This window comes from Micromonospora sp. NBRC 107095 (genome assembly GCF_030269705.1).
GTDB classification, from domain to species: Bacteria; Actinomycetota; Actinomycetes; order Mycobacteriales; family Micromonosporaceae; genus Micromonospora; species Micromonospora parva.
Map to the genome: position 1 here is coordinate 424,264 of NZ_BSTU01000002.1, position 57,671 is coordinate 481,934.

Consider the following 57,671-nt stretch of genomic DNA (forward strand, 5'->3'; position numbering starts at 1 on the left):
GTGGGCACCGTGCGCAGCCGTACCCATCGAGCGGTGCAGCGACTGCGGGAACTGCTGCCGGACGTCGACATGCTGGAGGTACGGCGATGACGGACCCCTTCGAGCACCTCATCCGCTCCACCCTCACCGACCTGGCCGAGGAGGCACCGATCGTGCATGACCAGTTGAGCCGAGCGGAACGGCGGGTGCGCAACCGACGCCGCGCCACGGTGACGGTGGGGGCGGTGAGCACCCTGGCGGCGATCCTGATCGCCACTCCGCTCGCCGTGGCCGCGACCGGCTCGGACGAACCGCCCCCGGCCGTGCCCAGCCCGGCCGGTCCGGCGGCCGTCCCCAGCCCGTCGGCACCCACCCCGTCCGCGCCCACCGCGGTGCCCTCGGTCGAGCCCAGCCCCGGTGGCGGGCTGGCCAGCCCGGTGGGCCCGCCCGGTGTGCCGGGCCGGCCGACTGTCTCGCCGAGCCCGTTGACTCCGCCAGGAGTGCCGGGCAAGCCGGGCGGACCGACCGCTTCCCCGAGCCCGTCGAGTCCGCTGGGCCCGCCCGGTGTACCGGGCCGGCCGACGGCTTCGCCGACCCCGTTGTCCTGAGCACTACCGGTCCGGTCGGCGGTTACCGCCGGCCGGACCGGCCGTCCCACCGTCACCGCCGGCCACGCTGGTGCCGGGCCGCCCCGACGCGGAGGCGAGGAGCCGGTTGGCCCGTCATTGGCCGCCGCGAGCCGGAGACGAGCAGTCGGTCGGAGATTCCGGTCACCTTCGCGCGCCACTCTCCCGCACCGGCGAGCGTCGTGCGGCGCGGCGACCAGTGGGCACCGGCGCACCAGATTTGTCGCCGCCGACGTGCCCGCTCATTCTTGGGCCATGACCGATCCCGGACACCCGAGGCGCGCGCCGCGGGGGCACCGATGAGCACCGCCATGGCCCGGGTGCCCGACTCCCTCCGAGGGCAGATCGTCACGCCCGGCGACCGCCGGTACGCCAACCTGCGCTCGACGTACACCAGGTCGGCGTCGCCGGCCGCCGTCCTGCTGCCGAAGACCACCGCCCAGGTGGTCGACGCGCTCCGCTACGCCCGCGAGCAGCGGCTGCCCATCGCGGTCCGCAGCGGCGGGCACGGCCTCTCCGGAGCCTCGTCGAACAACGGTGGGATGGTCATCGACCTGTCCATGCTCAACCGGGTTCAGGTGATCGACGAGCGGGCCGGGCTGGTCCGGGTCGAGGCCGGTGCCCGCTGGGCGAACGTCGCGAAGGCGCTGGCCCCGTACGGCCTGGTGATCAGTTCGGGCGACTACGGCGGCGTCGGGGTCGGCGGCCTGGCCACCGGCGGTGGTGTCGGCTGGCTGGTCCGTGCGCACGGCCTGACCGTCGACCGGGTCCGCGCCGTCGAGGTGGTGCTGGCGGACGGGACGCTGGTACGCGCGGACGCCGACCACGAGCCGGAGCTGTTCTGGCTGGTCCGAGGGGCCGGAGCCGGCGCGGGGATCGTGGTGGCCTTCGAGATCGAGGCGGCCGAGCAGCGCAACGTCGGTGTCGCGCAGCTGGTCGTCGAGGCGCATCCGGACGGTCGCACGGTCCGGGAGTGGACGAGCTATCTCGCGCAGGCGCCCCGGGAGTTGTCCGCCGCCGCCGTGGTGTTCGCGGAGGGCCGATCGGTGCTCATGTCCATCACCGCCGTGGTCGCCGCCGAGAGCCTGCGCCGGGCCCGACCGGCGGTGGAGCCGCTGCTCGCCATCGGCAAGGTGCTCGAACACCGGACCGACCTGCTGCCCTACCCGACGCTGGTGCCGACCGCGCACCTCAACCCCAACGTCGGGCAGCAGCGTGGCACCACCACCAACGGGCTGTTCACCGCGCTGGACGACGCCGGGGCGCGGGCCGTGACACGAGCGGTGACCGGGCCGGGGCGGGCGGTGGTCCAACTCCGCTCGTTGGGCGGGGCGGTCAACGACGTCGCCTCCGACGCGACCGCGTACCCGCATCGCCACCAGGACACCCTGATCGTGGCGTCGGTGTTTCCGCCGCAGGCCGACGCCGCGTTGAACGCCGCCTGGCGGGCGGTCGGAGCGCGCGCCGACGGTGCGTACGTCAACTTCGAGAGCCGGCCGGACCCGGCCGCGTTCGCCCGGATCTACCCGGGTGAGACCGGGGCCCGGGTCCGGCGGCTGTGGAAGCGGTACGACCCGGACGGCGTGTTCCGACCGGCCCTGCTGACCGGCCAGCCCAACCGCGCCGCGCAGACCAACCGCGCCGGCCAGTCCAGCCGCTCTGCCCAGGCGGACCGCGCCGCCCAGCCCGGCCGATCCGGTCAGCCCGGCGGGTCTGGTCAACCACACCGGCGTCGTCGACGCCCCCGTTGACCCGGCCGCTTCGCACCGGCACGCCCAGGTCCGATTCCCGCCAGCCGATGACCGGTCGAGCGGGGCATCATCGGTGACATGGAGCTGGACTTCGAGCGGTGTTACCGGGCTGTGGACAGCCGTGACCAGCGGTTCGACGGCTGGTTCTACACCGGTGTGACGTCCACCGGCATCTACTGCCGGCCGTCCTGCCCGGCGATCACGCCCAAGCGGCAGAACGTCCGGTTCTTCCCGTCCGCCGCCGCCGCGCAGGGTGCCGGGCTGCGCGCCTGCCGCCGCTGCCGGCCGGACGCCGCACCCGGCTCGCCGCAGTGGGACGTCCGCGCCGACGTGGTCGGCCGGGCGATGCGCCTGATCGCGGACGGGGTGATCGACCGGGACGGCGTGCCGGGGTTGGCCTCCCGGCTGGGCTACACCGAACGGCACCTGCACCGGATGTTGAGCGCCGAGATGGGTGCCGGGCCGCTCGCGCTGGCCCGGGCGCAGCGGGCCCAGACCGCCCGGATCCTCATCGAGACGACCGACCTCGGGATGGCCGAGATCGCGTTCGCCGCGGGCTTCGGCAGCGTGCGGCAGTTCAACGACACGCTCCGCGAGGTGTACGCGAGCGCCCCGTCCGACCTGCGCACGGCCCGTGGTCGCCAGCGGGCGGCGGTCGGGGCGGGGACGATCACGCTCCGGCTGGCGTACCGCCCGCCGCTGCACGCCCGGGCGCTGCTGGACTTCCTCGCGGTGCGGGCGTTGCCCGGTGTGGAGGAGGTCCGCGACGGGACGTACCACCGGGGTCTGCGGTTGCCACACGGCACCGGCCAGGTGGCGCTGACCCCGGCGGACGGGCACGTGGCGGCGACGTTGCGGCTGACCGACCTGCGCGACCTGGCGCCCGCTGTGGCCCGCTGCCGCCGGCTGCTCGACCTGGACGCGGATCCGGTGGCCATCGACGCCACGCTGGCCGCCGACCCGGCGCTGGCCCCGGCGGTCGCCGCAGAGCCCGGCATCCGCGTTCCCCGGTCGGTCGACGGCTTCGAGATGGCCGTCCGCGCCATCATCAACCAACAGGTCTCGATCACCTCCGCGAGAACAACCCTCACCCGCCTGCTGACCGCCGCCCACGCCCGCGTTGATCATGAAGTTGTTGCCACCGACGACGGCGTGTCGGGACAACACCTTCATGATCAGCGGGGTGGGCCGGAACAGAACGGGCTGCGGGGGTTCCTGGGCGCGGAGGAACTTTTGGGCCTGCCGGATTCGGCGTTCGGGATGCCGGTGGGGCGGCGGGAGTCCTTGCGGGGGTTGGCCCGGGCGGTGGTGGACGGGTCCGTCGATCTTGCACCTGGGGTGGATCGGGGGGAGGCCGTCCGGGGACTGCTCGCGCTCCCGGGCATCGGCCCGTGGACCGCCAACTACCTGGCCATGCGCGCCTTCGGCGACCCGGACATCCTGCTCAGTTCCGACCTCGCGGTCCGGCGCGGCGCCGCCGCGCTCGGCCTGCCCGACACCCCGACAACCCTCGACCGGTACGCCCAGCGATGGCGTCCCTGGCGGTCCTACGCCACGATCAGACTCTGGAGAGCGGCATGACCATCGACAGCACCGTACTGCGCACACCGGCCGGCCCACTGAGCATCCTCGCCGGCCCCGACGGTGACGTACGCGCGGCCGGCTTCACCCCGGACCCGGCGACACTGCTGCCCCTGGTCCACCCGACCCTGCGGGCACCACTGCGGGAGCGCGCCGACCTCGGGCCGGTCAGCGCGGCGGTCACCTCCTACCTGGACGGTGACCTCGCCGCCATCGACGCGGTGCCGGTCCAGCAACGCACCGGCGGCGAGTTCATGGCGCACGCCTGGCAGGTGCTGCGCGAGGTGCCGCCGGGCACCCCGGTCACCTACACCGGGTACGCCGCGCTGGCCGGTCGGCCACCGGCGGTGCGGGCCGCCGCGGCCGCCTGCGCCCGGAACGCGGCAGCCCTCTTCGTGCCCTGTCACCGGGTTCTTCGCACCGACGGCACGCTCGGCGGTTACCGCTGGGGGCTGGAGGTGAAGAAGTGGCTTCTCGGTCATGAGCGCCGCTTGACGGCAAGCTGACAGAACCATCGACACCTGTTAGACGCTACCGTCTGGTAGTGCCTGTGGAGAGCGACGGCGACCCGGCCACCCGGGCCGCCGCGGGAACCCGCCCCGCGCACAACCTCTGGCGGCTACGCCGCTACCTGCGCCCGTACGCCGCCGAGTTCGCCTGGCTGCTCGTCGCGGGGCTCGCCGGCACCGCCGCCGGGATCGCCGTACCGCTGGTCGTGCAGCGGGTCGTGGACGGGCCGGTGGCCCGACACGAACCGACCGGGCTGCTCCAGCTCGGCGGCCTGGCGCTGCTGCTGGGTGTCGTCGAGGCGGTGCTCATCTTCATCCGCCGGTGGGTGCAGTCGTCCTCGGCGGTGGGCATGGAGGCGGCGCTGCGCGCCGACGTCTACGCCCATCTGCAACGGCTGCCGACGAGTTTCCACGACCGCTGGCAGTCCGGCCAGCTGCTCTCCCGGATCACCAGCGACCTGTCGGTGATCCGCCGGTTCCTCTCCTTCGGCGTGTTCTTCCTGGTGCTCAACCTGACCACGTACGTGGTCGTGGTGGTGCTGCTGATCACCCTGCATCCGGTGCTCGGGGTGCTGGTCGCGGCCAGCGCGGTGCCGCTGCTGCTGATCAGTCGCCGGTTCGGGCGGCACTACCACGCCGCGTCCCGCCGGATGCAGGACCTGCAGGGCGACGTGGCGACGCTGGTCGAGGAGACCGCACAGGGTCTGCGCACCATGAAGGCGTACGGGCGGGGGCCCGAAATGGCCGCCCGCTTCGCCGGCGCGGCCCGGCGGCTGCACGACACCGGGGTCGGCAAGGGGCGGCTGCTGGCCAACACGTCGGCGCTGCTCGACCTGGTGCCCAACGTGACCCTGGGCGTGGTGCTGGCGGCGGGGGCGGCCGCCGCCGCGCACGGCGCGCTCACCATCGGCGAACTGGTCGCGTTCGTCAGCCTGCAACTGATGCTCATCTGGCCGGTGCAGTCACTGGGTTGGATCATCGCCAACGGTCAGGAGGCGGCCACCGCCGCCGACCGGATCCAGGAGGTGCTGGACACCCCACCGGAGATCGTGGACTCCCCCGGTGCTGTCGCTCTGCCCCGCGACGCGGTGCACGGCCGGCTGCGCTTCGAGCGCGTCGCGTTCAGCTATCCGGGTGCCAGCACGCCGGTGCTGCGGGAGATCGACCTGAGCATCGAGCCGGGCGAGACACTGGCCCTGGTCGGCGCCACCGGCTGCGGCAAGAGCACACTGCTCTCCCTGGTGCCCCGGCTGCACGAGGTGACCGCCGGGCGGATCACAGTGGACGGCCATGACCTGCGCGACCTGCGGCTCGCCTCGCTGCGCCGGCTGGTCGGGGTGGCGTTCGAGGAACCCACGCTCTTCTCCATGTCGGTGCGCGAGAACCTCACCCTGGGCCGCCCGGACGCCGGCGACGACGAGGTCCGCGCGGCCCTCGCGCTGGCCCAGGCCGACTTCGCGTACGACCTGCCCTGGGGGTTGGCCACCCGGGTGGGCGAGCAGGGGCTGTCCCTCTCCGGCGGGCAACGGCAACGGCTCGCGTTGGCCCGGGCCGTGCTCGGCCGACCGGCGGTACTGGTGCTGGACGACCCGCTCTCCGCCCTCGACGTGCACACGGAGGCCCTGGTCGAGGCGGCGCTCCGCCGGGTCCTGCGCGACAGCACCGCGCTGCTGGTGGTGCACCGGCCGTCGACGATCGCGCTGGCCGACCGGGTCGCTCTGCTGGAGGACGGGCGGATCACCGCGACCGGCACACACTCCGACCTGCTGGCCACCGTCCCGGCGTACCGGGCGCTGCTCGCCGCCGAGCCGCCCGCCGGGCACCCCCCACCGGCCGGGGCGGGCGGGCCCAGCCCGTCCCCTTCGGACGGGTGGGGGTTGGTGCGTTCGTGAGCGTGCCCCGGCAGGCCGACCCACCTCCGGAGGAGGAGCCCGAGCTCACCCGCTGGCGCGGAACCGCCACCGACCCGGAGGCCGACCGCAGTCGAGCGGAGGAGACCAGCCCCGAGGCGGTGGCCCGGCTGCGCCGGCTCAGTCGCAGCCTGCTGGGCGACCTGCTCCGCGGGCACCGGAAGCGACTCGCCGCGGCGGTCGCCCTGCTGCTGGCCCAGAACGCCGCCGCGATGGCCGGCCCGTACCTGGTCATGATCGGCATCGACGGGGCCATCCCGCCGTTGCGCGCCGGCGACCCGGGGCCGCTGATCGCCGTCGCCGGGGGGTTCGCGGTGGCCTCGGTGACCGAGTACGCGGCCCGCCGCGGCTTCCTCGCCCTGTCCGCCCGGATCGGCCAGGCCGTCCTGCTCGACCTGCGCCAACGGGTGTTCGGGCACTTCCTGCAACTGTCGGTGGGCTTCCACGAGCGGTACACGTCCGGCCGGATGGTCTCCCGGCTCACCAGCGACCTGGACTCGATCGCCGAACTGGTCGACGGTGGGATCGACAGCCTGGTGCTGGCCGGACTGTCGATCCTGTCGGTGGCCGCCATCCTGCTCTGGCTGGACCTGCCGCTGGCGGCCGTGACGCTGTTCGCCTTTCCGTTCCTCTTCTCGCTCTCCCGCTGGTTCGCCCGGTCGTCAGCCAGCGCGTACCGGCGGACCCGGGACGCGGTCGCGCTGGTCATCGTGCACTTCGTCGAGTCGATGCGCGGCATCCGGGCGGTGCAGGCGTTCCGCCGGGAACCCCGCAACCAACGGATCTTCGTGGCGCTCGGCGACGACTACCGACGGACCAGCCTGCACGCGTTCCGGCTGATCGCCACGTACTCGCCAGCGATCAAGCTGATCGGCAACGTCACGGTGGCCGTGGTGCTCTGCTACGGCGGGTGGCGGGTGCTCGGCGGGCAGACCGAGATCGGTGTGCTCGCCGCGTTTCTGCTCTACCTGCGCCGCTTCTTCGAGCCGATGCAGGAGCTGAGCCAGTTCTACAACTCGTTGCAGTCGGCCACCGCCGCTTTGGAGAAGCTGGCCGGGGTGCTCGACGAACGACCGGCCGTCGCCGAACCAGCCCGGCCCACACCACTGCCGACCGGAACCGGCCGTGGCCAGCTGACCTTCCGGGCGGTCAGCTTCGGCTACCGGACCGACACCCCGATCCTCCGCCGGCTGGAGCTGACGGTGCCGGCCGGACAGACCGTGGCGCTGATCGGGCCCACCGGGGCCGGCAAGTCGACGATCGCCAAGCTGGTCGCCCGGTTCCACGACCCCGACACCGGCACCGTCACGTTGGACGGGGTCGACCTGCGCGACGTACGCGACGCCGACCTGCGCCGGGCGGTGGTGCTGGTGACGCAGGAGAACCACCTGTTCAGCGGCACCGTCGCGGAGAACATCCGGTTCGGTCGCCCGGGGGCCGACGACGCCGCCGTGCAGGCCGCCGCGCGCGCGATCGGCGCGCACGACTTCATCGCCGCGCTACCCGACGGGTACGCCACGCAGGTGCACCGACGAGGCGGGCGGCTCTCCGCCGGGCAGCGGCAGCTCGTCGCGTTCGCCCGCGCGTTCCTGGCCGACCCGAGCGTGCTCATCCTGGACGAGGCCACGTCGTCGCTGGACGTGCCGACGGAACGTCTGGTGCAGCGGGCACTCGGCACCATCCTGCGCGACCGGACCGCACTGGTGATCGCCCACCGTCTCTCCACAGTGGAAACCGCCGACCGGGTGCTCGTCATCGATGGCGGGACTGTCGTCGAGGACGGCCCACCCGCCGTGCTGGCCGAGGCCGACGGCCGGTACGCCGCCCTGCACCGCCAGTGGCGCGACTCGCTGATCTAGGGCCGGCGTCGACGGCCCGCCGCCGGTGTGTTCGGCCGCAACTACGTCGCCCCGCACCCGGCGGATGCCTACGATCGCAGGATGACCGACACGGCGAGGACGGCCCGCGCCGGCGTTCCCGAGCGTCCGACCCTGGACGGGCTCGAGGAGAGCTGGGCGCGCCGCTGGCAGGAGGAAGGCACGTACGCGTTCGACCGCTCGAAGGAGCGCAAGGACGTGTACGCCATCGACACCCCGCCGCCGACCGTATCGGGCGAGTTGCACATGGGGCACGTCTTCTCGTACACGCACACCGACACCTCGGCGCGCTACCAGCGGATGCGCGGCAAGGCCGTCTTCTACCCAATGGGCTGGGACGACAACGGCCTGCCCACCGAGCGTCGGGCGCAGAACGTGTACGGGGTGCGGCCCGACCCGGCGCTGCCGTACGACCCGGTGTGGCGGCCACCGGCGGCCCCGGTCGACGACGCGGCCCGCCGCGACCCCACCCCGATCTCCCGGCGCAACTTCATCGAGCTGTGCGAGCGGCTGACGGTCACCGACGAGCAGGCCTTCGAGGCGCTGTGGCGGCGGCTGGGGCTCTCGGTGGACTGGTCCCTGACGTACACGACGATCGGCCGGATCGCCCGCACCACCAGCCAACGGGCGTTCCTGCGCAACCTGCGCCGCGGCGAGGCGTACCAGTCGGAGGCGCCGACGCTCTGGGACGTCGGCTTCGCCACCGCTGTCGCCCAGGCGGAGCTGGAGGACCGGGAGCGCCCCGGCGCCTACCACCGGCTGCGGTTCGCCACGGCCGACGGGCGTGAGGTGCTCATCGACACCACCCGGCCCGAGCTGTTGCCGGCCTGCGTGGCGCTGGTCTGCCACCCCGACGACGAGCGGTACGCCGACCTGGTGGGCGGCACGGTGCGCAGCCCGCTGTTCGACGTCGAGGTGCCGGTGTACGCCCATCCACTCGCCGAACCCGGCAAGGGCACCGGCATCGCGATGGTCTGCACCTTCGGTGACCTGACCGACGTCACCTGGTGGCGTGAGCTGGGGCTGGCCACCCGGGTGGTGATCGGCCGGGACGGTCGGCTGCTCCCCGAGCCGCCGGACGGCGTGCCACCACAGCCGTACGCGGCGCTGGCCGGGCAGACCGTCAACGGTGCCCGCCGGGAGATCGTCGGGATGCTGGCCGACGCCGGTGACCTGATCGGCGAGCCGCGCCCGGTCACGCACCCGGTCAAGTTCTACGAACGCGGTGACCGGCCACTGGAGATCGTCTCGACCCGACAGTGGTATCTGCGCAACGGCGGCCGGGACGAGGCGCTGCGCGCCACCCTGCTGGGTCGCGGCGAACAGCTGCACTGGGTGCCGGCGCACATGAAACACCGCTACGACAACTGGGTGGGCGGCCTGACCGGGGACTGGCTGGTCAGCCGCCAACGCTTCTTCGGGGTGCCGGTGCCGGTGTGGTACCGGCTCGACGACGTTGGCGAGCCGGACTGGTCCCACCCTCTCACGCCGGACGAGTCCGCGCTGCCGGTCGATCCGTCCAGCGACCCGGCACCGGGTTACGACGAGTCGCAGCGCGGCCAGCCGGGCGGCTTCATCGGCGACCCGGACGTGCTGGACACCTGGGCCACGTCGTCGCTGACCCCGCAGATCGTCGGTGGCTGGGAGACCGACCCGGACCTGTTCGCCCGGGTCTTCCCAATGGACCTCCGCCCGCAGGGGCAGGAGATCATCCGGACCTGGCTCTTCGACAGTGTGGTCCGCTCCCACTTCGAACACGGGGTGCTGCCCTGGCGGGACACCGTGCTCTCGGGCTGGATCCTCGACCCCGACCACAAGAAGATGGCGAAGTCCAAGGGGAACGTGGTGACCCCGCTGGCCCTGTTGGAGCAGCACGGCTCGGACGCGGTGCGCTACTGGGCGGCCAGCGGCAAGCCCGGCATGGACCTGGCGTTCGACCCGGCGCAGATCAAGGTGGGCCGGCGACTGGCCACCAAGCTGCTCAACGCGTCCAAGTTCGCGCTCGGGCTGGGCGCGGCGGACGCCCTGCGCGCACCGACGACCACACCACTGGACCGGGCCATGCTCGCCGAGCTGGCCACCGTGGTCACCGCCGCGGGCGCCGCCTTCGACTCGTACGACCACACGGCGGCGTTGCAGGTGACCGAGGCGTTCTTCTGGCGGTTCTGCGACGACTACATCGAGCTGGTCAAGGAGCGCGCCTACGGCACCGGCGCGGCGGCCGACTCGGCACGGGCAGCGTTGGCCTCGGCGCTGTCGGTGCAACTGCGGTTGTTCGCCCCGGTGCTGCCGTACGTGACCGAGGAGGTCTGGTCGTGGTGGCGTTACGGCTCGGTGCACCGGGCGCCCTGGCCCACCACCCACGAGGTGGCCCGGACGATCGAGGGGTCGGGAGATCCGGCGCTGCTGCGGCTCGCCGGTGACGCGTTGAGCCAGGTGCGACGGGCCAAGTCGGAGCGGAAGCTGTCGATGAAGGCGGAGGTGCCGTTGGCCGAGGCGCTCGGTCCGGCGGCGCTGCTGGAGCAGCTCACCCTGGTCGCCGACGACCTACGGGCGGCGGGCCGGATCGGCAAGCTCGACCTGCTCCCGGACCGTGCCCCGGAGCTGGTCATCGCCTGCGCCTTCTGACCCGGGTCCGCCGCCGCCCGGACGGGCGGCGGCGGACCCGGGTCACCAGCCGCGCAGGAACCGCAGCCCGAGCAGGAACGCGACCACGGCGGGCCCCACCAGCAGGGTGATCGCCTGGAGTCGGTACGGCATCCGGTGCCGGGTCAGCTCCCCCGCGTTGCCCAGCACTATCGCCCCGGCCAGCATCAGGAAGGCGCCCCACCAGCCGGTCTTGAGGTGGATCAGATCCACCCGGATCAGTTGCAGGGTCAGGCCGAGCAGCGCGCCGGTCAGCGCGAGCAGGGCCACCGCCCGGTGCAGGCCGCGGGCCAGTGGGTGAGCCGCCCGCCAGCCGTAGGTGCCGGCTACGGCCAGGCAGGGCAGCACCACCAGCAGTGGCCAGCCGCGCCCCATCACGCCGAACATCAGCAGCGCGCCGACCGCGAAGACGATCGTGCCGACACAGGCCAGCACGTACCCGGCGAAGGCCCGGCCGCCCCCGCGGGCCAGCAACGGCCCACCACTGGCCGCGATCAACGCGGCCGGAATCAGGATGAACACGGCCCACCAGTGGAACTGGCCGCTGCCCTGGGCCGCCGTGGCGACCGTGGCACAGGCCAGCCCGGCGACGGCCAGGCTGGTCAGCCACGGCCGGCTGCTCCGGGAGTACGGCTCAGCCAACGACGTCCGCTCCGCTTCGACGCTCACGCCCGTCAGCCTGACCCGAGCGGGCCCGACCGGTCCATCCGGCCAGCCCTACCGCCGCGCGGGGGCTGGCCGGAACAGCGGCTGGGGCGTGTGTCAAAGCCTCGGTCGAGCCGAGGCGGAGTCCAGGCGGCGATCCGGCAAGGCGGAGACTGGCCCGGATACCGGTGTTGTATCCGGGCCAATCTCCACGGGCCCGCCGCAGGCCGGCCAGGGGCTTTGACACATGCCCTAACACCGCTGTCAGCTCGTCTCGCCGGCCACGCTGAACGAGCGCAGGCGGTCGATGGCGAGCACTGTGAAGCCGATGCTGACCAGCGCGGTCATCACCGACGCCACCGACACCGACACGCTGGCCTCCAGCAGCCCGGTGGGGGCGATCCGGTCGGCGAGGGCGATCACGTACTGCTGGATGGAGAGCACCTTGGTGCCGCTGACGAAGTTGCCCAGCAGGCCCTCCCAGATCAGCACGTAGACCAGGCCGAGGAGCACCGGCCGCCTGGTGACCAGGCTGAGCGCGAGGAAGAACGCCGAGTACGCCAGCGCGCCGAGCGCCGCCGCGGCTGCCAGCGCCAGACCGAGGCGTACCGAACTGGCGAGCACGCCCGCGACGTAGAGCGGCACCGCCACGGTGACCGCGGTGACCCCGGCGGCCACCGCGAGCTTGGGCAGCACGATCTGCCACCGCGGCAGCGGCTTGGTCAGGATGTGCACCACGGTGCCGTCGTCGATCTCGGCGCCCAGCACGCCCGTGCCGATGATCAGCGCGACCACCGGCAGCACCACGGCGAGCCCGAGACCGACGAGCACCGGCGGCCCCCACTCGCGCGGGTCCACCCCCAGCGACCGACAGAGCACGGCCAGGCCGAGCAGCACCAACGGCAGCGGCAACAGCAGCAGGAACCGACGTCGGCCGAACAACCCGCGCGCGGTGATCCAGGTAACCGTGGACATCTATGCCTCCACCAGGTAGGAGAAGACGCTCTCCAGGGATTCGTCGGACGGCACCAGTTGCCGCACCCGGATGCCCCTGCTCAGGGCGATCCGGGGTAGCGCCCGGGTGAACGCGCCGTAGTCACCGGCCCGCACGGTCAGGCCGGTCGGCTCCAACTCGACGCCGCTCACCGACGCCTCGGCGATCAGCGCGACGGCCAACGCCCGATCGTCGGTGGAGCGCACCGCGAAGACGTGCGGGCGGTTGGTCATCAACCGACGGATGGTCCGGAAGTCGCCGGAGGCGGCCAACCGGCCGGCCACCATCACCTGCACCGTTCCGGAGACCTGCTCGACCTCCTCCAGGATGTGCGAGCTGAACAGGATCGTCCGGCCAGCGTCGCCCAGGGTGTGCAGCAGCTGCATCATGTGCAGCCGCTGGCGCGGGTCCATGCCGTTGAACGGCTCGTCGAGCAGCAGCACCTGCGGGTCGTGCACGAGCGCGGCGGCCACCCGGGCGCGCTGGCGCATGCCCTTGGAGTACGTGCCGATCCGGCGGTCCTGCGCCGATTCCAGCTCCACCAGATCGATCGCCCGTCGGGCCGCAGCCGCCGGGTCGGGCAGTCGGTGCAGCTTCGCGCTGGCCAGCACGAACTCGTACGCGGTCAGGAAGCCCTGCACCGCCTCCCGTTCGCTGACCAGCCCCAACCGTCGGTAGACGTCGGGGTTGCGCCAGGTCGGCTCGTCGTCGAGGGTGACAGTGCCGCGCGACGGGGCGAGGAACCCGGCCATCATGTGCAGCAGCGTGGTCTTGCCGGCGCCGTTCGGGCCGAGCAGCCCGGTCACGCCCGGCCCCAGGGCCATGCTGATGTCGTTGACAGCGACCACGTTGCCGTACCACCGGGACACCCCGGTCAGGCTCAGCGTGCTCATCAGGAGGCGACCTTCCGGTAGCGGGCCAGCAGCAGAGCGGTCGCGCCGGCGACCAGCAGCACCGCGGCCAGGGCGTAGACCGGGCCGAACCCGCCGATGGACGGGCCGCCCTGGTCACCTTCGACAAGCAGGTCACCGAGCGACCAGATGCCCACCCCCTGCACCAGCGTGGAGGGAGACGCGAGCCCGGCCAGTTCGTTGGCGGCGCGCGACGGCAGGATGCTCAGCACACCCACGATCGGGGTGGTCATCAGGAAGACCGCGACCACACCGCCGGCGGCGAAGGCACGCTTGCCGGTCAGCGACGCGACCAGCAGGCCGACCGAGGCGAAGACCACCGCCCACAGGCCGGCGTAGAGCAGCCCGGGCAGCAGGTCGAGCAGTTCGTTCCACACCCCGCGCATGCCCTGCTTGGTGGTGAACGCGGCGCCCAGGAACATCAACAGCTGCGGCCCGCCGAGCAGCAGCCAGAGCGCGGTGGCCAGCGCCAGCAGCTTGGCCAACGCGTAGTCGCTGCGCGGCAGCGGCCGGGAGAAGTACAGCGGCAGCACACCGCTGCGCAGATCGCGGGAGACCAGCTCCGGGGCGACGACCGCGACGAAGAAGATGACCAGCCAGCTCATCGAGTCGGCGAACTGGGCGTACGTGGCGACCGGCTCGCCGATCTGGCTGCGGATGGCGGCCAGGGCCACCGCGACCAGGGTGACGATGCCGACCACCAGCCACGGGAAGATCTTGGCCTTGGCGCTGCGCCCGAACCCGAACGCGGTACGCAGACCGTGCAGGTAGAGCGCGCCGAAGACCTGCCGACGGCCCAGCCTCGGGCCCTCGTAGCGCTGGTAGCCGATGTCGTGGATGACTCCGGTCGGCGTCTGCCGGGCGCTGGTGGTGGACGGCTCAGGCATGAGTGAGCTCCCTCGTGGCGAAGAGTTCGGCCACCCGGTGCCGGCGCTGGTCCAGTCGGTGCAGTGGCAGGTCGAGGTCGGCGACGGCGCCGAGGATCAGGTCGTAGGTGCCGTCGTCGGCGAGTTCGACGAGGAGCAGTCGCCCGTCCCGCGCGACCGGCAGCTTCAACTCGGCCAGCCGGGCGGCGAGTTCCTCGGTCCCCTCGCTCACCTCGACGGCGAGCACGTCGGTCGCCGAGGTCATCGCGGAGATGTTGTCGGCCCGCAGCAGCCGGCCACCGTCGATGGCGATCAGGGTGTCGCAGATCCGCTCGACCTCGCCGAGCAGATGCGAGCAGACCAGGACGGAGATGCCGAACTCGGTGCCGATCCGGTGCACCAGGGCCAGCATGGCGTCGCGGCCGGCCGGGTCCAGACCGTTCGTCGGTTCGTCGAGCAACAGCAGGTCGGGGTCGTGCACGAGCGCCTGGGCCAGCTTGACGCGCTGCTTCATGCCGGTCGAGTAGCCACCGACCGGCCGGTAGCGCTCCTCGTAGAGACCCACGTGCCGCAGCGCCTCCGAGGCCCGCTCGCGGGCCGCGGTGCGGGGCAGGCCGCTCATCCGGCCGAGGTGGGTGACCAGCTCGGCGGCGGACAGGTCCGGTGGGAGGCAGTCGTGCTCGGGCATGTAACCGACCCGGTTTCGGACGGCCGCCGGGTCCGCGGTCGGGTCGATGCCCAGCACCGAGACCTGACCGCTGGTTGGTGCGATCAGGCCGAGCAGGATCTTGATCAAGGTGGACTTGCCGGCGCCGTTCGCGCCCACCAGGCCGATGATCCCGGGCTCGACGGCGACGGTGAGGTCGGCCAACGCGGTGACCCGACCTCCGTACGTCTTGGTGAGCGACTGGGTCGCGATCAGTGTCACGCGCCCAGCGTAGGGAGTCGATGCCCGGCATGGACACCGGCGCGCCCCCGGCGCTCCCCTGATCCTTTGCCGGGCGGCCCCCTAAGGTCCGCGGCGGGCGCCCGCGGCGTTTTCGCCGGTCCCGCGTTCGGTCGGACCCCGCTTCCGGAAAGACCCATCCGAGGTGACACCATTCACCTCTCGTTCACCGGGCATCGATCCGCCTGGCGATCGACCGACGACGCGGGAGGGATCCTGATGGCCGAGGTGGGCGTCCCCAAGGTGAGCGTCGTGGTGCCGGCGTACAACTGCGGCCCGCACATCGAGAAGCTCATCGCCTCACTGCTGCGCCAGTCACTGCCCGCCGACGAGTTCGAGGCGATCTTCGTCGACGACGGCTCGACCGACGAGACGGCCGAGCGGCTGGATCGGCTGGCCGCTGAGCACCGGCACATCACTGTGCTGCACATCGAGAACTCCGGCTGGCCCTCGCGTCCGCGCAACCTCGGCATCGAGCAGGCCCGCGGCGAGTACGTCTTCTTCGCCGACGACGACGACTGGTTCGCCGACGAGGCATTGGAGCGGCTGTACGCCTGCGCGAAGGCGAACGACGCCGACATCGTGATCGGGAAGATGGCCGGGTACGGCCGGCCCGTGCCGCGGGAGCTGTTCCGGAAGAACCGCTTCGACGCGACGCTCGCCAACTCACCCCTGATCGACAGCCTGACCTGCCACAAGCTGTTCCGACGGTCGTTCCTCAACGAGCACGGTCTGCGGTTCCCGGAGGGCGGCAAGCGTCGGCTGGAGGATCATTCGCTGGTCGTCCGGGCCTACTTCCTGTCCCGGCGCACCTCCGTGTTGTCCGACTACATCTGCTACCACCACGTTCAACGGGGCGACGCACGCAACGTCACCGCGGCCCCGCTGGAACCGTCGAGCTACTACGCCAGGGTGCGGGAGGCGCTGGACGTGGTGGACGCCCACACCGAGCCGGGTGCGCTGCGGGACCGGCTGCACCGGCGCTGGCTGCGCAACGAGATGCTCAGCCGGCTGCGCGGCAAGCGACTGCTGAACGCCGATGAGGCATGGGTGGAGCAGGTCGCGCTGGAGGTCCAGAAGATCATGCTGGACCGCTTCGCCCCTGGCGTCGCCGGTGGGCTGCCGCCGATGCTCCGGGCGATGGCGTACCTGGCGGAGCGGGGCCGGGTCGCGGACCTGCGCCGGCTTGCCCAGTGGGAGGCGGGCATCCGCGCCCACGGCACCGTCGGTGAGCTTCGGCGCGTCGACCATGCCGTCACGGTGACCGTCGCCGCCGAGCTGCGCTCCGCGGACCAGCCGGTCAGCTTTCGCGCCGAGGGTGACCGCGACGTGCTGATGCTGCCGCTGGAGGAGATCGCCCCCGAGGTGCTCGACGCGACCGCGCAGGTGCGCAAGGCCCGCCTGGACCTGGTGGCCCGCCACCGGGAGACCGGCGCCGAGATCTTCCTGCCGAGCACCTTCGAGACCGAGCGGATCACCGGTACGACAGCAGCGGACACTGTCCACCTGGTGCACCGGGCCACCGCCACCATCGACTTCGCCGCCCTCAACGGCGGCCGGACGCGGGGTAGGTGGCTGCTCAAGGCCCGGATCACCAACGTGGGCTGGACCGAGGACGCGCGACTGCCGCTGGTGTTCATCTGCCGGGCCGACGGCTCGCGACCGCGGATCCGCGACGAGCGGAAGGTGTGGAACCGGCTGAGGTCGGCGGTAGGCCGGCGGATCAAGCGCTGACCCGGCGGCGGGGGTCTTGGAGTGGCACCCTCGACCGATCGGCGGTCGGCTGCGAAACTGTGTGCCGGTCAGCGAGTGGGGAGCGTGAATGAGCAACGGCTGGGTGCTGCCCGACGAGGTGCTACGGGACGCGCCGGCGTACACGCCACGTCCCGGTGAGCTCGCGGATCTGGAGCTGCTGCTGACCGGCGCGTACGCTCCGCTGACCGGCTTCATGACCCGCGCCGACCTGGTCTCGGTGAGCCGACGCGGCCGGCTGGCCGACGGCACCCCGTGGCAGGTCGCGGTGGTTCTCCAGGTGCCGACCGCACTGGCGCAGAGCTTCGATCCGCGCGACCCGGCCCGCCGGGCGCTCGTGCTGACCGACGGGGAGGGTGCCCCGGTCGCCGCCCTGGACGTGGCCGACGTGTGGCCGATCCGCGAGGGTGTGGCGGGGGTGGGCGGCCAGGTCCGACGACTGGGTGACGGTGGGCACGGCCCGTTCCAGCGGCTGCGTCGTGACCCGGAGGAGGTCCGCGCGCTGCTGCCCCCGGGCCGGGTGCTCGGGGTGATCGCCGATCGGCCGCTGCATCGTCCGCAGCTCGCCCAGATCGCCCATGCCGCCCGCACCCTGGCAGCTCATCTGCTCGTGATGATCCCGGTCGGTGAGGGCGGCGTCGGTGGGCTTCCGCCGGAGGCGCTGGTCCGTACGATCTTCGCCGCCCGGGACCGGATGCCGCCCGCCACGCTGGTCGCGGTGCCGCTGTCGCACCGCCAAGAGGAGATCAGCGACGCGTTGCTGCGCGCCCGGGTCTCCGCCGCGTACGGGGTCACCCACCTGCTCTCCACCGGGGAGATGCTCTCCGGCGCCGGGCTGCGGGTGCTGGTGCCCCGCGAACTCGCCTACGACAACCGGGACGGGCAGTGGCGGTGGCGGGAGGACATCCCACCGCGCAACCGCCGGCTCGCGCTGACCCAGGCGGAGATCGACGATCTGCTCGACAGGGGTTTCCCGCTGCCGGAGTGGCACACGCCGCCCGCTGTGGCGCGGGAGTTGGCCCGGGCCCGGCCGCCGCGCCGGCAGCGAGGGCTGGTGGTCTTCCTGACCGGCCTCTCCGGCTCCGGCAAGTCGACTGTCGCCCGAGGGCTGGCGGACGCGTTGCGGGAGAGCGGCGACCGAACGGTGACCCTGCTCGACGGGGACGTGGTGCGCCGGGAGCTCTCCGCCGGGTTGAGCTTCAGCAAGGCCGACCGGGACCTCAACGTCCGGCGGATCGGCTGGGTGGCCGCCGAGATCGCCCGGCACCGTGGGGTGAGCATCTGCTGCCCGATCGCCCCGTACGCGGCGGCCCGCGCCACCGCCCGGGAGATGGCTCTCGCCGCCGGGGCGGGTTTCGTGCTGGTGCACGTGGCCACCCCGCTGGAGGTGTGCGAGCGCAGGGACCGCAAGGGCCTGTACGCGCGGGCGCGGGCCGGCCTGCTCACCGGGATGACCGGCATCGACGACCCGTACGAGGAGCCGACCGACGCGGATCTGGTTCTCGACACCAGTGACGTGAGCGTGGCGGACGCGGTGCAGGCCGTGCTGCACCACCTGACCGAGACCGGTTGGGTGGAGCTGACCATCCCGTCCACCTGAGGCGTCGCCGTACCCCCGTTTCTTCCGCCGCTGAGCGGCACGCGCTAGTGTTCATCTTTGTTGGAACACGTTTGACCGCGTGAGGGTACGTGGACCCTGGGGAGGCACGGCGGATGCTCGCTCAGCAGCGGCAGGCGGCCATCCTGGAGCGGGTCCGTTCGACCGGTGGCGTCCGGGTCAGCGAGTTGGCCGGCGAGTTCGGCGTGTCCGACATGACCATCCGGCGTGACCTGGACGCGCTGCACGAGCGCGGCCTGCTGGCCAAGGTGCACGGCGGTGCCACCACGACCGGGCCGAGCGCGACCGACGAACCGGGCTTCCGCGCCAAGTCGGTCCGCCAACTGCCGGAGAAGGCAGCCATCGCCGACCGGGCCGCCCAGCTGGTCCGGCCCGGCGCGGCGGTCGCGCTCTCCGCCGGCACCACCACCGCCGAGCTGGCCCGCCGGCTGGTGGACGTCCCCGAGCTGACTGTCGTGACGAACTCGCTGCCGGTAGCCGAGATCATGCACGCGGGCGGCCGCCCGGACCAGACGGTGGTGCTCACCGGCGGGGTACGCACACCGTCGGACGCGCTTGTCGGCCCACTCGCGGTGGGGGCCGTCCGGTCACTGCACCTGGATCTGCTCTTCCTGGGCGTGCACGGCATCACCGAGCGGGCCGGCTTCACCACACCGAACCTCATGGAGGCGGAGACCGACCGGGCGCTGGTGGCCGCGGCGGACCAACTGGTGGTGCTCGCCGACCACACCAAGTGGGGCACCGTGGGCATCTCCTCGATCGTCGAGTTGGCGGCGGCCCACGTACTGGTCAGCGACGACCGGTTGCCCCCACCCGCACGGCGGGTACTCGACGAACGGGTGGGCGAACTGATCATGGTGAAGGCGACAGGGGGCGGGCCGCGTGACGCGCACGCCGACAACTGAGGGGACGGCGCCGTGAAGCGCACCGCGATCGACCTGGCCGACGGCCGGGAGCTGATCTACTTCGACGAGCGCGACGACGCGGTCCGCGACCAGCCGGACCGCCGCGACCTGCCACCGCCTCCCCCCGCGTCGCAGCTGCGCTACGACCCGCTGACCGACGAGTGGGTGGCGGTCGCCGTGCACCGGCAGACCCGCACCTTCCTCCCACCGGCGAACGAGTGCCCGCTCGACCCGTCGGTGGGCGACCGGCTGACCGAGATCCCCGCACCCGACTACGACGTGGTGGTCTTCGAGAACCGGTTTCCGTCGCTGAGCGGTCGGGTGGCCGAGGAGCCCGGGGAGATCACCCCGTTCACACCGGTCCGGCCGGGCGTCGGCCGGTGCGAGGTGGTCTGCTTCACCTCCGACCACAACGCGTCCTTCGCCAGCCTGCCGCCACGCCGGGTCCGTACCGTGCTGGACGCGCTCGCCGACCGCACCGAGGCGCTCGGCGCGCTGCCCGGCGTCGAGCAGGTCTTCTGCTTCGAGAACCGGGGCGTCGAGATCGGTGTCACGCTGCACCACCCGCACGGGCAGATCTACGCGTACCCCTTCGTGACGCCGCGCACCCGCGCGATGCTGGCCGCGGCGCGCCGGCACGCCGAGCGGACCGGCGGGGGCAACCTGTACGCGGACGTGCTGGCCGCCGAGCGGGCCACCGGTGACCGGGTGGTCGCCGAGAACGAACACTGGACGGCCTACGTCCCGGCAGCCGCCCGCTGGCCGTTCGAGGTGCACGTCGCGCCACACCGGGTGCTACCGGACATCCCGGCGCTCAACGACAGCGAGCGGGAGTCGTTCGGTCCGCTCTACCTGGATCTGCTGCGCCGCTTCGACGGCCTCTTCGACATGCCGATGCCGTACATCTCGGCCTGGCACCAGGCCCCCGTACGGATCGATCGCGAGCTGGGTTACCTGCACCTGCAGCTGTTCAGCATCCGGCGGGCCACCGACAAGCTGAAGTTCCTGGCGGGCTCCGAGTCCGGGATGGGCGTCTTCATCAACGACATTGCCCCGGAACGCGCCGCCGACCTGCTGCGTGCCGCCTGAGCGGGCCCGCTGCGTCGTGTGTCTGAGCTTGGCCGGTGACTGAGCGCGGCCGGGCCGGCGCGGCGGGAAACAGGGCGCGGGGGGCCCGGGACAGGGCCCCCCGCAGGGAAGGGACGGCTGGCTGTGCACGGCACAGCCGGGAAGGCTGGCTGATCGGCGCACGGTGCCGCGGGTCGACCGTGGTCAACCTTCCTGGACGCGACTGGCATCTCGTCCATCCTGGTCAACGAGGCGCGCCGGCAGCAGTGACGCCGACCGGCGTGGCGGCCCCGGACACACCGGAGCCCGCCGGCAGGGTGCCGGCGGGCTCCGATGACGCGGTACGCCTGGATCAGGCAGCGAGCTTGCGGGCCAGGTTCTCGTCGAGCGCGTTCATGAACTCGTCGGTGGTCAGCCACGGGGCGTCGCGCGAGATGAGCAGCGCGAGGTCCTTGGTCATCTGGCCACCCTCGACGGTGTCGACGATGACCTGCTCCAGGGTGTTGGCGAACTCGGTGACCGCCGGGGTGCCGTCCAGCTTGCCCCGGTGGGCCAGGCCCCGGGTCCAGGCGTAGATCGACGCGATCGGGTTGGTCGAGGTCTTCTCGCCCTTCTGGTACTGCCGGTAGTGCCGGGTGACAGTGCCGTGCGCGGCCTCGGCCTCGACGGTACGGCCGTCCGGGGAGAGCAGGACGGAGGTCATCAGACCCAGCGAGCCGAAGCCCTGCGCCACGGTGTCGGACTGCACGTCACCGTCGTAGTTCTTGCAGGCCCAGACGTAGCCGCCCTCCCACTTGAGCGCGGCGGCGACCATGTCGTCGATGAGCCGGTGCTCGTAGGTGAGGCCGGCGGCGTCGAACTCGGCCTTGAACTCCGCCTCGAACACCTCGGCGAAGATGTCCTTGAAGCGGCCGTCGTACGCCTTGAGGATGGTGTTCTTCGTCGACATGTAGACCGGGTAGTTGCGGTCCAGGCCGTACCGGAACGAGGCGCGGGCGAAGTCCCGGATCGACTCGTCGTAGTTGTACATGCCCATGGCGATGCCGCCGCCGGGGAAGTTGGCGACCTCCATCTCCATCGGCGTACCGCCGTCGGCCGGGGTGTAGGTGATGGTCACCGTGCCCGGGCCGGGGACGACGAAGTCGGTGGCCTTGTACTGGTCACCGTGGGCGTGCCGGCCGATGATGATCGGCTTGGTCCAGCCGGGGACCAGCCGCGGCACGTTGGACATGATGATCGGCTCACGGAAGACGACGCCGCCGAGGATGTTGCGGATGGTGCCGTTGGGCGACCGCCACATCTTCTTCAGGCCGAACTCCTCGACCCGGGCCTCGTCCGGGGTAATGGTGGCGCACTTGACGCCGACGCCGTGCTCCTTGATGGCGTTGGCGGCGTCGATCGTGACCTGGTCGTCGGTCTCGTCGCGGTACTGGATCGACAGGTCGTAGTAGTGCAGGTCGACGTCGAGGTAGGGCAGGATCAGCTGCTCCCGGATCTGCTTCCAGATGATCCGGGTCATCTCGTCGCCGTCGAGTTCTACGACCGGGTTGTTTACCTTGATCTTCGCCATCGGCCGGCGCTCCTCTCGGGGGACACGTGCTCAAGCAGTACGAGCGTACTGCAATTGGACCGGCAGCCCCCAGCCGGCCTCGACCGACCGGCGGAACCGGACTGCGCGGAACAGGAATGCCCTGGAATCATCGTCCGATGCCACTGAACCGCACCCTCGGGTCTATCACGGTCACCGCGCTCACCGACGGTGAGGGTCCCTTCTTCCAGCCTCGCGCGGACGCGTTTCCGCAGGCCACGGCAGCTCACTGGGCGGAGGCCGACCGACGCGACCCCGGCTCGGTGACCGCCGACGGGCAGTGGTGGCTGCCGTTCCGCAGTTTCGCGATCCGGATCGACGACGGGCCGGTGACGCTCGTCGACGCCGGCATCGGGCCGGCGGACTCCCTCGCCGCGAGCTGGGCACCCGTGCCCGGCCGGATGCCCGCCGAGCTGGCCGCCGCCGGCATCGACCCGGCCGACGTCGACACGGTCGTGCTGACCCACCTGCACAGCGACCACATCGGCTGGGCGGTCACCGGCACGCCGGGGCGGCCGTACTTCCCGAACGCGAGCTACCTGGTGCAGCGCGCCGAAATCGACGCGGCGGAGACGCTCAACCCGGGGCTGCCGGCCGGCCTGATCGGGCCGTTGCGCGCCGCCGGCCAGCTCCGGGTGGTCGATGGCGAGACCACCCTCACCCCGGCGGTACGTCTGCTGCCCACCCCCGGACACACCCCAGGCCACCAGTCGGTGCTCGTGACGGTGGCCGACGAGCGGATGCTGTTCACCGGCGACCTGCTGGTGCACATGGTGCAGCTGGTCGATCCCGACCTGGCGTACGCCCACGAGGTGGACCAGGAACAAGCCCGCCGCTCCCGCCGGACCACCCTGGCCACGGCGAACCCCACCCTCCTGGCCACCCCCCACCTGGCCACCCCCTTCACCCCCCACCCCCTGATCAGTTGATCATGGGGTTGACGGGGTTTTCGATCTCCACGCCTGCCGCTAACCCCGTGATCGACCGGAGGGGGTGGGGGTGGGTGCGCGAAGGGCGCGTCGGCGGAGCCGGCGCGCCCTTCGTTGCGTTCGTGGGTGTTACATGCTGGAGATGTCGGCCTGCTTGGCGCGGACGGCCTCGGCGGCCTCCTTGAGGCTGGCCAGCTCGTCGGCGTCCAGGTCGGTCTCGACGACCCGCTTGACGCCCTCGGCACCGATCTCGGCCTCGACACCCAGGTAGACACCGGAGATGCCGTACTCGCCGTCGACCCAGGCGCAGACCGGCATGACGTCGCCGGAGTCCTCGGCGACGGCCTTCGCCATCCGGGCCGCGGCGGCGGACGGTGCGTAGTACGCCGAACCGGTCTTGAGCAGGGCGACAACCTCCGCGCCACCGTTGCGGGTCTTGACGACCAGCTCCTCGATCTGCTCGGCCGGCATCACGTCACGCAGCGGCTTGCCGTTGACGGTGCTCTTCGACGGCACCGGGACCATCGTGTCGCCGTGGGAGCCCAGGGTCAGCGTGCGTACCGACGCCACCGGCACGTTCAGCGCCTCGGCGACAAAGTTGCTGAACCGGGCCGTGTCCAGCATGCCGGCCTGGCCGAGCACCCGGTTCTTCGGGAACTGGGTGGCGAGCTGGGCCAGCGCGGTCATCTCGTCCAGCGGGTTGGAGACCACGATGACGACGGCGTTCGGGGCGTACTTGGCGACGTTCTCGGCGACCTGGCGGACGATCTTGGCGTTGGTCTCCAGCAGGTCCATCCGGCTCATGCCCGGCTTCCGCGGCAGACCAGCGGTGATCACGACGACGTCGGAGCCCTCGATGCTCTCGTAGCCCTCACCGTTGGGGCCGGTCGTCACGCCGACGACCTTGGTCTCGAAGCCCTCGATGGCCCGCGACTGGTTGAGGTCGAGCGCCAGGCCCGCGGGCTTGCCCTCCACGATGTCGGTGATCACTACGGTGTCGAAGACGTCGTACTCGGCCAGGCGCTGTGCGGTGGTGGAGCCGTAGAAGCCAGCCCCGACGACAGTGACCTTCTTACCCATGGTCGTCCCACTCCCTGATACCAGTCGGTTTTCCGGACCGTATCAGTCATCCTGGCACCGATCCGGCCAGGGGCGGCGGGCATCGCCGGGATGGGGCGAACGTCACCGCCGTCCTGGTTCGGCGCGCCGAGGTGCGGGTCAGCCGCGCTCGGCGCGCTCCACGACATTGGTGAGCAGCATGGCCCGGGTCATCGGGCCCACGCCGCCGGGCATGGGGACGAGCGCGCCGGCCGTCTCCACCACCCCCGGGTCCACGTCGCCCGTGTAGCGGCCCTTGCCGTCCGCGCCGATCACGCGGGTGATGCCGACATCCACCACCACCGCGCCAGGGCTGATCATGTCGGCGGTGAGCAGACCCGGCACGCCGGCCGCGACGATGACGATGTCGGCGGCGCGGGTGTGCGAGGCGAGGTCGAGGGTGCCGGTGTGGCACAGGGTGACCGTGGCGTTCTCACTGCGCCGGGTGAGCAGCAGGCCGAGTGGGCGCCCGACGGTGTTGCCCCGGCCGACCACCGCGACGGTGGCACCGCGCAGCGCCACGTCGTGTCGGCGGAGCAGCTCGACGATGCCGCGCGGGGTGCACGGCAGCGGCCCGTCGTAGCCGAGCACGAGCCGACCCAGGTTGACCGGGTGCAGGCCGTCGGCGTCCTTGTCCGGGTCGATCAACTCCAGCACCCGCTGGGTGTCGAGGTGGGCCGGCAGCGGCAACTGGACGATGTAGCCGTGGCACGCCGGGTCGGCGTTCAGCTCGGCCAGCACGTCGTCGACCTGCTGCTGGGTGGCGTCGGCCGGCAGTTCGCGGCGGATCGAGGCGATGCCCACCTCGGCGCAGTCGCGGTGCTTGCCGTTGACGTACGCCTGGCTGCCCGGGTCCGCCCCGACCAGGACCGTGCCCAGCCCGGGGGTGATGCCGCGTTCCGCGAGTGCCTTCACCCGGATGCGCAGCTCGTCCTTGATCTCCGCTGCGGTTGCCTTGCCGTCCAGAAGCGTCGCCGTCACGACCAGATCGTCTCACGGCCGGCACCCGCGGTTCAGACGACCTCAGCTCGGGGCGGTCCGCCGCTACTGCCAGGTGCCGGTTGCCCAACGTTCCGGCCGAGTCGAACTGACTACCACCTGAGTGACCGTGTGTGACGTGTTGCTAGTCACTCTCGGTCACAATTTGTGGGTTCGATCACTGTCGAACCAGACAGCCCGGGCCGGCGAGACGGAGACCGGACTTTCATCCCAGCGGGGGTCAAGCCAACCCACCCAAGCCCAACCAGCTCGTCCGTCGTCCGAATATCCGCAGGATATTGCCAGTAAACCCGGCTTTGGCTAGCAGATTCACCCGCCCTCGACAAGGAGGGAAGGCCCGGACCGTTATCCACCCGCAACCGCGTCGTTGCCGAAGGCCCGCCACCGACCTACCGTTACCGCTTGTTGCGCAGCGTAACCCAGCGTCGGGCTTGACTGCGCAGCGTGAGGAGATGAGGAGGCTCAATGCGAGTTCGTAGACTCGCCGCCTGGACCGCCCTCCCGCTCGCGGTGACGCTGGGCCTCGCGGCCTGCGGCAGCGGCGGAGACGGTGGATCCGGCGGCAGCGACAGTTCGGTGGTCAGCATTCAGATCGCCGAGCCGAAGCACCTGGTTCCGACAAACACCACCGAGACGTCCGGCGCGCAGGTGCTCACCGGCCTGTTCAGCCCGCTCGTCGACTACGACGCCCAGAACAAGCCGTACGAGGTCGCCGCGGAGTCGATCACCTCGTCCGACAACAAGGTCTGGACGATCAAGCTCAAGGACGGCTTCACCTTCCACAACGGTGAGAAGGTCACGTCCGAGGACTACATCAACGCCTGGAACTACGGCGCGTACGCCCCCAACGGTCAGGACAGCAACTACTTCTTCGAGAAGATCGCTGGCTACGCCGACCTGCAGGGCAAGACGCCGAAGGCCAAGGAGATGTCCGGCCTGAAGAAGGTCGACGACCTCACCTTCACCGTGACGCTCTCCGAGCCGTACATCGACTTCAAGACGGTGCTCGGTTACACCTCGTTCTACCCGATGCCGGACGCCGCGTTCTCGGCCCCGGGCGTGCTCAAGGACTCCTACGAGCAGGCGCCGATCGGGCAGGGCCCCTTCAAGATGAAGGGCACCTGGCAGCACGACAGCAAGATCGACGTCGAGCGCTACGACGCCTACCCGGGCGAGAAGCCCAAGGTCAAGAACATCGAGTTCCGGATCTACCAGCAGCTCACCGCGGCCTACGCGGACGTCCTCGCGGACAACCTGGACGTGCTGCCCACGATCCCGACCGAGAGCCTGAGCACCGCGCCGAGCGACCTGGGCGACCGGTACCAGACCAGCCCGATGTCGTCGTTCCAGTTCCTCGCGTTCCCGACGTTCGACAAGGACTACAGCAACCCGGACGTGCGCAAGGCAATCTCGATGGCGATCGACCGTGACGAGATCACCAAGTCGGTCTTCAAGGGCTCGCAGACGTCGGCGCGCTCCTTCGTCTCGCCGGTCCTGCCGGGCTACCGGGAGAACACCGCCGGCGCGGCGGCCGAGTTCAACCCGACCGAGGCCAAGAAGCTCTACCAGGCCGCCGGCGGTCCGTCGAAGATCGTCATCTCGTACAACGGCGACGGCGGGCACAAGGACTGGGTCGACGCCACCGTCAACCAGCTCAAGACCAACCTGGGCGTCGACGCGGTCGGCTCGGCCGAGCCGAAGTTCGCCGACCTGCTCACCAAGGTCGAGAAGAAGACGCCGGTGGGTGCGTTCCGGATGGGTTGGGTCATGGACTACCCGACCATGGAGGACTACCTCGGCCCGCTGTACACCACGAACGGCTCGTCGAACTACTACGGCTACAGCAACCCGGAGTTCGACAAGCTGGTCAAGGAGGGTTCCGCCGCCAAGACGCAGGACGAGGCGATCGCCAAGTACCAGCAGGCGGAGGACATCCTGGCCAAGGACATGCCGGTGATCCCGCTCCGCTTCGGCGAGAACGTGTTCGGCCACTCGTCCAAGGTCAAGAACGTCGAGATGGACCTGTTCCAGCGGGTCAACCTCGTCAAGATCGAAGCAGCCAGCTGAGCTGAGCATGGTGCGGGCCACCCGGGCGACGAAGCCCGGGTGGCCCAATCCGCGCCACCGGGGGCCGGGCCGCAGCAGCGGACCCGGCGTCGGTGGCGCCGGCTCCCCCGGGCCGGACGGCACGTCTCCGATATTTCGGGTACGACCAGAGACGCCGTCCTGCGACCCTTTCGCACATTTCCGGAGAGACTGCTAAGCATGTTCCGCTACATCCTGCGGCGCCTACTGCAGATGGTCCTGGCCTTCTTCGGGACCACCCTGATCGTCTACGCGCTGACATTCGCCGGGCAGGGCGACCCGATCCAGGCGCTCGCCGGCGAACGCCCGGTGACGCCGGCGCAACGGGCGTACCTGACCGAGAAGTACCACCTGGACGCCACCGGCGTCGGCGGCTTCTTCTACCGCTACTTCGACTACGTGAAGAACCTGCTCCAGGGCAATCTGGGCGAGTCACTCACCGGTCGGAACATCGGTGACATCCTCCAGCAGGCCTGGCCGGTCACCGTGCGGCTCGCGCTCATCGCGCTCGCAGTGGCGATCATCTTCGGCGTCACCGCGGGGGTCCTCGCCGGCATCCGCCGGGCCAGCATCTTCGACAATTCGACGCTCGTGCTGACCCTGCTGGTGCTGGGCATCCCGACCATCGTGCTGGCCCCGCTGGCGCAGTACCTCCTGGGCGTCAAGTGGCAGCTCTTCCCACCCACCGCCGGCTCCGACCCGACGTTCTACGCGCTGCTGCTGCCGGGCATCGTGCTCGGCTCGCTGTCGCTGGCCACCGCCCTACGGCTCACCCGGGCCTCGGTGGCGGAGAACCTGCGCGCGGACTACGTCCGGACCGCCCGGTCCAAGGGCCTGGTCAAGCGGCGCATCGTCATCGTCCACGTGCTGCGCAACTCGCTGATCCCGGTGGTCACCTTCCTCGGTGTGGAACTGGGCAACCTGATGAGCGGCGCGATCATCACCGAGGGCGTCTTCAACATCCCCGGCGTGGGCTTCAACCTCTTCCGCGGCATCCGCACCGAGGACGGTCCCCTGGTGGTGGGCATCGTCAGCGTGCTGGTCGTGGTCTACCTGATCTCGAACCTGGTGGTGGACGTCCTGTACGCCGTACTCGACCCGAGGATCCGCTATGAGTGAGCGCAGCGAACGAATCATCAGCGCAGCGTGCTTGGGCTCTCATGCCGGTGCCGAGCGCAGCGAGGTGGCGGCATGAGTGACTTTGAGACTGTGGCGGCCACCGAGAACCAGGCCGCGCGGCGTGGCCCCTCGGGCGAGCCGGGCACACCCAACCAGGTCGGCGCCCCGAACAAGCCCCGCAGCCTGGCCGGGGACGCCTGGCGCGACCTGCGCCGCAACCCGATCTTCTGGATCTCGCTGGCGCTGGTGGTCATCTTCACCCTGATGGCGCTGTTCCCCGGCGTGTTCACCGCCAACAGCCCGAACGACTGCCTGCTCTCCCGGCAGCACGCCGGGCCGTCCGGCGGGGCCATCTTCGGGTACGACTTCCAGGGCTGCGACACGTACTCCCGAGCGGTCTACGGCACCCGGGCGTCGCTGCTGGTCGGCGCGCTCGCCGCGCTCGGCACCGGGATCATCGCGCTGGTGGTCGGCATGCTGGCCGGCTACTTCGGCCGCTGGGTCGACGCGGTGCTCTCCCGGGTGATCGACGTGGTGCTCGGCATCCCGCTGCTGCTGGCCGCGATCGTGCTGCTCAAGCGGGTGTCCAGTGACAGCCAGTGGGCGCGGATCGGCGCGGTCGTCTTCGTGTTGGCCCTCCTGGGCTGGACCACTGCCGCCCGGGTGGTCCGGTCCTCGGTGATCACCGCCAAGGAGCAGGACTACGTCGCGGCGGCCCGGATGCTCGGTGCCGGCAACAGCCGGATCATGTGGCGACACATCCTGCCGAACTCGCTGGCCCCGGCGATCGTGGTGCTGACCATCGCGCTCGGCTCGTTCATCGCGGCCGAGGCGACGCTCTCCTTCCTGGGTATCGGCCTGAAGGCACCCACCATCTCGTGGGGTCAGGACATCGACACCGGCCGGATCCACATGCGGGAGGCGGCCACCCCGTTGATCGTCCCGTCGACCTTCCTGGCGTTGACAGTGCTGGCGTTCATCATGCTCGGCGACGCGATCCGTGACGCCTTCGATCCGAAGCTGCGGTGATCCATGCGAGCGCGAGGAGTGAGCGAAGCGAGCCCCGCAGTCGCGAGCGAAAGGCAGGCACAGCCATGACCGTTCAACCGACGCCCGCCTCCGCCACGCCCGAAGGCGGTCACCTGCTGGAGTTGCGGGACCTGCACGTCGAGTTCCGCACGAACGAGGGTGTCGCCCGGGTGATCAACGGCGTGTCGTACCACCTGGACGCCGGCGAGACCCTCGCGGTGCTCGGCGAGTCCGGCTCGGGCAAGTCGGTCACCGCCCAGGCGATCATGGGCATCCTGGACACCCCGCCCGCGTTCGTCCGCTCCGGCCAGATCCTCTACCAGGGTGAGGACCTGCTCACCCGCTCCGAGGAGCAGCGCCGGCAGGTACGCGGCAAGGAGATCGCAATGATCTTCCAGGACGCGCTCTCCGCCCTCAACCCGGTCTTCCCGGTCGGTTGGCAGATCGGTGAGACGCTTCGTCAGCGCGCCGGCATGTCCCGGGCCGACGCTCGACGCCGTGCCATCGAACTGATGGATCTGGTCAAGATCCCGGGTGCCGCCAAGCGGATCGGGGACTACCCGCACCAGTTCTCCGGCGGTATGCGGCAGCGCGTCATGATCGCCATGGCGTTGGCGCTGGATCCGAAGGTGCTGATCGCCGACGAGCCCACCACGGCGCTCGACGTGACAGTGCAGGCGCAGATCATGGACCTGCTCGCCGACCTGCGCCGCGAACTCAACATGGCGATGATCCTGATCACCCATGACCTGGGTGTGGTCGCCGGTGTCGCGGACCGGATCGCGGTCATGTACGCCGGCCGGATCGTCGAGCACGCCGACGTCCGCTCGCTCTACAAGGCGCCCGCCCACCCGTACACCAAGGGGTTGTTGGAGTCGATCCCGCGCCTGGACGTCCGCGGCCAGGAGCTGTCGACGATCAAGGGGTTGCCGCCGAACCTGATGCGCATCCCGTCCGGCTGCCCGTTCCACCCCCGGTGCCCGTACGTGCAGCAGGTCTGCGTGGACGAGGTGCCGCACGACCTGGTCCTCGGCGACGGCCGGACCAGCGCTTGCCACTTCGCGCAGGAGGTCCGTGATGACAGCGTCGCCCGCTAACTCCACCAAGGTCCGCGGCGAGACCATCCTCTCCGTCGACAACCTGGTGAAGCACTTCCCGATCACTCAGGGGGTGCTGTTCCAGCGGCAGATCGGGGCGGTGAAGGCCGTCGACGGGGTGAGCTTCGAGCTGCGTCGGGGCGAGACGCTCGGCGTGGTCGGCGAGTCCGGCTGCGGCAAGTCCACCCTCGCCCGGCTGCTGATGCGGTTGGAGACGCCCACCTCCGGGCGCGCCACCCTGGAGGGCAGGGACCTGTTCAAGGCCTCCGGCGGCGAGCTGCGCCGGTTGCGCCGCAACATGCAGATGGTCATGCAGGACCCGTACACCTCGCTGAACCCGCGGATGACGGTCGGCGACATCATCGGCGAGCCGTTCGACATCCACCCGGACGCGGCGCCGAAGGGCAGCAAGCAGCAGCGGGTCCAGGAACTGTTGGACCTGGTCGGGCTCAACCCGGAGCACATCAACCGGTACCCGCACCAGTTCTCCGGCGGTCAGCGTCAGCGCATCGGCATCGCCCGTGCGCTCGCGCTGAAGCCCGAGGTGATCGTCTGCGACGAGCCGGTGTCGGCGCTGGACGTCTCCATCCAGGCGCAGGTGATCAACCTGCTCAAGCAGCTACAGGGCGAGCTCGGGCTCTCGTACATCTTCATCGCGCACGACCTGTCGGTGGTGCGGCACATCGCCGACCGCGTCGCCGTGATGTACCTCGGTCGGATCGTCGAGATCGGCACCGAGGACGAGATCTACGAGCGGGCCACCCACCCGTACACCCAGGCTCTGCTCTCTGCCGTGCCGGTGCCGGACCCGGAGGCCCGGGACCAGCGCAACATGATCCGGCTGGTCGGCGACGTGCCCAGCCCGGCCGACCCGCCGAGCGGATGCCACTTCCGGACCCGCTGCTGGAAGGCCCAGGAGATCTGCGCCGTTGAGGACCCGGCCACGGTGCCAAGGGCCGCCGACCCGCACCCCTCCGCCTGCCACTTCGCCGAACTTCGCCCCACCCCAGCCTGACCCACCCCGCCCGACCCGAGCGGACCAGAGCCGTTGATCATGAAGTTGTTGCCCTGACACGCCGACGTGCAGGGCAACAACTTCATGATCGACCAGGTTTCGGGGGCGCGGGGGCCGGGGGGTTAGTGGAAGAAGTGGCGGGTTCCCGTCAGGTACATCGTTACGTTGGCCTTCTTGGCCGCCTCGATGACCTCTTCGTCGCGGATCGAGCCACCCGGCTGCACGATGGCGCGGACGCCGGCGTCGATCAGGATCTGCGGCCCGTCGGCGAACGGGAAGAACGCGTCCGAGGCGGCGACCGAGCCGCGGGCCCGATCGGCACCGGCACGGGTGACCGCCAGCTGCGCCGAGTCGACCCGGTTGACCTGACCCATGCCGACCCCGACGGTGGCACCGTCCTTGGCGAGCAGGATCGCGTTGCTCTTCACCGCGCGAACCGCCCGCCAGGCGAACGTGAGGTCCCGCAGCAACTCCTCGTCGGCGGCCTCACCGGTCACCAACCGCCAGTTGGCCGGGTCGTCACCGGGGGCGTCCACCCGGTCGGCGACCTGGGCCAGCACGCCACCGGTCACCTGCCGCACCTCCACCCGGGCCGGCGTCCAGGCCGGCGCCCGCAGCAGCCGGATGTTCTTCTTGCCCTGCAGCACCTCGACCGCGCCCTCGTCGAAACCGGGGGCGACCACCACCTCGGTGAAGATCTCGGCGACCTGCCGGGCCAGCTCGACCGAGACCGGCCGGTTGACAGCGATGACGCCACCGAACGCCGACACCGGGTCGCAGGCGTGCGCCCGGCGGTGCGCCTCGGCGACGTCTGCGCCGATGGCGATGCCGCACGGGTTGGCGTGCTTGATGATCGCCACCGCCGGCTGGTCGGCGAAGTCGTTCGCGGCCCGCCAGGCGGCGTCGGCGTCGACGTAGTTGTTGTACGACATCTCCTTGCCGTGCAGCTGCTCCGCCTGGGCCAGCCCCGCCGGGGCGTCCGGGTCGACGTAGAGCGCGGCCGGCTGGTGCGGGTTCTCCCCGTAGCGCAGCACCGCCGACTTACGCAGCGCCGAACCGGTGAACGTCGGCCAGGAGTCGTCGGCCGGCGCCAGCTCACGGGCGCACCACTCGGCGACAGCCACGTCGTACTCGGCGATGTCGGCGAACGCCCGCGCCGCCAGCGCACGACGCTGGGCCAGCGTGAAGCCACCCTCGGCGAGCGCCCCGATCAGCGCCGGGTAACCGGCCGGGTCGGTGAGCACGGCGACCGAGGCGTGGTTCTTGGCGGCGGCCCGCACCATGGCGGGGCCACCGATGTCGATCTGTTCCACGCACTCCTCGACGCCGGCGCCGGAGGCGACTGTCGCCTGGAACGGGTAGAGATTGGAGACCAGCAGGTCGAACGCCGCCACGCCCAACTCGTCGAGCTGCGTGACGTGGGTGTCCTTGCGCAGGTCCGCGAGGAGACCCGCGTGCACCTTCGGGTGCAGGGTCTTCACCCGGCCGTCGAGCACCTCGGGAAACCCGGTCACCGTCTCCACCGGCGTCACCGGCACCCCGGCGGCGGCGATGGTGCCCGCCGTACTGCCGGTCGAGACGATCTCCACGCCGGCCGCGTGCAGGGCCTGAGCCAGCTCGACCAGCCCGGTCTTGTCGTAGACGCTGACCAGCGCTCGCCTGATCGGGCGGCGCCCGTCCTGAGTGGGACTCACGGAACCGTGACCTTCCTTCCGGTGATGGTCCAGCCTTCGCGGACCAGGCGACCGACCTGCTCGACGAGCTGGCGCCGCTCGGCTTCCTTGATGCGCTCGGTGAGCGTGTCCACGTCGTCGTCGTCCAGCACCGGCACCGCGACCTGCGCGACGATCGGCCCGGTGTCCATGCCGGCGTCGACGAAGAAGAGGGTGGCCCCGGTGAGCTTCACGCCGTAGGCGAGGGCGTCACGCGGGCCGTGGATGCCGGGAAACGCCGGCAGCAGCGTGTTGTGGGTGTTCAGGTAGCGGTCGCCGAAGGCGGCGAGAAAGTGCGGACCGACCAACTTCAGGAAACCGGCCGAGATGACCAGGTCGGGTTGGTGCTTCGCGACGTGCGCGGTGAGCGCGCGGTCCCAGGCCTCCCGGGTGTCGTGGTCGCGGACCCGCTCCACGAACGTCGGCACCCCCGCCGCCTCGGCCCGGTCCAGGCCCGCGATGCCGTCGCGGTCCGCGCCGACCGCGACGACCTGCGCGCCGTACGCGGGGTCGGCGGCGGCATCCAGCAGCGACTGAAGGTTGCTCCCGGAGCCGGAGATGAGGACGACGATGCGGGCGACAGACGCGGGCTCGGTCACCGGGTCACCCTATCGGCAGGTCAGGGACGCCCATCGGCTGGGCGGCGCGCCGTCATCACCAGCGGCCACGTGCCTCGACCCGGTACGCTGCCGCTCGCTCGGGCTGAACGCCGCACCGGCCCACACACCGCCCCTGATCCGGCACGACGAGGCGGCCGACAAGAGCTGTTCACGTGCTTTGGGAAAGATGTCCTCCCGCCGCATTACTGGGCATTGGGAGGACTGACCGCGATCATGGATGGAAACAAAGAGCACCAACTGACGGAACCCAGTTCAAGGAGCTTCTCGAATGCAGCCCGGTAACCCCGGTCAGGACCCGTACGGCCAGCAGCCCAACCAGGACCCGACCGCTCCCCAGCCGCCGGCCGCCCCGTACGGCCAGCAGCCCACCTCCGGCCAGCCGTACGGCCAGCAGCCCAACCAGGACCCGTACGCCGCACCGCAGGCACCGTACGGTCAGCAGCCCACCTCAGGGCAGCCGTACGGTCAGCAGCCGCCGTACCAGGACCCGTACGCCCAGCAGCAGCCCCCGTACGGCGCCCCGACGTACCCGAACGCCGGGTACCCGCAGGCGCAGGGGCAGAACAACACCCTCGGCCTGGTGTCGATGATCCTCGGTATCGCATCGATCCCGCTGGTCTGCTGCCTGTACCTGGGCATCCCGGTCGGCATCGCGGGCATCGTGACCGGTTATCTCGCCAAGCAGAAGGTGGCGCAGGGCCAGGCCAACAACGCCGGCCAGGCCAAGGCCGGTCTGATCTGCGGCGCGGTCGGCGTCGGGCTGGGCATCCTGCTGCTCATCCTGAGCGTCGTGGCGCAGGTCAACCTGCCCACCCAGCCCTGACGGGCTCGGATTCGACGGGGCGTTCCGGGTTCGCCCGGGGCGCCCCGCGCTCGTCTACTGTGCCGGCCGGCGGGTCAGCACGCGGGTGGCGGCGGCGCCGAGGAGCGCGCCGGCCGTGATGACACCGGCCGCCACCGCCCCGACCTGCCAACCCACCGGCCCGACCTGGGACAGCCGACCGGCGCCGAGCGGTCCACCGGAGACCGCGGCGGCCGCACCGAGCACCACCCCGGCCACCGGCCCGGCCAACGCCGCCGGCGCCAGCAACTGGGCCCAGCGTGGGGCGGCCCGCTCAGGCCCGGCGAGTCGAGCCACCCGACGGGCGAGCAACCAGCCGGCGACCATCCCGGCCAGCACCGGCACCGCGAGCAGCAGCGCGCCGAAGCCGTCCACCGGGCCCCGCGGCAGGCCAGCGAGCAGCGGCACGGCCGGCAGCGCGCCGACCGACACCTCGCTGGTGCGCACCGCGGTGTCGGTCCCGACCGCGAAGCCCGGCCCGAGCAGGTAACTGGTCGACCAGACCGCCGCGTTGGGCGCGTAGGCGACGCTGACCAGTGTGATGCCGGCCTGCCCGGCGACCCCGGTCCGGTACGCCCCGATCATGTCGGCCGCGTCGCCGCCGCCGGTGGCCACCGCCAGGCCGGCCGCGCCAGCGCCCGCGCCGAGCAGCAGCAGCCCGGCCACCAGACCGGTGCGCACACCGTCGCGCACCGGGCCGGGCAGCCATGCGACGAGCAGCCGGGTCACGGCGGTGATCCGGACAGCGCCGACCAGCGCAGCGAGTGTGCCGACCACCGCGAACGTGGCGCCCGCCCGGATCAGCGACACCTCCGGCCCGCCGGTGCCGACCAGCACCGCCGCGAGCGCGCCGAGCAGCGCGTATCCGATGCCGACCGCAGCCGCGGCGAGCAGTGCCCTACGCGGCGAGCGGGTGTCGCGAGCGCCGATCGCCCGACTGACGTGCACGCCGGCCCGGGTCAGGCGCCAGAGCGCGAGCACTGTCAGCGCGAGCGGGGCGAGCCCCAGCGGGCCGGACTCGGTGCGCAGGGGCACGCCGTGCCCGAGCAGCCAGCCGGCCAGCGCGGTGCGCAGGGTGCCGGTCAGCGTGGTGGAGTCCGTGCCGAGCTGCACCAGGCCGAGCACGATGGCGACCGGGAGGTAGGAGGTGAGCGCGGCCCAACAGGCGGCCACCCCGGCGGCAACGGGCAACGGCGCACGCCCGCGCGGCGACCCACCCGCGCGGGGCGCGGGCACCCGCCGGGCCGACGCGGCACGGTCGACCGGCCGGTCGTCGGCGCTCACACCGCCGGGACGGCTGGGACGGTCAGGGGTGACGGGGGACATCAGCTCTACTCTGGCACGTCGCGCGGGCGGTGGCAGTCCGTTAACCCCTCCTGAGGACCGCGAGTTCACCGAACCGGCGTCCTGCCCACCCGGGCCGGTCTAGCCTCGGCCCAGAGGGGGCGCGAGCCGCCGCCACCCGGGACGGGTCCGCCGGCCGTCGTCCGGGCCGGTACGGCGCCCATGACCGCTCGGAGGAAGTTGTGACGACGCCATACCCGCCTCCCCCGCCACCACCGGCGCGGGGACGCGACCGGACCACCCTCTGGGGCGTGCTGGGCATCGTGCTGGGGCTGATCTGCTGCGGCATCCTCGGCATCATCTTCGGCTACCTGTCCATCCGCGACGCCCGGCGGTACGGGCAGTCGCCGTTGCTCGGTTACCTCGCCATCGCGTTCGGCGTGATCAACATCATCGGCGGCGCGATCCTGCGGGCAACCGGCAACTACCCGTTCTGGAACAACGACTGACCGGCGGCGAGCACAGGTACGCCGAAGGGGGTCGACCGTGACCGGTCGACCCCCTTCGTGTTGCCGGACCGGCTCAGCTGCCGGACATGATCTCCCGCATCAGCTTCGCCGTCTCGGTCGGCGTCTTGCCGACCTTGACGCCGACCGCCTCCAGCGCCGCCTGCTTCGCCTCGGCGGTGCCGGCCGAGCCGGAGATGATCGCTCCGGCGTGACCCATGGTCTTGCCGGGAGGCGCGGTGAAGCCGGCGATGTAGCCGACCACCGGCTTGGTGACGTTGGCCTTGATGAACTCGGCGGCCCGCTCCTCGGCGTCGCCACCGATCTCACCGATCATGACGATGGCGTCGGTCTCCGGGTCGGCCTCGAACGCCGCGAGGGCGTCGATGTGGGTGGTCCCGATGATCGGGTCACCGCCGATGCCGACGCAGGTGGAGAAGCCGATGTCGCGCAGCTCGTACATCATCTGGTAGGTCAGCGTGCCGCTCTTGCTGACCAGACCGATCCGGCCGGAACCGGTGATGTCGGCCGGGATGATGCCGGCGTTGGACGCGGCCGGCGAGGCGATGCCCGGGCAGTTCGGCCCGATGATCCGGGTCCGCTCGCCCTGCGCCACGTTGTACGCCCAGAACGACGCGGTGTCGTGCACCGGGACGCCCTCGGTGATCACCACTGCCAGCGGGATCGCGGCGTCGATCGCCTCGACCACGGCGGCCTTGGTGAACTGCGGCGGCACGAAGATGACGGTGACGTCGGCCCCGGTCTCGGCCATCGCGTCCGCCACGGACGCGAAGACCGGCAGCTCGGTGCCGTCGAAGTCGACAGTCTGGCCCGCCTTGCGCGGGTTGACGCCGCCCACCACATTGGTGCCGGCGGCCAGCATCCGCCGGGTGTGCTTGGAACCCTCGGACCCGGTCATCCCCTGGACGATGACCTTCGAGTCCTTGGTCAGCCAGATAGCCATGATCAGACCCCCGCAGCTGCCAGCTCGGCGGCCCGCTCGGCCGCACCGTCCATGGTGTCCACCCGCTGTACGAGCGGGTTGTTCGCGCTGTCCAGGATCGCCCGGCCAGCCTCGGCGTTGTTGCCGTCGAGCCGGACGACGAGCGGCTTGGTGACCCGCTCGCCGCGCTGCTCCAGCAGGGCCAGCGCCTGGATGATGCCGTTAGCGACCTCGTCGCAGGCGGTGATGCCGCCGAAGACGTTGACGAAGACGCTCTTCACGGCCGGGTCGGAGAGCACGATCTCCAGCCCGTTCGCCATCACCGCGGCGCTCGCGCCGCCGCCGATGTCGAGGAAGTTGGCCGGCTTGACGTTGCCGTGCCGCTCACCGGCGTACGCGACCACGTCGAGGGTCGACATGACCAGACCCGCACCGTTGCCGATGATGCCGACCTCGCCGTCGAGCTTGACGTAGTTGAGGTCCTTGGCCTTGGCGGCCTGCTCCAGCGGGTCCACCGCGGCCTGGTCGACCAGGGCCTCGTGGTCCGGGTGCCGGAACGCCGCGTTCTCGTCCAGGCTGATCTTGGCGTCGAGCAGCAGCATCCGGCCGTCGCCGTTCTTGGCGAGCGGGTTGACCTCGACCAGGGTGGCGTCCTCGGCGACGAACGCCTGCCACAGGCCGACGGCAATCTCGACCACCTGGTCGGCGACCTCGGTCGGGAAGCCGGCAGCGGTCACGATCTCGCGGGCCTTGGCCTCGTCCACGCCCTTCACGGCGTCGATCGGGGCCTTCACGACCTTGTCGGGGGTGTCGGCGGCGACCTGCTCGATGTCCATGCCGCCGGCGACGCTGGCGATGCAGAGGAAGGTGCGGTTCGCCCGGTCGAGCAGGTACGAGAAGTAGTACTCCTCGGCCACGTCCGCGGTCACGGTGATCATGACCTTGTGGACGGTGTGACCCTTGATGTCCATGCCGAGGATGTCCGTGGCCCGAGCCACCGCCTCATCCGGGCCCTCGGCCAACTTGACGCCGCCGGCCTTACCTCGGCCGCCGACCTTTACCTGCGCCTTGACGACCACACGGCCGCCGAGGCGTTCGGCGATCGCGCGGGCCTCTTCCGGGGTAGTGGCGACGCCGCCGGCCAGCACGGGCAAGCCGTGCCGCTCGAACAGGTCCCGCCCCTGGTACTCGTACAGGTCCACGATTGCGCGTCCCGTCCCGTCTCCGCGGCGCGCCGTCGCGCCGCCACCAGCGTTCAGAAAACAGTTTGACGCCTGTCATCAGTTGAAACAGGCCATTGGCCGCAGCCTAGCGAGGTCGGCACCGCCGGCAACCGAGCGGGTGCACGGTGTGCGGTAATGCACAACCGGACATCAGGTGTGGCCCGTTTCCGGTCATCCACCGGGTGACATCCACCGTCCGAGCGATGTTGTCCGGCTTGCGTAACCCTGCGGTGGGGGCGTCGTTGAGTCAGATGTCGGAGCGCTGAACAGCGCAATGACGGGAGACGGCCGATGCCCTGTCGGTCGAGGGGTGGCGGCGGGGCATCGTGCATAGAGGGGCCGGACGTGTGAGGGGTGCGTCCGGCCCCTCCCCCGTGCCCGGATCCGGTCGCCGCGGCGGACCGGCGTGTTTCTCAGGAGACCGGCTGGGCCACGTTCTGCCGGACCCAGTCGACAATCGCCTGAGTGGTGGCGCCCGGCGTGAAGATCTTCGCCACGCCCAGCTTCTCCAACTCGGGAATGTCGCCGTTCGGAATGATGCCGCCGCCGAACACGACGATGTCGCGGGCGTCCCGCTCAGCGAGCAGTTCCAGCACCCGCCGGAAGAGCGTCATGTGCGCGCCGGAGAGCACGGACAGGCCGACCGCGTCGGCGTCCTCCTGGATGGCGGTCTCCACGATCTGCTCGGGGGTCTGGTGCAGGCCGGTGTAGACGACCTCCATCCCGGCGTCCCGCAGGGCACGCGCGACGACCTTCGCGCCTCGGTCGTGGCCGTCCAGGCCAGGCTTCGCGACGACGACCCGGATACGAGAGCTCATCAGCGCACACCTTTCACCGGCTTGACCGCCTTCACCTTAACGAACGGTAACCCGGCCGGCCCGGCCCGGGAAATCCGGGCTCCGTCACCGGCCGTTACCCGGCGCAGCCGCCCGACAACCCGGGGTGGTCCGGCCGCGAACCCTCCCGCCACCTCCTCGACAGTGCCGGCGACACCATCCCGGCGGGGTGCGGAGTCAAGCCGGACGAGTCCGCCGGAACGGTCACGCTCGGCGACGAACGGGCAGCGACGGGGGCACCGTTCGGCGTCGCGATGCATGACAATCATGGACGCAAACGGACAGATCGACACGCCAATTTCTCGCTCTAGCTTGTGACTCGCCTGGCGAATGGCTAACGTGTCCACGGTTGTCATCAGGTCCATGGACGGGTGACGACGCGGTCAGCGGACGTTCACTGGAACTTCAGAGGACGCCCACCGGCCGCTTCGGAACCCCGACAACGGAGGGTGTGCGTGCGCCAGCGCCTGTCGTCTGAGCCCGATCGATATCGCGGTCGCCGCCGCGTACCCACCCCACCCCGCAGCCGTTACGCCGCTGTCGTGACCACCGCGTTCGTCGGTGCCGGCATCGTGGCCCTCGGCGCGAGCGCCCTGCCGGACGCGAAGGACGTCAGCCCGTCGGTCCTCGACGAGCTCAAGCAGGCGTCGATCACCAGCCAGGACGCCGCCGCCCGGTCGGAGAACGCCGACCGCGCCTCCCGGGACAGCCGCAGGGAGGACAGCGCCGAGCCCGAGGTCTGGCTGCTGCCGCTGCAGGGCTACGACTTCAACTCCCCGTACGGGATGCGCTGGGGCAAGCTGCACACCGGCGTCGACCTGGTCGCCGCCGAGGGCACCCCCTATGTGGCGATCCACGACGGGCTGGTCACCAAGGCCGGCTGGTTCGGTGGGTACGGCAACGCGGTGATCGTCCAGCACGCCGACGGCAGCGAGGCCATCTACGGCCACTCCTCCGCAGTGAGCGTGAAGGAAGGCCAGCAGGTGAAGGCGGGCGACCAGCTCGGCCTGGTGGGTCAGACCGGCCACGCGTACGGCACCCACCTGCACCTGGAGATCCATGTCAAGGGGCAGCCGAAGGACCCGGTGCCGTTCCTCCAGGAGCGCGGAGTGGACATCAAGCTGCAAGTTGAGGCAATTTACAGCGAGGTAGCCGCCTCCTGACGCTTCGTCACGACCGTTGACCGCCCGGATCTGTCGATCCGGGCGGTTTTTCGTGCGGCGACCCTGGCTGATGTATCCCGGGTCACAGCGGCGATTGTGACCGGCGACACGGGCAAACATGATCACTTTTCCGGAAGTAGTGCACCAGATCGGGCCATATCGGGGCAGCCGACCGTCCGTTGACGGTCCGGCCGTTCGGTCCCCGCGCCTGCCGCGCCTCGGCCCGACACCAGTATTTCGAGGTCAGTGCCCCTCGACTGTGAAGGTCCGCCGTGCAGGAAGACAGCCCCGTGCAGAACGAGAACACCCCCGACACCAGCCGGACCGCGCAGCCGCGGCGCACCGGCCGACGGAACCGCCTCATCGTGCTCGGGGCCGCCGCCCTGGTGGCCCTCGGCCTCGGTGGGGTCGCCGTCGCCACCAGCGGCACCGACCACCCGGCACCCGCCGCCGTCTCCCTCGACACCCAGTCCCGGGCCGAGGCCGCGAGCCGGGCCGACCGCTCGGTACGCGAGTCGAGCGCGCCGGCCACCCCCTCGATCAGCCCGACGCCGAGCCCGTCCGCGGTCAGCGCCAGCCCGACCCCCACCAAGGCGGCCGTCGCGAAGGCCAAGCCGAAGCCTAAGAAGTCCACCAAGCCCGCGCCCGCCTGGGTCGACCCGATGCCGGGCGCAGCCGTCACCTCCTGCTACGGACAGCGCTGGGGCACCCTGCACGCCGGTATCGACCTGGCGCTGCCCTCCGGTACGCCGATCCGGGCCGCCGCCGCGGGCACCGTGACCCAGGCCGGCGACGCCTCCGACGGGTACGGCAATTCCGTCTTCGTCGACCACGGCAACGGCTACCTGACCCACTACGCCCACCAGAGCCGCATCGCGGTCACGGTCGGGCAGGCGGTCAAAGCCGGCCAGGTCATCGGCTACGAGGGCGCCACCGGCGATGCCACCGGCCCGCACCTGCACTTCGAGGTGCACCAGGGCATGTGGAACCAGATCGACCCGGCCCCGTTCATGCGGGCCCGTGGCGTCGACCTGGGCTGCTAACGCGTCCCTGCGCGTAACGACAGGAAAGAGTGGCCTCAGCGGTACGTGAGGTCACTCTTTCCTTGGTCCGGCCCGCTCGGTCAGAGCTTGTCGACCGGAGCGTGCCGGAGCACCAACCACATGGTCTGATCGCCGAAGTCGATCTGCGCGCGGGCGCCCGGGCCGTGGCCCTCGACGGCGAGCACCCGACCCAGCCCGTACCGCTGGTGGTTGACCCGGTCGCCCGCGGACACCTTCGGCCCCTGCGGCAGCTCGCTTGCCGTGGTCAGCCGGCTGGCGTCCACGCCGAGCCGTTGGGCCAGCTGCGCCGCCTTCGGCGTGCCACCGGTGAAGGTGCCACGGCCGCCGGGCGCGCGGTCCGCCCGACCGCCGACGCCGCCACCCCCGCCGGCCCACGAGGTGTACGACCCCTCGGTGCGCTCCCAGTGCACCAACTCGGTCGGCAGCTCCTCCAGGAAGCGCGACGGCGGGTTGTAGGACGGCTGCCCCCAGGCCGAACGGGTCACCGCCCGGGAGAGGTAGAGCCGCTGGCGGGCGCGGGTGATGCCGACGTACGCCAGCCGGCGCTCCTCCTCCAACTCGCGGGTGTCGCCGAGCGAGCGCAGGTGCGGGAAGACGCCGTCCTCCAACCCGGTCAGGAAGACCACCGGGAACTCCAGGCCCTTTGCGGTGTGCAACGTCATGAGGGTGACCACACCCTGGTGGTCGGGGTCGTCAGAGGGAATCTGGTCGGCGTCGGCGACCAGCGCCACCTGCTCCAGGAAGCCGGCAAGTGTGGCCCGCTCGCCCTCCTCGCCAAGCGCCTCGATCCGCTCGGTGTACTCGCGGGCGACACTGACCAGTTCCTGAAGGTTGTCCACCCGGCCGGCGTCCTGCGGGTCCAGGCTCTCCTCCAGCTCGGTGAGGTAGCCGGATCGGGTCAGCAGGGCCTCCAGCACCTCTTCGGGGGTGCCGGTCTCGGCCAGCTCACGGGCGCCGTCGAGCAGCGCCACGAAGTCGGCGATGCCGTTGGCCGCCCGACTGGAGATGCCCGGTGCCTCCCGGGCCCGGCGCAGCGCCGCCCCGAAGGAGATCCGGTCCCGGCTGGAGAGCGCCTCGACACACGCCTCGGCCCGGTCGCCGATCCCCCGGCGCGGGGTGTTGAGCACCCGCCGCAGGCTCACCGTGTCGTCGTCGTTGACCACCGAACGCAGGTACGCCAGGGCGTCGCGGACCTCCTTGCGCTCGTAGAAGCGCACCCCACCGACCACCTTGTAGGGCAGGCCGACGCGGATGAACACCTCCTCGAAGACGCGGGACTGGGCGTTGGTGCGGTAGAAGACCGCCACATCGCCGGGGCGCGTCTCGTCGGCGTCGACCAGCCGGTCGATCTCCCGGGCCACCCAGTCGGCCTCGGCGTGCTCGGTGTCGGCCACGTAGCCGACGATCTGCTCGCCGGCACCGGCCTCGCTCCACAGCCGCTTGGGTTTGCGGGAGGTGTTGCGGTCGATCACCGCGTTGGCCGCGTTGAGGATGGTCTGGGTGGAGCGGTAGTTCTGCTCCAGCAGGATCGTCCGGGCGTCGGTGAAGTCCCGTTCGAACTCCAGGATGTTGCGGATCGTCGCACCCCGGAACGCGTAGATCGACTGGTCGGCGTCGCCGACCACGCACAGCTCGGCGGGCGCCACCCCGTCGGTGCCGGAGACCAGCTCCTTGATCAGGACGTACTGGGCGTGGTTGGTGTCCTGGTATTCGTCCACCAGCACGTGCCGGAACCGCCGCCGGTAGCTCTCCGCGACGTGCGGGTGCGACTGGAGCAGGTGCACCGTCGTCATGATCAGGTCGTCGAAGTCCAGGGCGTGCGCCTCACGCAGCCGGCGCTGGTAGAGCGTGTACGCCTCGGCCAGCGCCCGCTCGTTGGGCCCGGTGGCCCGCGCCGCGAACTGCTCCGGGTCGACCAGCTCGTTCTTGAGGTTGGAGACCTGGGCGGCGAGCCCTCGCGCCGGGTAGCGCTTCGGGTCGAGATCCAGCTCGCGGGTCACCAACTGCATCAACCGGCGGGAGTCGTCCGCGTCGTAGATCGAGAACGTCGACTTGAGGCCGGCGTGCTCGTGCTCGGCGCGCAGGATCCGTACGCACGCCGAGTGGAACGTCGACACCCACATCAGGCGGGCCCGGGGGCCCACCAGCGCGGCGACGCGCTCCTTCATCTCGCCGGCGGCCTTGTTGGTGAAGGTGATCGCGATGATCTCACCGGGGTGCACGTCCCGAGCGGCGAGCAGGTAGGCGATCCGGTGCGTGAGCACCCTGGTCTTGCCGGACCCGGCGCCGGCCACGATCAACAGCGGCGAGCCGGCGTGGCTGACGGCGTCGCGCTGCGGCCCGTTCAGCCCGGCGAGCAACTGCTGCGGATCGAGACGCGCGGCGGCCGCCCCGGGTCGGTGCGGGCGGGCCGGCGCGGACTCCGGCGCAGGCGGGGACGCGGGGATGTCGAAGAGAGGATGCATCGCCCGACAAGTCTATGCCGCCGGCCGGACACTATGCCTTCGGCGCTCAGCGGCCCGTGTCCGGGGACGGCACCACCACCGGGTGTGCCCACCGTCGGGAAAGCTGCCCTTCGCGCCCCGGATTGCTTGCGCACCGGGCAACGACGTGGGCATACTCAACGGCGTGATCGCTGCGCGCTACTACTTTTACTATGGCACCGGGAGTCCGGCTGCCGTGGGTCGCGCCTGATCGATTCAGACCTGCTAAAGCCCCGGGCTCCTGGAGTCCGGGGCTTTTTCCGTCCCAGGTTCCGGGCACCGGGCACCACACTGCGAGAGGTACCCGATGATGACAGACGTGATGGAGCAGAGCGGCGGCCCGACCCGACCGGGGCAGCCCGCAGCGCAGGGCGCTGGGTCGGCGGCGACCGCACCGCCGACGGGTGGGAACACCGAGCCGGCCGAGCAGCAGACCGGCACCGAGGAGCCGTCCGCCTCCGCGCGGATCGTGCAGATCAGGGAACGGATCGACGAGATAGACAACGCCTTGATCACGCTCTGGCAGGAGCGCGCCGCGTTGTCCCAGGAGGTCGGGGCGACCCGGATGGCGTCCGGCGGGACCCGCCTGGTGCTCTCCCGGGAACGGGAGATCCTGGAGCGGTTCCGGGTCGCGCTCGGTGCCGACGGCACCCAGTTGGCCCTGCTGCTGCTCCGCGCCGGCCGCGGCCCGCTCTGAGCCACGCCGGCCGGCGATCGGGGCACCCGACGCACTGATCGGCGTGGCCGCGTGCAGCACTCGTCCACGGGTCATTGACAGACGAAACCGCCTGCCGTCGTCGTGGTGACGACGGCAGGCGGTTTCGGTGACTCACACCCCGTGGGTGGCGACGATCTCGCGCTTCTCCGCGAAGTGGCAGGCGCTCGGGTGGTCCGAGCCCGCCCGGATCTCCAGCAGCGGGACCTGCTCGGCACAGACGTCCTGCGCCTTCCAGCAGCGGGTCCGGAACCGGCAGCCCGAGGGCGGGCTGATCGGCGACGGCACGTCACCCGTGAGCCGGATGATCGTCTTGTGGTGCCGCTGCGTCGGGTCCGGCACCGGCACCGCGGAGAGCAGAGCCTGGGTGTACGGGTGGGTGGGCCGCTCGTAGATCTCGTCCTCGGTGCCGATCTCCACGATCTTGCCGAGGTACATCACCGCGACCCGGTCCGAGAGGTGGCGGACCACCGACAGGTCGTGCGCGATGAAGACGTACGACAGCCCGAACTCGCCCTGCAGCTGCTCCAGCAGGTTCATGACCTGGGCCTGGATGGAGACGTCCAGCGCCGACACCGGCTCGTCACAGACGATGATCTCGGGCCGCAGCGCGAGCGCACGGGCGATGCCGATGCGCTGACGCTGACCGCCGGAGAACTGGTGCGGGTACCGGTTGATGTGCTCGGGGTTGAGCCCGACCAGGTCGAGCAGCTCGCGGACCTTGGCCCGGCGGCTGCCCTTCGGCGCCACCTCCGGGTGGATCTCGAACGGCTCACCGAGCAGGTCACCGACGGTCATCCGCGGGTTCAGCGAGGTGTACGGGTCCTGCATGACCAGCTGGATCTGCCGGCGCAGGCGCCGCAGCGCACCACCGGACAGCTTGGAGATGTCCTGACCCTTGTAGACGACGCTGCCTTCGGTCGGCTTCTCCAGGTTCATCAGCACCCGGGCGAGCGTCGACTTGCCACAGCCGGACTCGCCGACCACGCCGAGCGTCTCGCCGGCGCGCAGATCGAAGGAGACCCCGTCGACCGCCTTGACCTGACCGACGGTCTTCTTGAACACCACACCCTGCGTCACGGGGTAGTGCTTGACCAGGTCACGGACCTCGAGGATGTTCTCAGTCACGGTTCACCAGCTCCTCGGCGAAGTGGCAGGCGCTGGCCCGGGCATTGCCCACCTGCAGCAGCGGCGGGAGCTTCTCCCGACACACCGGCTGAGCCATGGGGCAGCGCGGGTTGAACGGGCAGCCCGGCGGGATGTTCATCAGGTTCGGCGGGAGGCCCTTGATCGTCCGGAGCTGCTGCCCCTTCTCGTCCATCCGCGGGATCGAGTCGATCAGGCCCATCGTGTACGGGTGCGCCGGCTTGGCGTACAGGTCGTACACGTCTGCTTCCTCGACGATCCGGCCCGCGTACATGACCGCGATCCGGTCCGCGACGTCGGCGACCACACCGAGGTCGTGGGTGATCAGGATCATGCCCATCTGCCGCTCGCGCTGAAGCTCGGCCAGCAGGTCCATGATCTGGGCCTGCACCGTCACGTCGAGAGCGGTGGTCGGCTCGTCCGCGATCAGCACCTCCGGGTCGAGCGCCAGCGACATCGCGATCATCGCGCGCTGCCGCATACCGCCGGAGAACTGGTGCGGGTAGTTGTTGAACCGACCCTTGGCGTTCGGGATCTTGACCTGGTCGAGCATGTCGATCGCGCGCTTCTTGGCCTCCGCGCGGCCCATGCCCCGCCGGACCCGGAACTGCTCGGCGATCTGGAACCCGACGGTGAAGACGGGGTTCAGCGCGGAGAGCGCGTCCTGGAAGATCATCGCGATGCCCTCGCCGCGGATGCGACGGCGCTCCTCGGCGGCCATGCGCAGCATGTCCTTGCCGTGGAAGCGGACCTGCCCACCGGTCACGAAGCCCGGCGGCGTGTCGAGGATGCCCATGATGGTCTGCGCCGTGACGCTCTTACCGGAGCCGGACTCGCCGAGCACGGCGAGGGTCTCCCCCGCGTCGACGTGGTACGTGACCCCGTTGATGACCTTTGCGACGCCGTCCCGGGTACGGAACTCCACCCGCAGGTCGTCGACCTCAAGCAGCCGGCCGGAGGGACGCCCGGACCCACCGGATCCCGGCGCTGACTGCTCGGACACGAGAATGTCGGACAACTGGATCTCCCCTAGCGGAGTTTCGGATCGAGGGCCTCGCGGACCGACTCACCGAGCATCACGAAGCTCAGCACTGCGGTGACGAGGAACGCGGCGGGGAAGAACACCAGCCCCGGCGCGACCCGGACGAACTGCTGCCCATCACTGATCATGATGCCCCAGGACACCACCGGCGACTTCAGACCGACGCCCAGGAACGACAGCGTGGCCTCGGCGCCGATGAACGAGCCGACCATGATCGTGCCGTAGACCAGCAGCGGGGCCAGGCAGTTCGGCAGCAGGTGCTTGAGGATGATCCGGCCGGTGCCGGCACCCAGTGCGCGGGCCGCCACGATGTAGTCGGCCTCCTTGGTGGCGAGCACCGAGGAGCGCATCAGCCGCATCACGACCGGCCAGCTCAGCACGATCAGCGACGCGATCACCAGGCCCATGATCTGGGCCTTGCTGTTGCCGGAGCCCGACCCGTTGAACGTGGTCAGGATGACGATCGCGCCGAGCACGAAGGGCAGACCGAAGAAGACGTCGGCGATCCGGCTGAGCAGCGCGTCCACCCAACCACCGCGGTAGCCGGAGATGATGCCCATGGTTCCGCCGATGAGCAGGGTGCCCAGCACGGAGAGCACGGCGACCACGACGGAAGCCCGTGCGCCGTAGATGACCCGGGCGTAGACGTCACGGCCCTGCACGTCGTAGCCGAACCAGCCATTGGCGGACGGCTTGTCGAGGCTGCGGGACAACGAACCGTTGACCGCGTCGCCCGGGGCGAAGAGCGACGGGAAGGCCGCCATCAGCAGGAAGATCAGGATCAGCGTGGCCGAGATCCAGAACAGCGGCTTGCGTCGCAGGTCACGCCAGGCGTCGGCGAGCAGGCCGCGCGGCTTCTCGTTGCTCTGCGGCTGGCCCGCGGTGGCGGGGGCGGCGGAGTCGGTCGGGTGTGCGCCAGGGGTGCTGACGATCGATGCGGTACTCGGGTCACTCATAACGGATCCTCGGGTCCAGGGCGGCGTAGAGCAGGTCAACCAGCAGGTTCATCACGAGATAGACCAGCACCAGGACGACCACGATTCCTACCACCGTGGCGCTTTCCTTGGTGATGATCGCCCGGAAGACCTGGCGGCCGATTCCGTTGATGCCGAAGATTCCCTCGGTGACGATCGCGCCACCCATCAGGGCACCGAGGTCGGTGCCGAGCAGGGTCACCACTGGGATGAGCGAGTTGCGCAGCAGGTGCACACCCACCACCCGGCGCATCGGCAGGCCCTTGGCGATGGCGGTACGCACGTAGTCCGCGCGACGGTTCTCCGCGATGCTCGTTCGTGCCACCCGGGCGATGTACGCCACTGACGCGCTACCGAGCACGAAGCCCGGCACGATCAGCTCGGACCACCGCATCTCCGAGGAGACGGTCGGCTTGATGATGCCCCACTGCACGCCCAGCAGCCACTGCAGCACAAAGCCGACCACGAAGACCGGCAGCGCGATCAGGAAGAGGGTGGAGACCAGGACCAGGTTGTCCAGGAAGCCGTTACGCCGCAGGCCGCTCAGCACACCGGCGCCGAGGCCGATGATCGCCTCGATGGCGAGCGCCACGAGCGCCAACTTCAGCGTGTTCGGGTACGAGGTCATGATGATGTCGCTGATCTCGCGCTGCGAGAAGGTCTGACCGAAGTCGCCCTGGAGCAGGTTCTTCATGTAGCTGCCGTACTGCACGAAGACGTTCTGGTCGAGGTGGTACTTCTCGGTCATGAAGGCGATGTACTGGTCCGGGCAGCGACGCTCACCGCACTTCCCGGCGAACGGATCACCGGGGACGGCCCAGACGAGCCAGTAGATCAGGAACGTCGTACCGATGAAGACCGGCACGAGTTGGAGCAGCCGTCTCAACAGATAACGGCCCATGGGGTGGTCCTCCAGACAGGGGGCGCGTCGGACGGCCGACACGGTGGTGACAACGTGCGAGTGAAGCGTTGTAACACCCACTCGCGGAACGGCCCCGGGTCGGGCTCACCGGATGTGGCGAGCCCGACCCGGGGTCAGACCGTTCGGATCAGAGCTCGACCGAGGTGATGTCGATCTCGCCGACGTTGTTCAGCTCGAGCTTCTTGATCTTCTCCGAGTGGCCGGACTGCTGGCCGTAGAAGTAGACGGGGATGCTCGGGACATCCTGGTCGACCTTCTCGACGGCCTTGGCGAACGCCTCGTGCGAGGCCTCCAGGCTCGGCGCGGCGCTGGCCTGCTTGGCCAGAGCGTCGACCTCGGGGTTGCTGTACAGACCGTCGTTGGAGGAACCGTTGGTGACGAACAGGGGGTTCACCCAGTTCTCCACGTCCGGGTAGTCCTGCTGCCAGGCGGCGCGGTACGGGCCCTTCATCGTGTGGGCGTTGATGTTCTGGCGGAAGACCGCGAAGGTCGGCACGCCCTCGGCCCGAGCGTTGATGTTGAGGTTGGTCTTGATCTGCTGCGCGACGGCGTCCATCCAGTCCTTGTGGGCGGAGTCCGCGTTGTAGTAGAAGACCATCTCACCGGTGAAGCCACCGGCCTCGGCGAGCAGCGTCTTGGCCGTCTCCGGGTCGAACTTGCAGGCGGTGCAGTTGCCCGGCTTGGCGCCCGGGGTCAGCGGGTTCGCCCAGCTGTCGGCCGGCTTGCGGGTGCCGAAGAAGATCTTGTCCGAGATCTCCTGCCGGTTGACGGCGAGGGACACGGCACGACGCAGCTTCGGGTTCTGGAAGCGCTTGTCGTAGATCGGGAACGCGATGAACGCGGTCGACGGCGTCACCGTGTTGCGGCCCCGGTCACCGAGGTCGGTCTTCCACTTGTCACCGGCGAGCGCCGAGGTGGGAACGACCTCCATGAAGTCGAGGTTGTTCGCCAGCAGGTCGGCGTAGGCGGCGTTGTCGTCCTGGTACAGCTTGACGTCGACGTCCTTGATCTTCATCTTGTCGCGAAGATTGTAGTCGTCGAAGCGCGTCAGCTTGATGAGGGAGTTGTCCTCCCACGACACGAACTTCACCGGGCCGTTGGCGATCGGCTTGCGGCCGAACTCCTCGGGCTTCATGGTGAAGAAGACGTCGGGCAGCGGCATGAAGGCGCTGTAGCCGAGCTTGGTCGGGAAGACCGCGGTCGGCGCCGACAGGGTGACCTCGAAGGTCTGTTCGTCGATGACCTTCAGGCCGGACATCTTGTCGGTCGACGGCGTCGGAGCCTTCTTCGGGCCGTCCGGGCCGTCCGGGTCCGTGGTGTAGGTCTGGTCGAAGCCCGCGATGTCGGCGAAGAAGGTGCCGTTCTGCGCGCCGTTCGGCGAGTAGGCGGCCCAGTTCCAGGCGTCGACGAAGTTCTTCGCCTTCACCTCGGTACCGTCGTGGAACTTGGTACCGGCCTTGATCTTGATCGTGAAGACCTTGGAGTCCGTGGTGTTGATGGACTCCGCCAGCGCGTTACGCGGGGCCCCACCGTCGTTCGGGTACTCGACCAGACCGGTCCACAACCAGTCGATGATCTTGCCGCCGCCGGTCTCCGTGGTGTTCGACGGGACCAGCGGGTTCTCCGGCTGGACGCCGTGCACAACGATCGAGCCGTCCGCGCTGGCGGCAGTATCGCCGTCGCCGCCGCTCGAGCAACCGCTCGCGACAAGCGCGGCAGCCGCGCTGAGCGCGATGGCGCTCGTCGCCCGCTTCGAGACTCTCATTCCGAGGGGCCTCCTCTTTCTAACCAGGTTCCGTCGTGGGTTTCACGCACGTTTGGGGGTGACACCGCCCGACCACCCCGGGGCGCGGGTCGCCGGGACCACAGGGAAGTTGGGGACACCCCTGATGTTCCGATCCGCCGGGCTCCCCACCAACGAGGCGCGACACGACGCAACCGACACAGCCACGGGCCGCCGTGATCGGCAGAATCGTGGTCGTGGGGCGTACGGAGTGCCACACACCGATGGTGAGGTGCTGCCACTGTGACACCCACTGGCCGCTTCCGTGAAGGTGCCGTTATCAAGCCGTTAGTTGCCCGCCACGTTGCCGATACTTGAAAAATGATCATAAAACGGTCGCGACAGGCCGCGTTGAGCAGGAAATACGTTGCGTCACCCGAACACCAGGCCTCGGCCCGCGCCTGTCCCCGAGGTGACCTCGACCCGGTGGGACGTCTGTCACCACTGACGTTTCGAGCCATCCGGATGAGGGCGCCCAGGGCTACCCGGCCACGATCACCGGCTGGGTGGACGAGGGCGCGCCGGACGTTTCTCTGCTCCTCGCCGCCAGCGACCCACCGTCAGACGAGCCGGCGATCCGCCGCCCACCGGGAAAGCTCGTAGCGGTTGGACATCTGGAGCTTGCGCAGCACGTTCGACACGTGCGTCTCCACCGTCTTGATGGAGATGAACAGCTCCTTGGCGATTTCCTTGTACGCGTACCCCCGGGCCAGCAGCCGCAGCACCTCCCGCTCACGGTTGGTGAGCTGGTCCAGCTCCGGGTCGGCCACCGGGGCGTCCGGCCGGGCCGCGAAGGCGTCCAGCACGAACCCGGCCAGCCGTGGGCTGAAAACCGCGTCGCCGTCGGCCACGCGGCGGATCGCGGCAGCCAACTCGTCCGGGGAAATGGTCTTGGTGACGTACCCCCGGGCACCGGCACGGATCAGCCCGATCACGTCCTCCGCCGCGTCGGAGACGCTCAACGCCAGGAACTTGACCTGCGGGTGGGTACGCCGCATCGCCTCCAGCACGGCGCGACCGCCACCGTCGGGCATGTGCACGTCGAGCAGGACCACGTCCGGGCCGACGGCGGCGATCCGGGTGACCGCCTCGGCCACCGTGCTCGCCTCGCCCACCACCTCCACGTGGGCGCCCAACTCCGCGCGCACCCCGGCCCGGAACATGGCGTGATCGTCCACCAGGAACACCCGCAGCCGCTCGGGGCGGGCATCCGCCGGGTCGAGGTGCTCGGTCGACTGCTCGGCCATGGTCATCTGTTCCTCTCCGCTGCGGACGAGTCCCGGGAGATCGGCAGGATCAACCGGACCTCGGTCCCCTCCCCCGGGCCGGACCGGATTTCGGCCCGTCCGCCGTGCCGCTTCATCCGCCCGATGATCGAGCCGCGTACGCCGTGCCGGTGGTCCTCCACGGTATCCGGATCGAAGCCCTTGCCCCGGTCCCGAACGAAGACGCTGACCTGATCCGGCTCCACCTCGGCGTAGAGCGACACGGTCTGCACGCCGGCGTGCCGGGCCGCGTTCACCAGAGCCTCGCGGGCGGCCGCGACCAGTGCCCCGACCTTCTCGTCGGTCTCCCGGTCGCCGACCACCACCGTCTCCACGCTGATCGCGAAGGTGTCCTCGACCTCGGCCGCGGCCTGCTCCAGGGCGGCGGCGAAGCGCTCGCTCGGCGAGGCGGTCGGCTTGTAGAGCCAGTTGCGCAGCGAACGCTCCTGCCCTCGGGCCAGCCGCTGCACGGTCTTGACATCACCGGCGTTGCGCTGGATCAGGGCCAACGTGTGCAGCACCTGGTCGTGCACCATGGCGGCCAACTCGGCCCGCTCCTGCTCGCGGATGCGCCCCTCGCGCTCCGAGCGGAGCTGGCTGTACGTCCGCCAGAGCACCGGCGCGGCGACCACGCCGACACCCGCCAGCCCGACCAGCGCGAAGATCACGCCGTTGATCACCGCGTCGAAGTTCTGTGCCGGCGAGTAGACGGCCGCGACACCGATGATGCCGACCGCGACCAGCACTCCACCGCCGATGAACCGGAGCACGAAGGCCCGGCGGTCGCTCTCCTCGACGACCGCGCCGAGCCAGGGCACCGGCATCGCGTCGCCCCACTGCCGCCGCCGCTCGGGCGCGGACTGGTGCCAGATGACCCCGGCGCCGACCGCGATGATCGCCACCAGCCAGCCGGCGGTGCCCGCCGCGCCCACCGAGTCGAAGACCATCACCTGGATCAGCAGGACACCGAGTCCGATCCCCACGAACGGCAGGAGTTGGGCGACATCCCGCCGGGGCGGCACCGCTGTGTCACCGGGACGCAGCGGCACCACCGCCCAGAAGGCCGCGTAGAGCAGCAGACCGAGCCCGCTCAGCCCCAGCAGGACCATGAACGCGACGCGCACCCGCAGCACCGAGATGCCGAGGTGGTCGGCGATACCGGCTGCGACGCCGGCGGCCATCCGGTGCTCGGGTGCGCGGTAGAGCCGCGGGGGTGGGGTCACGGTGCTGCTGATCGGAGGCTCCCTGGTCACGGTGGCGGACAGGTCGAGGTCGGTGACTCGATCGTCACACGCTGCGGCGTCGGTGACCACGGGGACGCCCCCGACATTCCGGCCGCCGGATCTCAGGGTGGGGTCAGGGTCGGCTCCTGAGGTCGTTCGGGTCCGCCGGGCAGCAGGATCGAAGCATGACCGAGGAAGCTGCCCCGCCGCCCCGACCGGGGTCGGCACAGTCGGGCGGTTCAGCACCGCCCCCGCCCGCCACCACGCCCACCGAATGGACCGAGCCCAGCACGTTCGGCCCGCCCTCCGGTGCGTCCACCGGCACCGCACCCGGCGATCCGGCCGACGGCTACGGCCCGCCCACGGCAGGTCACGGCCCCGGGTTCGCGGCGGGCACCGGCTACGGCCCGGGCGGCACGCCGCCCGGCCCGGGTGGTCCCGGGCCGTCCGCACCGCCACCGCCGCTGGGCGGCACCAGCTTCACCTCGCGGTACGGGCTGGTCCGACCGCGCGACGGGCGGTATCTGGCCGGGGTCTGCGCGGCCATCGGGCGCGCCACCAACACCGATCCGGTGCTGTGGCGGGTGCTGCTCGCGGTGCTCGGCTTCTTCGGGGGCATCGGCATTCTGGTGTACGTCGCCGCCTGGCTGATCATCCCGAACGAGGGCGACACCGCGTCCCCCGTCGAGTCCATGCTCGGCCGCGGTCGCTCCAGCATGTCGCCGGTGACCGTGATCGTCCTGGGCATCCTGGTCGCGGCCAGCTTCGCGTACATCGTCACCGACGCCTTCCGCGCGGTGCTGCTCGGCGCGGCCATCCTGGTCGCTGGCGCGCTCCTGCTCAACCGGGACGGCCGCAACCCACGGCCCGGCACCCCGGGCGGTCCGCCGCCCGCCGCGCCGTCCGGCAACCCGGCCGGCCCGGTCGTCCCGCCGGTGGCCTGGCCCGCACCGTCGTACGGCACCGCGCCGTCGACCGGCCCCGCGGTCACGCCGCCGATGTTCGGCACCGGTCCGGGGTACGCCACCGCGACCACCGGGGCGGCGCCCACCGCCACCGTCCCGGGGTACGACACGCCGCCGACCAGCGGCCAGCAGCCGTCCGCCGCGACGCAGCCGGGGTCCGGGCAGCCGGCCGGCGCTACCGCTGCCCATTCCGGCTGGCCGAGCACTGCCATGCCCAGCGTCGGTTGGCCGTCGGCACCGGTGAGCAGCGCACCCGCTGCCCCGGCCGGCTACCCGACCGCCCCACCGCCCTCCGGTTACCGCCCCCCGTTCGCGCCGCACGGCCCGTACGCTTCGCCGACCCCGGCCGCGCCACCACCGCCCAAGCCACCGAAGCCGCCGAAGCGCCCGAAGGAGCGGTCACCACTCGGCGCGGTGACCTTCTCGCTGATCTTCCTGGTGCTCGGTCTGGTCGCCCTGCTCGATCTGCTGGACGTCTTCGCCATCAGCGCCTCGGCGTACTTCGCCGCCGCGTTGACCACTATCGCGCTGGGTCTGCTGGTCGGCACCTGGTTCGGGCGGGCCCGCTGGCTCATCGCGCTCGGTCTGGTGACCGCCGCGGCGCTGGGCACGGCTACCGTCGCCGAGTCCTACGACCGGATTCGAGGGGTCGACGGCGCGGTGACCTGGGCACCCACCGACTACCGCGACCTGGCGGACCGGTACGAGAACAGCTTCGGTGACGCCGTGCTCGACCTGCGCGGGATCGACTTCGCGAAACGGGAGAGCCAGGTGACGGTGGCCGTCAACTTCGGCCAGGCGACAGTGGTCGTGCCGCCGAACGTGGACGTCACGACGGTGGCCGACGTCAACGCGGGTGACGCCACCATCTTCGGCAACCGCTCCGGTGGCCTGGACGGCCGTCTGCGGGAATCCACCGACCTCGGCGCGGACGGGCCCGGTGGCGGGACCCTGCGCCTCTACATCCACGTCAACGCGGGCAACCTGGAGGTGACCCGGTGAAGGCTCACCGCACGGATCTGGTGTCGTTCGCCTTCGGGCTCGTATTCCTGGCGCTGTCCGCCTGGTGGCTGCTCGCCCAACTGCTCGGGCTGGCGCTGCCGCCGGTCGGCTGGTTCCTGGCCGGCGCACTCATCCTGATCGGGGTCTTCGGGCTGGTCGGCGCACTGCGCTCGGGTCGACCGAGCCAACCGGAGCCGACCGCCGAGGCCTCCGAGGCCGTCGCGCCCGTTTCCGGCCCGTCGGTCTCCGGTGCGCCCATCTCCGGCACGCCCACGCCGGTCTCCGGTGCCGCCACGTCGACCTCCGGCGCGGCGCTACCGGTCTGGGAAGCCGAACGCACCACCTGGGACACCCCATCCCTGGACCCGACGCACAGCTCGGACCCGACGTTCTCGTCGGACCCGACGTTGGCCTCGGACCGGTCGGGGGAAACGCCGACCACCGAGGTGCGGGCGGAGGATGCGCCGACCACCGATGTGATCCACCCGGCCTGGCTGGCACATCCGCCGTCGGAGCCGCCGACCGAGCCGATCCCCGGCCGGGCGGGCGGCGACCGGTCCAGCGACGAGCGGGAGGGTCCGCGCCGGGAAGCCTGACCCCGGGTGCCTGACCCGCGTCGGTCCACCACAGCCGCACGGCGGTGGGACCGGCGCGGACGGGCGCATATGCTGGCCGGTGGAGATCTCGCCTCCGCCGGCCGGCCCGTCCCGCCCATGGCGGCCCCGCCGCGATTCCCGTCTCTACCCCCGTCAGGAGCCCGCCCGACATGACCCAGTCCCCCGCCGTGCGTACCACCGGCCGGTCCGGTCCGGTCCGCATCGGCGAGCGAGCCGCCCGTACCCTCGTCGCCGAGCTGGCCCGGATCAACGACGCCAAGGCCGCCCTGCTGGTCGGGGTGCACCCGGCCTCCGCGGTGCTGGCCGCGGCGATCGAGGCGCTGCTCCCCGGTGACCGGCTCACCGTGGTGCCCACCGAGCCGTTCGGTGCCGCAGCGCTGCGCGAGCACGTCACCGCCCAGGGCCGCTGGGTCGCCGACCGGGTGAACGTCGTCGACTCGCTGGCCGAAGCCGAGCCCGCCGCTGTCGTCATCGCCGGTGAGGTGTTCACCGGCACCGCCGAGGCGACCCGCGGCGGCGTCGAAGGGCTGGCCAAATACTTGACCGACGGGGCGGTGCTGAGCGTGGCGACAGTCGCCACGCCCGGCCGGACCGAGGGTGCCGCCGCCGAGCTGGCCCGACAGGACGCCCTCTACGGCGTCGGCGCCGACCTGGTGCTACGCAATTCGCCACCGGTGCGGGTCTACCGACTGCGGTTCACCCCGGCCAGCCCGGCCACCGCCGACAGCCTGGCCCCCGCGTACCGGCCGTCGAGCGTGCCGGTGACCCGGAGCATGCACATCGACTCCAACGGTGTGGCGGCGGCGGGCATCGCGCTGGGCCTCGCCGCGCTCACCCGGGTGGCGCGTCCGTCGTCCAAGCTGTGGCTGCTGCCGGCCCTGGCCGCCGGGCCGGTCGCCGCGTTCTTCCGGGATCCCGAGCGGGACGTGCCGGAGGACCCGAGCGCCGTGGTCGCCAGCGCGGACGGAAAGGTCCTGTCGGTGCAGCGGCTGCACGACGAGCGCTTCGGCGACGGCGAGTGGTTGCGGGTCGCGGTGTTCCTGTCGGTGCTGGATGTGCACGTCAACCGCGCACCGGTCGCCGGCAAGGTGGTGGACTACTTCGTCGCCGACGGCGGCTTCGTCAACGCGATGAAGCCGGACGCCGAGCACAACGTCGCCGCGTACACCGTGCTGGACACCGCGCGTGGCACTGTGGTGGTCGCGCAGCGGACCGGGCTGATCGCCCGCCGGATCGTGCAGCGCGCGCCGATCGGCGCGCTGCTGGCCAAGGGCGAGCGCTTCGGGTTGATCCGGTTCGGCTCCCGGACCGACGTCTACCTGCCCGCCGAGGCCGCGGACCCGCTGGTCGGGCCGGGCGACAAGGTGGTCGGTGGGTCCACGGTCATCGCCCGCTGGCGCTGACCCGATGACGACGAACGGGGCGCCGCTCTCCGCGGCGCCCCGTTCTGTCTGCTCAATCAGGCGGTACGACGCTGCCGCAGCCAGAGAACCGGCCCACTGACCAGGTAACCCACCACGATCAGGGCGAACGTCAGCCGGATGTCGACCAGCGCGCCGATCACCGGAGCCAACCAGAGCCACGGCGGCAGTTTCACCAGGCGGGCGAGCTTGGCGTACGGGAAGCTCGACACCATCGCGAACGCCAGCAACGCCACCCCGGCGACCAGCACGGCACCGGGCACCGGCAGGCCGATCGCGACCGTCACGGCGAGCACCGCGGCGGCCATGGTGGTGGGCACACCGCAGAAGAAGCGGCCGTCCTTCGGCGAGACGTTGAACCGGGCCAGTCGGATCGCG

General features: G+C 71.0%; 48 protein-coding genes and 1 pseudogene (2 of these 49 only partly in view). 26 read left to right on the forward strand and 23 right to left on the reverse strand.

Translation table 11 applies throughout. The annotated features are described in order from the left end of the window. The 8 genes from QSK15_RS14305 to valS form a co-directional block, all read left to right on the forward strand. On the forward strand, positions 1 to 90 hold the 3' portion of the coding sequence (locus tag QSK15_RS14305) for a SigE family RNA polymerase sigma factor (RefSeq protein ID WP_285794687.1). It extends 420 nt beyond the left edge of the window; 90 of the gene's 510 nt are visible here — the last part of the coding sequence; its start codon lies off the left edge, out of view; it ends in the stop codon at positions 88 to 90. Further along, positions 87 to 587 carry a hypothetical protein gene (locus QSK15_RS14310; protein ID WP_285794688.1) on the forward strand — a complete coding sequence of 167 codons (501 nt, stop codon included), beginning with the start codon at positions 87 to 89 and terminating at the stop codon, positions 585 to 587. Before QSK15_RS14305 ends, QSK15_RS14310 begins: the two co-directional genes overlap by 4 nt. A gap of 317 nt (positions 588 to 904) precedes the next feature. Continuing rightward, positions 905 to 2,356: an FAD-binding oxidoreductase gene (locus tag QSK15_RS14315; protein WP_285794689.1), complete on the forward strand. Its 1,452-nt coding sequence runs from the start codon at positions 905 to 907 to the stop codon at positions 2,354 to 2,356. 78 nt (positions 2,357 to 2,434) lie between these two features. Further along, complete coding sequence (locus tag QSK15_RS14320) at positions 2,435 to 3,937, forward strand: DNA-3-methyladenine glycosylase 2 family protein (RefSeq protein ID WP_285794690.1); 1,503 nt, start codon at positions 2,435 to 2,437, stop codon at positions 3,935 to 3,937. Beyond that, positions 3,934 to 4,443, forward strand: a complete 510-nt coding sequence (locus QSK15_RS14325) for a methylated-DNA--[protein]-cysteine S-methyltransferase (protein WP_285794691.1) — start codon at positions 3,934 to 3,936, stop codon at positions 4,441 to 4,443. The genes QSK15_RS14320 and QSK15_RS14325 overlap by 4 nt, the downstream gene beginning before the upstream one ends. A 38-nt stretch (positions 4,444 to 4,481) precedes the next feature. Beyond that, positions 4,482 to 6,338 carry an ABC transporter ATP-binding protein gene (locus QSK15_RS14330; protein WP_377634648.1) on the forward strand — a complete coding sequence of 619 codons (1,857 nt, stop codon included), beginning with the start codon at positions 4,482 to 4,484 and terminating at the stop codon, positions 6,336 to 6,338. Next, positions 6,335 to 8,215, forward strand: a complete 1,881-nt coding sequence (locus QSK15_RS14335; protein WP_285794692.1) for an ABC transporter ATP-binding protein — start codon at positions 6,335 to 6,337, stop codon at positions 8,213 to 8,215. Before QSK15_RS14330 ends, QSK15_RS14335 begins: the two co-directional genes overlap by 4 nt. Positions 8,216 to 8,296: 81 nt before the next feature. After that, positions 8,297 to 10,861 carry a valine--tRNA ligase gene (gene valS / locus QSK15_RS14340; protein ID WP_285794693.1) on the forward strand — a complete coding sequence of 855 codons (2,565 nt, stop codon included), beginning with the start codon at positions 8,297 to 8,299 and terminating at the stop codon, positions 10,859 to 10,861. 42 nt (positions 10,862 to 10,903) lie between these two features. Here the strand turns inward: valS and QSK15_RS14345 are convergent, their stop codons facing one another. The 5 genes from QSK15_RS14345 to QSK15_RS14365 all read right to left on the reverse strand — a co-directional run bounded on the left by QSK15_RS14345 (position 10,904) and on the right by QSK15_RS14365 (position 15,223). After that, positions 10,904 to 11,548, reverse strand: a complete 645-nt coding sequence (locus QSK15_RS14345; protein WP_285794694.1) for a hypothetical protein — start codon at positions 11,546 to 11,548, stop codon at positions 10,904 to 10,906. 240 nt (positions 11,549 to 11,788) lie between these two features. After that, positions 11,789 to 12,499: an ABC transporter permease gene (locus QSK15_RS14350; protein ID WP_285794695.1), complete on the reverse strand. Its 711-nt coding sequence runs from the start codon at positions 12,497 to 12,499 to the stop codon at positions 11,789 to 11,791. Next, positions 12,500 to 13,411 (reverse strand): ABC transporter ATP-binding protein, encoded by a 912-nt coding sequence (locus QSK15_RS14355; protein ID WP_285794696.1) that lies wholly within the window; start codon positions 13,409 to 13,411, stop codon positions 12,500 to 12,502. Beyond that, positions 13,411 to 14,316 (reverse strand): ABC transporter permease, encoded by a 906-nt coding sequence (locus QSK15_RS14360; RefSeq protein ID WP_285794697.1) that lies wholly within the window; start codon positions 14,314 to 14,316, stop codon positions 13,411 to 13,413. The genes QSK15_RS14355 and QSK15_RS14360 overlap by 1 nt, the downstream gene beginning before the upstream one ends. Further along, entirely contained in the window at positions 14,309 to 15,223 is a 915-nt protein-coding gene (locus QSK15_RS14365) for an ABC transporter ATP-binding protein (RefSeq protein WP_279520042.1), read from the reverse strand. Before QSK15_RS14365 ends, QSK15_RS14360 begins: the two co-directional genes overlap by 8 nt. 237 nt (positions 15,224 to 15,460) lie before the next feature. On the opposite strand from QSK15_RS14365, the gene QSK15_RS14370 reads away from it, so the two are divergent. The 4 genes from QSK15_RS14370 to galT all read left to right on the forward strand — a co-directional run bounded on the left by QSK15_RS14370 (position 15,461) and on the right by galT (position 20,605). Next, positions 15,461 to 16,975, forward strand: coding sequence for a glycosyltransferase family 2 protein (locus tag QSK15_RS14370; protein ID WP_285794698.1), 1,515 nt, complete (start codon positions 15,461 to 15,463; stop codon positions 16,973 to 16,975). An 88-nt stretch (positions 16,976 to 17,063) separates the two neighbouring features. Beyond that, positions 17,064 to 18,593, forward strand: a complete 1,530-nt coding sequence (cysC, locus tag QSK15_RS14375) for an adenylyl-sulfate kinase (RefSeq protein WP_285794699.1) — start codon at positions 17,064 to 17,066, stop codon at positions 18,591 to 18,593. A 113-nt stretch (positions 18,594 to 18,706) separates the two neighbouring features. Further along, complete coding sequence (locus tag QSK15_RS14380) at positions 18,707 to 19,516, forward strand: DeoR/GlpR family DNA-binding transcription regulator (RefSeq protein WP_285794700.1); 810 nt, start codon at positions 18,707 to 18,709, stop codon at positions 19,514 to 19,516. A gap of 12 nt (positions 19,517 to 19,528) precedes the next feature. Further along, positions 19,529 to 20,605 carry a galactose-1-phosphate uridylyltransferase gene (gene galT, locus QSK15_RS14385; protein ID WP_285794701.1) on the forward strand — a complete coding sequence of 359 codons (1,077 nt, stop codon included), beginning with the start codon at positions 19,529 to 19,531 and terminating at the stop codon, positions 20,603 to 20,605. A 331-nt stretch (positions 20,606 to 20,936) separates the two neighbouring features. Here galT and QSK15_RS14390 read toward each other — a convergent pair whose 3' ends face one another. After that, positions 20,937 to 22,154, reverse strand: coding sequence for an NADP-dependent isocitrate dehydrogenase (locus QSK15_RS14390; protein WP_088987690.1), 1,218 nt, complete (start codon positions 22,152 to 22,154; stop codon positions 20,937 to 20,939). 137 nt (positions 22,155 to 22,291) lie between these two features. Between QSK15_RS14390 and QSK15_RS14395 the strand changes: the two genes are divergently transcribed. Further along, entirely contained in the window at positions 22,292 to 23,101 is an 810-nt protein-coding gene (locus tag QSK15_RS14395) for an MBL fold metallo-hydrolase (RefSeq protein WP_285794702.1), read from the forward strand. 129 nt (positions 23,102 to 23,230) lie between these two features. Here the strand turns inward: QSK15_RS14395 and mdh are convergent, their stop codons facing one another. Next, the gene (mdh, locus tag QSK15_RS14400) at positions 23,231 to 24,181 is read right to left on the reverse strand and encodes a malate dehydrogenase (protein ID WP_285794703.1); all 951 of its coding nucleotides are present in this window, start codon (positions 24,179 to 24,181) and stop codon (positions 23,231 to 23,233) included. A 138-nt stretch (positions 24,182 to 24,319) separates the two neighbouring features. Then, positions 24,320 to 25,180, reverse strand: a complete 861-nt coding sequence (locus tag QSK15_RS14405; protein ID WP_285794704.1) for a bifunctional methylenetetrahydrofolate dehydrogenase/methenyltetrahydrofolate cyclohydrolase — start codon at positions 25,178 to 25,180, stop codon at positions 24,320 to 24,322. Positions 25,181 to 25,663: 483 nt separating this feature from the next. Here QSK15_RS14405 and QSK15_RS14410 point away from each other — a divergent pair, with 483 nt between their 5' ends. The 5 genes from QSK15_RS14410 (at position 25,664) to QSK15_RS14430 (ending at position 31,543) form a co-directional block, all read left to right on the forward strand. After that, positions 25,664 to 27,265: a peptide ABC transporter substrate-binding protein gene (locus tag QSK15_RS14410; protein ID WP_285794705.1), complete on the forward strand. Its 1,602-nt coding sequence runs from the start codon at positions 25,664 to 25,666 to the stop codon at positions 27,263 to 27,265. Positions 27,266 to 27,463: 198 nt separating this feature from the next. After that, positions 27,464 to 28,402: an ABC transporter permease gene (locus QSK15_RS14415; RefSeq protein WP_285794706.1), complete on the forward strand. Its 939-nt coding sequence runs from the start codon at positions 27,464 to 27,466 to the stop codon at positions 28,400 to 28,402. Positions 28,403 to 28,474: 72 nt separating this feature from the next. Next, positions 28,475 to 29,431 carry an ABC transporter permease gene (locus QSK15_RS14420; protein WP_285794707.1) on the forward strand — a complete coding sequence of 319 codons (957 nt, stop codon included), beginning with the start codon at positions 28,475 to 28,477 and terminating at the stop codon, positions 29,429 to 29,431. Positions 29,432 to 29,496: 65 nt separating this feature from the next. Further along, positions 29,497 to 30,528: an ABC transporter ATP-binding protein gene (locus QSK15_RS14425; RefSeq protein ID WP_285794708.1), complete on the forward strand. Its 1,032-nt coding sequence runs from the start codon at positions 29,497 to 29,499 to the stop codon at positions 30,526 to 30,528. Further along, entirely contained in the window at positions 30,509 to 31,543 is a 1,035-nt protein-coding gene (locus tag QSK15_RS14430; RefSeq protein WP_285794709.1) for an ABC transporter ATP-binding protein, read from the forward strand. Before QSK15_RS14425 ends, QSK15_RS14430 begins: the two co-directional genes overlap by 20 nt. Positions 31,544 to 31,665: 122 nt before the next feature. Here QSK15_RS14430 and purH read toward each other — a convergent pair whose 3' ends face one another. Then, the gene (purH, locus tag QSK15_RS14435; RefSeq protein ID WP_285794710.1) at positions 31,666 to 33,237 is read right to left on the reverse strand and encodes a bifunctional phosphoribosylaminoimidazolecarboxamide formyltransferase/IMP cyclohydrolase; all 1,572 of its coding nucleotides are present in this window, start codon (positions 33,235 to 33,237) and stop codon (positions 31,666 to 31,668) included. Then, complete coding sequence (gene purN, locus QSK15_RS14440) at positions 33,234 to 33,854, reverse strand: phosphoribosylglycinamide formyltransferase (protein ID WP_030337827.1); 621 nt, start codon at positions 33,852 to 33,854, stop codon at positions 33,234 to 33,236. Before purN ends, purH begins: the two co-directional genes overlap by 4 nt. Before the next feature lie 289 nt (positions 33,855 to 34,143). On the opposite strand from purN, the gene QSK15_RS14445 reads away from it, so the two are divergent. After that, a complete protein-coding gene (locus QSK15_RS14445; RefSeq protein WP_030337828.1) occupies positions 34,144 to 34,698 on the forward strand; it encodes a DUF4190 domain-containing protein in 555 nt (184 codons plus the stop codon). Between the two features lie 54 nt (positions 34,699 to 34,752). Here QSK15_RS14445 and QSK15_RS14450 read toward each other — a convergent pair whose 3' ends face one another. After that, entirely contained in the window at positions 34,753 to 36,042 is a 1,290-nt protein-coding gene (locus tag QSK15_RS14450) for a cell division protein PerM (protein WP_285794711.1), read from the reverse strand. A gap of 200 nt (positions 36,043 to 36,242) precedes the next feature. Here QSK15_RS14450 and QSK15_RS14455 point away from each other — a divergent pair, with 200 nt between their 5' ends. Further along, positions 36,243 to 36,509: a DUF4190 domain-containing protein gene (locus QSK15_RS14455; protein WP_285794712.1), complete on the forward strand. Its 267-nt coding sequence runs from the start codon at positions 36,243 to 36,245 to the stop codon at positions 36,507 to 36,509. Between the two features lie 73 nt (positions 36,510 to 36,582). Here the strand turns inward: QSK15_RS14455 and sucD are convergent, their stop codons facing one another. From sucD to icmB, 3 genes are all read right to left on the reverse strand, one after another. Further along, a complete protein-coding gene (sucD, locus tag QSK15_RS14460; protein ID WP_285794713.1) occupies positions 36,583 to 37,470 on the reverse strand; it encodes a succinate--CoA ligase subunit alpha in 888 nt (295 codons plus the stop codon). A gap of 2 nt (positions 37,471 to 37,472) precedes the next feature. Beyond that, complete coding sequence (gene sucC / locus QSK15_RS14465; protein WP_285794714.1) at positions 37,473 to 38,651, reverse strand: ADP-forming succinate--CoA ligase subunit beta; 1,179 nt, start codon at positions 38,649 to 38,651, stop codon at positions 37,473 to 37,475. A 434-nt stretch (positions 38,652 to 39,085) separates the two neighbouring features. After that, entirely contained in the window at positions 39,086 to 39,490 is a 405-nt protein-coding gene (gene icmB, locus QSK15_RS14470) for a coenzyme B12-dependent isobutyryl CoA mutase small subunit (protein ID WP_030337833.1), read from the reverse strand. A 473-nt stretch (positions 39,491 to 39,963) separates the two neighbouring features. Between icmB and QSK15_RS14475 the strand changes: the two genes are divergently transcribed. Together QSK15_RS14475 and QSK15_RS14480 are read left to right on the forward strand one after the other, a co-directional pair. Next, positions 39,964 to 40,671, forward strand: a complete 708-nt coding sequence (locus tag QSK15_RS14475; RefSeq protein WP_285794715.1) for a M23 family metallopeptidase — start codon at positions 39,964 to 39,966, stop codon at positions 40,669 to 40,671. A 272-nt stretch (positions 40,672 to 40,943) separates the two neighbouring features. Further along, on the forward strand, positions 40,944 to 41,714 hold the full coding sequence (locus QSK15_RS14480; protein ID WP_285794716.1) for a M23 family metallopeptidase: 771 nt from the start codon (positions 40,944 to 40,946) through the stop codon (positions 41,712 to 41,714). Positions 41,715 to 41,794: 80 nt separating this feature from the next. Here QSK15_RS14480 and pcrA read toward each other — a convergent pair whose 3' ends face one another. Further along, positions 41,795 to 44,200 carry a DNA helicase PcrA gene (pcrA, locus tag QSK15_RS14485; RefSeq protein WP_285794717.1) on the reverse strand — a complete coding sequence of 802 codons (2,406 nt, stop codon included), beginning with the start codon at positions 44,198 to 44,200 and terminating at the stop codon, positions 41,795 to 41,797. Between the two features lie 325 nt (positions 44,201 to 44,525). Here pcrA and QSK15_RS14490 point away from each other — a divergent pair, with 325 nt between their 5' ends. Beyond that, positions 44,526 to 44,915: a chorismate mutase gene (locus QSK15_RS14490; protein ID WP_285794718.1), complete on the forward strand. Its 390-nt coding sequence runs from the start codon at positions 44,526 to 44,528 to the stop codon at positions 44,913 to 44,915. A gap of 132 nt (positions 44,916 to 45,047) precedes the next feature. Here QSK15_RS14490 and QSK15_RS14495 read toward each other — a convergent pair whose 3' ends face one another. The 7 genes from QSK15_RS14495 to QSK15_RS14525 form a co-directional block, all read right to left on the reverse strand. Continuing rightward, the gene (locus QSK15_RS14495) at positions 45,048 to 46,061 is read right to left on the reverse strand and encodes an ABC transporter ATP-binding protein (RefSeq protein ID WP_285794719.1); all 1,014 of its coding nucleotides are present in this window, start codon (positions 46,059 to 46,061) and stop codon (positions 45,048 to 45,050) included. Beyond that, entirely contained in the window at positions 46,054 to 47,082 is a 1,029-nt protein-coding gene (locus QSK15_RS14500) for an ABC transporter ATP-binding protein (RefSeq protein WP_285795126.1), read from the reverse strand. The genes QSK15_RS14495 and QSK15_RS14500 overlap by 8 nt, the downstream gene beginning before the upstream one ends. Positions 47,083 to 47,108: 26 nt before the next feature. Further along, on the reverse strand, positions 47,109 to 48,077 hold the full coding sequence (locus QSK15_RS14505) for an ABC transporter permease (protein WP_285794720.1): 969 nt from the start codon (positions 48,075 to 48,077) through the stop codon (positions 47,109 to 47,111). After that, positions 48,070 to 48,996, reverse strand: a complete 927-nt coding sequence (locus QSK15_RS14510; protein WP_030337841.1) for an ABC transporter permease — start codon at positions 48,994 to 48,996, stop codon at positions 48,070 to 48,072. The genes QSK15_RS14505 and QSK15_RS14510 overlap by 8 nt, the downstream gene beginning before the upstream one ends. Positions 48,997 to 49,144: 148 nt before the next feature. Continuing rightward, positions 49,145 to 50,782: a peptide ABC transporter substrate-binding protein gene (locus QSK15_RS14515; RefSeq protein ID WP_285794721.1), complete on the reverse strand. Its 1,638-nt coding sequence runs from the start codon at positions 50,780 to 50,782 to the stop codon at positions 49,145 to 49,147. Positions 50,783 to 51,360: 578 nt separating this feature from the next. Next, positions 51,361 to 52,047: a response regulator gene (locus QSK15_RS14520; protein ID WP_030337843.1), complete on the reverse strand. Its 687-nt coding sequence runs from the start codon at positions 52,045 to 52,047 to the stop codon at positions 51,361 to 51,363. 2 nt (positions 52,048 to 52,049) lie between these two features. Beyond that, positions 52,050 to 53,318, reverse strand: a complete 1,269-nt coding sequence (locus QSK15_RS14525) for an ATP-binding protein (protein WP_030337844.1) — start codon at positions 53,316 to 53,318, stop codon at positions 52,050 to 52,052. 155 nt (positions 53,319 to 53,473) lie between these two features. On the opposite strand from QSK15_RS14525, the gene QSK15_RS14530 reads away from it, so the two are divergent. From QSK15_RS14530 to QSK15_RS14540, 3 genes and pseudogenes are all read left to right on the forward strand, one after another. Next, a complete protein-coding gene (locus QSK15_RS14530; RefSeq protein ID WP_285794722.1) occupies positions 53,474 to 55,255 on the forward strand; it encodes a PspC domain-containing protein in 1,782 nt (593 codons plus the stop codon). Next, positions 55,252 to 55,491: pseudogene (locus tag QSK15_RS14535) on the forward strand (hypothetical protein); the annotation flags it as partial. The gene QSK15_RS14530 and the pseudogene QSK15_RS14535, both read left to right, overlap by 4 nt. Before the next feature lie 530 nt (positions 55,492 to 56,021). Beyond that, on the forward strand, positions 56,022 to 57,275 hold the full coding sequence (locus QSK15_RS14540; RefSeq protein ID WP_285794723.1) for a phosphatidylserine decarboxylase: 1,254 nt from the start codon (positions 56,022 to 56,024) through the stop codon (positions 57,273 to 57,275). Between the two features lie 56 nt (positions 57,276 to 57,331). On the opposite strand, the gene QSK15_RS14545 is transcribed toward QSK15_RS14540, so the two are convergent. Then, on the reverse strand, positions 57,332 to 57,671 hold the 3' portion of the coding sequence (locus QSK15_RS14545) for a CDP-alcohol phosphatidyltransferase family protein (RefSeq protein WP_285794724.1). Its footprint extends 611 nt past the window's final position; only the last 340 of its 951 coding nucleotides appear in the window; the start codon falls outside the window, past its right edge — the gene reads right to left on this strand; its stop codon occupies positions 57,332 to 57,334.

What these genes read in the sequence shown, in the direction of transcription:
- QSK15_RS14310 (WP_285794688.1), top strand. Translation starts at nt 87, where the DNA reads ATGACGGACCCCTTCGAGCACCTCATCCGCTCCACCCTCACCGACCTG.
- QSK15_RS14315 (WP_285794689.1), top strand. Translation starts at nt 905, where the DNA reads ATGAGCACCGCCATGGCCCGGGTGCCCGACTCCCTCCGAGGGCAGATC.
- QSK15_RS14320 (WP_285794690.1), top strand. Translation starts at nt 2,435, where the DNA reads ATGGAGCTGGACTTCGAGCGGTGTTACCGGGCTGTGGACAGCCGTGAC.
- QSK15_RS14325 (WP_285794691.1), top strand. Translation starts at nt 3,934, where the DNA reads ATGACCATCGACAGCACCGTACTGCGCACACCGGCCGGCCCACTGAGC.
- valS (WP_285794693.1), top strand. Translation starts at nt 8,297, where the DNA reads ATGACCGACACGGCGAGGACGGCCCGCGCCGGCGTTCCCGAGCGTCCG.
- QSK15_RS14350 (WP_285794695.1), bottom strand. Translation starts at nt 12,499, where the DNA reads ATGTCCACGGTTACCTGGATCACCGCGCGCGGGTTGTTCGGCCGACGT.
- QSK15_RS14355 (WP_285794696.1), bottom strand. Translation starts at nt 13,411, where the DNA reads ATGAGCACGCTGAGCCTGACCGGGGTGTCCCGGTGGTACGGCAACGTG.
- QSK15_RS14360 (WP_285794697.1), bottom strand. Translation starts at nt 14,316, where the DNA reads ATGCCTGAGCCGTCCACCACCAGCGCCCGGCAGACGCCGACCGGAGTC.
- QSK15_RS14370 (WP_285794698.1), top strand. Translation starts at nt 15,461, where the DNA reads ATGGCCGAGGTGGGCGTCCCCAAGGTGAGCGTCGTGGTGCCGGCGTAC.
- cysC (WP_285794699.1), top strand. Translation starts at nt 17,064, where the DNA reads ATGAGCAACGGCTGGGTGCTGCCCGACGAGGTGCTACGGGACGCGCCG.
- QSK15_RS14380 (WP_285794700.1), top strand. Translation starts at nt 18,707, where the DNA reads ATGCTCGCTCAGCAGCGGCAGGCGGCCATCCTGGAGCGGGTCCGTTCG.
- QSK15_RS14390 (WP_088987690.1), bottom strand. Translation starts at nt 22,154, where the DNA reads ATGGCGAAGATCAAGGTAAACAACCCGGTCGTAGAACTCGACGGCGAC.
- QSK15_RS14395 (WP_285794702.1), top strand. Translation starts at nt 22,292, where the DNA reads ATGCCACTGAACCGCACCCTCGGGTCTATCACGGTCACCGCGCTCACC.
- mdh (WP_285794703.1), bottom strand. Translation starts at nt 24,181, where the DNA reads ATGGGTAAGAAGGTCACTGTCGTCGGGGCTGGCTTCTACGGCTCCACC.
- QSK15_RS14410 (WP_285794705.1), top strand. Translation starts at nt 25,664, where the DNA reads ATGCGAGTTCGTAGACTCGCCGCCTGGACCGCCCTCCCGCTCGCGGTG.
- QSK15_RS14415 (WP_285794706.1), top strand. Translation starts at nt 27,464, where the DNA reads ATGTTCCGCTACATCCTGCGGCGCCTACTGCAGATGGTCCTGGCCTTC.
- QSK15_RS14420 (WP_285794707.1), top strand. Translation starts at nt 28,475, where the DNA reads ATGAGTGACTTTGAGACTGTGGCGGCCACCGAGAACCAGGCCGCGCGG.
- QSK15_RS14425 (WP_285794708.1), top strand. Translation starts at nt 29,497, where the DNA reads ATGACCGTTCAACCGACGCCCGCCTCCGCCACGCCCGAAGGCGGTCAC.
- QSK15_RS14430 (WP_285794709.1), top strand. Translation starts at nt 30,509, where the DNA reads ATGACAGCGTCGCCCGCTAACTCCACCAAGGTCCGCGGCGAGACCATC.
- QSK15_RS14445 (WP_030337828.1), top strand. Translation starts at nt 34,144, where the DNA reads ATGCAGCCCGGTAACCCCGGTCAGGACCCGTACGGCCAGCAGCCCAAC.
- QSK15_RS14450 (WP_285794711.1), bottom strand. Translation starts at nt 36,042, where the DNA reads ATGTCCCCCGTCACCCCTGACCGTCCCAGCCGTCCCGGCGGTGTGAGC.
- sucD (WP_285794713.1), bottom strand. Translation starts at nt 37,470, where the DNA reads ATGGCTATCTGGCTGACCAAGGACTCGAAGGTCATCGTCCAGGGGATG.
- icmB (WP_030337833.1), bottom strand. Translation starts at nt 39,490, where the DNA reads ATGAGCTCTCGTATCCGGGTCGTCGTCGCGAAGCCTGGCCTGGACGGC.
- pcrA (WP_285794717.1), bottom strand. Translation starts at nt 44,200, where the DNA reads ATGCATCCTCTCTTCGACATCCCCGCGTCCCCGCCTGCGCCGGAGTCC.
- QSK15_RS14490 (WP_285794718.1), top strand. Translation starts at nt 44,526, where the DNA reads ATGATGACAGACGTGATGGAGCAGAGCGGCGGCCCGACCCGACCGGGG.
- QSK15_RS14505 (WP_285794720.1), bottom strand. Translation starts at nt 48,077, where the DNA reads ATGAGTGACCCGAGTACCGCATCGATCGTCAGCACCCCTGGCGCACAC.
- QSK15_RS14510 (WP_030337841.1), bottom strand. Translation starts at nt 48,996, where the DNA reads ATGGGCCGTTATCTGTTGAGACGGCTGCTCCAACTCGTGCCGGTCTTC.
- QSK15_RS14515 (WP_285794721.1), bottom strand. Translation starts at nt 50,782, where the DNA reads ATGAGAGTCTCGAAGCGGGCGACGAGCGCCATCGCGCTCAGCGCGGCT.
- QSK15_RS14520 (WP_030337843.1), bottom strand. Translation starts at nt 52,047, where the DNA reads ATGGCCGAGCAGTCGACCGAGCACCTCGACCCGGCGGATGCCCGCCCC.
- QSK15_RS14530 (WP_285794722.1), top strand. Translation starts at nt 53,474, where the DNA reads ATGACCGAGGAAGCTGCCCCGCCGCCCCGACCGGGGTCGGCACAGTCG.
- QSK15_RS14540 (WP_285794723.1), top strand. Translation starts at nt 56,022, where the DNA reads ATGACCCAGTCCCCCGCCGTGCGTACCACCGGCCGGTCCGGTCCGGTC.